Annotated in this window: 56 protein-coding genes, 7 pseudogenes and 1 riboswitch (1 of these 64 only partly in view); of the genes and pseudogenes, 20 read left to right on the top strand and 43 right to left on the bottom strand. The window is 41.4% G+C overall.

What is annotated here, in order from left to right; all coding sequences use genetic code 11:
- Positions 1–665: 665 nt before the first annotated feature.
- From ACGF5R_RS04040 to cobA, 7 genes and pseudogenes are all read right to left on the bottom strand, one after another.
- On the bottom strand, positions 666–1,688 hold the full coding sequence (locus ACGF5R_RS04040; protein WP_387689858.1) for a hypothetical protein: 1,023 nt from the start codon (positions 1,686–1,688) through the stop codon (positions 666–668).
- 575 nt (positions 1,689–2,263) lie between these two features.
- Positions 2,264–2,902, bottom strand: coding sequence for a hypothetical protein (locus ACGF5R_RS04035; RefSeq protein ID WP_112878655.1), 639 nt, complete (start codon positions 2,900–2,902; stop codon positions 2,264–2,266).
- Positions 2,903–3,600: 698 nt separating this feature from the next.
- Positions 3,601–4,158: a cob(I)yrinic acid a,c-diamide adenosyltransferase gene (cobO, locus tag ACGF5R_RS04030; protein WP_262981206.1), complete on the bottom strand. Its 558-nt coding sequence runs from the start codon at positions 4,156–4,158 to the stop codon at positions 3,601–3,603.
- A 69-nt stretch (positions 4,159–4,227) separates the two neighbouring features.
- Positions 4,228–4,857 (bottom strand): annotated as a pseudogene (locus ACGF5R_RS04025) (NAD(P)-dependent oxidoreductase); the annotation flags it as partial.
- A 19-nt stretch (positions 4,858–4,876) separates the two neighbouring features.
- Entirely contained in the window at positions 4,877–5,737 is an 861-nt protein-coding gene (locus ACGF5R_RS04020) for a GHMP kinase (RefSeq protein ID WP_262981207.1), read from the bottom strand.
- On the bottom strand, positions 5,730–6,803 hold the full coding sequence (gene cobD / locus ACGF5R_RS04015; RefSeq protein WP_387689855.1) for a threonine-phosphate decarboxylase CobD: 1,074 nt from the start codon (positions 6,801–6,803) through the stop codon (positions 5,730–5,732). The genes ACGF5R_RS04020 and cobD overlap by 8 nt, the downstream gene beginning before the upstream one ends.
- A gap of 31 nt (positions 6,804–6,834) precedes the next feature.
- Entirely contained in the window at positions 6,835–7,617 is a 783-nt protein-coding gene (cobA, locus tag ACGF5R_RS04010) for a uroporphyrinogen-III C-methyltransferase (RefSeq protein ID WP_112878671.1), read from the bottom strand.
- Between the two features lie 440 nt (positions 7,618–8,057).
- Here cobA and eutA point away from each other — a divergent pair, with 440 nt between their 5' ends.
- The 3 genes from eutA to eutC are packed head-to-tail and all read left to right on the top strand — an operon-like array spanning position 8,058 to position 11,721.
- The gene (gene eutA / locus ACGF5R_RS04005; RefSeq protein WP_387689879.1) at positions 8,058–9,470 is read left to right on the top strand and encodes an ethanolamine ammonia-lyase reactivating factor EutA; all 1,413 of its coding nucleotides are present in this window, start codon (positions 8,058–8,060) and stop codon (positions 9,468–9,470) included.
- Between the two features lie 12 nt (positions 9,471–9,482).
- On the top strand, positions 9,483–10,844 hold the full coding sequence (locus ACGF5R_RS04000; RefSeq protein ID WP_112878649.1) for an ethanolamine ammonia-lyase subunit EutB: 1,362 nt from the start codon (positions 9,483–9,485) through the stop codon (positions 10,842–10,844).
- 22 nt (positions 10,845–10,866) lie between these two features.
- Positions 10,867–11,721: an ethanolamine ammonia-lyase subunit EutC gene (gene eutC, locus ACGF5R_RS03995; protein WP_387689853.1), complete on the top strand. Its 855-nt coding sequence runs from the start codon at positions 10,867–10,869 to the stop codon at positions 11,719–11,721.
- A 217-nt stretch (positions 11,722–11,938) separates the two neighbouring features.
- On the opposite strand, the gene ACGF5R_RS03990 is transcribed toward eutC, so the two are convergent.
- Positions 11,939–12,589, bottom strand: coding sequence for a hypothetical protein (locus ACGF5R_RS03990; protein WP_112878647.1), 651 nt, complete (start codon positions 12,587–12,589; stop codon positions 11,939–11,941).
- A gap of 764 nt (positions 12,590–13,353) precedes the next feature.
- On the opposite strand from ACGF5R_RS03990, the pseudogene ACGF5R_RS03985 reads away from it, so the two are divergent.
- The 4 genes and pseudogenes from ACGF5R_RS03985 (at position 13,354) to ACGF5R_RS03970 (ending at position 15,692) form a co-directional block, all read left to right on the top strand.
- A pseudogene (locus tag ACGF5R_RS03985) lies at positions 13,354–13,735 on the top strand (helix-turn-helix domain-containing protein).
- 617 nt (positions 13,736–14,352) lie between these two features.
- A complete protein-coding gene (locus ACGF5R_RS03980; RefSeq protein ID WP_112878646.1) occupies positions 14,353–14,772 on the top strand; it encodes a hypothetical protein in 420 nt (139 codons plus the stop codon).
- Between the two features lie 55 nt (positions 14,773–14,827).
- Positions 14,828–15,247 carry a hypothetical protein gene (locus ACGF5R_RS03975; protein ID WP_387689850.1) on the top strand — a complete coding sequence of 140 codons (420 nt, stop codon included), beginning with the start codon at positions 14,828–14,830 and terminating at the stop codon, positions 15,245–15,247.
- Between the two features lie 40 nt (positions 15,248–15,287).
- Entirely contained in the window at positions 15,288–15,692 is a 405-nt protein-coding gene (locus ACGF5R_RS03970) for a hypothetical protein (RefSeq protein ID WP_387689848.1), read from the top strand.
- Here ACGF5R_RS03970 and ACGF5R_RS03965 read toward each other — a convergent pair.
- From ACGF5R_RS03965 to ACGF5R_RS03925, 9 genes and pseudogenes are all read right to left on the bottom strand, one after another.
- Positions 15,680–16,137, bottom strand: a pseudogene (locus ACGF5R_RS03965) (DUF4225 domain-containing protein). The gene ACGF5R_RS03970 and the pseudogene ACGF5R_RS03965 overlap by 13 nt on opposite strands.
- A gap of 9 nt (positions 16,138–16,146) precedes the next feature.
- Positions 16,147–16,443, bottom strand: a complete 297-nt coding sequence (locus ACGF5R_RS03960) for a hypothetical protein (RefSeq protein WP_387689846.1) — start codon at positions 16,441–16,443, stop codon at positions 16,147–16,149.
- Positions 16,444–16,450: 7 nt separating this feature from the next.
- Positions 16,451–16,930: an Hcp family type VI secretion system effector gene (locus tag ACGF5R_RS03955; RefSeq protein ID WP_049584668.1), complete on the bottom strand. Its 480-nt coding sequence runs from the start codon at positions 16,928–16,930 to the stop codon at positions 16,451–16,453.
- Positions 16,931–17,326: 396 nt separating this feature from the next.
- Complete coding sequence (locus ACGF5R_RS03950) at positions 17,327–17,641, bottom strand: hypothetical protein (RefSeq protein ID WP_112878640.1); 315 nt, start codon at positions 17,639–17,641, stop codon at positions 17,327–17,329.
- Positions 17,642–17,896: 255 nt separating this feature from the next.
- Positions 17,897–18,946, bottom strand: a complete 1,050-nt coding sequence (cobT, locus tag ACGF5R_RS03945; protein ID WP_387689844.1) for a nicotinate-nucleotide--dimethylbenzimidazole phosphoribosyltransferase — start codon at positions 18,944–18,946, stop codon at positions 17,897–17,899.
- 4 nt (positions 18,947–18,950) lie between these two features.
- Positions 18,951–19,568 carry an adenosylcobalamin/alpha-ribazole phosphatase gene (locus tag ACGF5R_RS03940; protein WP_387689842.1) on the bottom strand — a complete coding sequence of 206 codons (618 nt, stop codon included), beginning with the start codon at positions 19,566–19,568 and terminating at the stop codon, positions 18,951–18,953.
- A gap of 323 nt (positions 19,569–19,891) precedes the next feature.
- Positions 19,892–20,182, bottom strand: a complete 291-nt coding sequence (locus tag ACGF5R_RS03935) for a hypothetical protein (protein WP_052105928.1) — start codon at positions 20,180–20,182, stop codon at positions 19,892–19,894.
- A complete protein-coding gene (locus tag ACGF5R_RS03930; protein WP_112878637.1) occupies positions 20,175–20,525 on the bottom strand; it encodes a hypothetical protein in 351 nt (116 codons plus the stop codon). The genes ACGF5R_RS03935 and ACGF5R_RS03930 overlap by 8 nt, the downstream gene beginning before the upstream one ends.
- Positions 20,526–20,568: 43 nt before the next feature.
- On the bottom strand, positions 20,569–20,748 hold the full coding sequence (locus tag ACGF5R_RS03925; protein ID WP_112878636.1) for a DNA-binding transcriptional regulator: 180 nt from the start codon (positions 20,746–20,748) through the stop codon (positions 20,569–20,571).
- Between the two features lie 323 nt (positions 20,749–21,071).
- Here ACGF5R_RS03925 and ACGF5R_RS03920 point away from each other — a divergent pair, with 323 nt between their 5' ends.
- Positions 21,072–21,377: a HigA family addiction module antitoxin gene (locus ACGF5R_RS03920; RefSeq protein ID WP_015833758.1), complete on the top strand. Its 306-nt coding sequence runs from the start codon at positions 21,072–21,074 to the stop codon at positions 21,375–21,377.
- Between the two features lie 46 nt (positions 21,378–21,423).
- Here the strand turns inward: ACGF5R_RS03920 and cobS are convergent, their stop codons facing one another.
- The 15 genes from cobS to ACGF5R_RS03845 form a co-directional block, all read right to left on the bottom strand.
- Positions 21,424–22,170: an adenosylcobinamide-GDP ribazoletransferase gene (gene cobS, locus ACGF5R_RS03915; protein WP_112878635.1), complete on the bottom strand. Its 747-nt coding sequence runs from the start codon at positions 22,168–22,170 to the stop codon at positions 21,424–21,426.
- Positions 22,167–22,712 carry a bifunctional adenosylcobinamide kinase/adenosylcobinamide-phosphate guanylyltransferase gene (gene cobU / locus ACGF5R_RS03910; protein WP_112878634.1) on the bottom strand — a complete coding sequence of 182 codons (546 nt, stop codon included), beginning with the start codon at positions 22,710–22,712 and terminating at the stop codon, positions 22,167–22,169. The genes cobS and cobU overlap by 4 nt, the downstream gene beginning before the upstream one ends.
- Positions 22,709–24,247: a cobyric acid synthase gene (locus ACGF5R_RS03905; protein ID WP_387689877.1), complete on the bottom strand. Its 1,539-nt coding sequence runs from the start codon at positions 24,245–24,247 to the stop codon at positions 22,709–22,711. Before ACGF5R_RS03905 ends, cobU begins: the two co-directional genes overlap by 4 nt.
- A gap of 103 nt (positions 24,248–24,350) precedes the next feature.
- Positions 24,351–25,064 carry a cobalt-factor II C(20)-methyltransferase gene (locus ACGF5R_RS03900; RefSeq protein ID WP_387689840.1) on the bottom strand — a complete coding sequence of 238 codons (714 nt, stop codon included), beginning with the start codon at positions 25,062–25,064 and terminating at the stop codon, positions 24,351–24,353.
- Positions 25,064–25,858: a sirohydrochlorin cobaltochelatase gene (locus tag ACGF5R_RS03895; protein ID WP_112878632.1), complete on the bottom strand. Its 795-nt coding sequence runs from the start codon at positions 25,856–25,858 to the stop codon at positions 25,064–25,066. The genes ACGF5R_RS03900 and ACGF5R_RS03895 overlap by 1 nt, the downstream gene beginning before the upstream one ends.
- A gap of 13 nt (positions 25,859–25,871) precedes the next feature.
- Positions 25,872–26,657 (bottom strand): cobalt-precorrin-6A reductase, encoded by a 786-nt coding sequence (locus tag ACGF5R_RS03890; RefSeq protein WP_112878631.1) that lies wholly within the window; start codon positions 26,655–26,657, stop codon positions 25,872–25,874.
- The gene (locus ACGF5R_RS03885) at positions 26,654–27,379 is read right to left on the bottom strand and encodes a precorrin-3B C(17)-methyltransferase (RefSeq protein WP_112878630.1); all 726 of its coding nucleotides are present in this window, start codon (positions 27,377–27,379) and stop codon (positions 26,654–26,656) included. The genes ACGF5R_RS03890 and ACGF5R_RS03885 overlap by 4 nt, the downstream gene beginning before the upstream one ends.
- On the bottom strand, positions 27,373–28,434 hold the full coding sequence (gene cbiG / locus ACGF5R_RS03880; RefSeq protein ID WP_112878629.1) for a cobalt-precorrin 5A hydrolase: 1,062 nt from the start codon (positions 28,432–28,434) through the stop codon (positions 27,373–27,375). Before cbiG ends, ACGF5R_RS03885 begins: the two co-directional genes overlap by 7 nt.
- The gene (locus ACGF5R_RS03875; protein WP_112878628.1) at positions 28,415–29,188 is read right to left on the bottom strand and encodes a cobalt-precorrin-4 methyltransferase; all 774 of its coding nucleotides are present in this window, start codon (positions 29,186–29,188) and stop codon (positions 28,415–28,417) included. Before ACGF5R_RS03875 ends, cbiG begins: the two co-directional genes overlap by 20 nt.
- On the bottom strand, positions 29,181–29,750 hold the full coding sequence (locus tag ACGF5R_RS03870) for a decarboxylating cobalt-precorrin-6B (C(15))-methyltransferase (protein ID WP_112878627.1): 570 nt from the start codon (positions 29,748–29,750) through the stop codon (positions 29,181–29,183). The genes ACGF5R_RS03875 and ACGF5R_RS03870 overlap by 8 nt, the downstream gene beginning before the upstream one ends.
- A complete protein-coding gene (locus ACGF5R_RS03865; protein WP_112878626.1) occupies positions 29,740–30,342 on the bottom strand; it encodes a cobalt-precorrin-7 (C(5))-methyltransferase in 603 nt (200 codons plus the stop codon). Before ACGF5R_RS03865 ends, ACGF5R_RS03870 begins: the two co-directional genes overlap by 11 nt.
- Positions 30,339–31,475, bottom strand: a complete 1,137-nt coding sequence (cbiD, locus tag ACGF5R_RS03860; RefSeq protein WP_112878625.1) for a cobalt-precorrin-5B (C(1))-methyltransferase CbiD — start codon at positions 31,473–31,475, stop codon at positions 30,339–30,341. The genes ACGF5R_RS03865 and cbiD overlap by 4 nt, the downstream gene beginning before the upstream one ends.
- The gene (locus ACGF5R_RS03855; protein WP_112878624.1) at positions 31,472–32,104 is read right to left on the bottom strand and encodes a cobalt-precorrin-8 methylmutase; all 633 of its coding nucleotides are present in this window, start codon (positions 32,102–32,104) and stop codon (positions 31,472–31,474) included. The genes cbiD and ACGF5R_RS03855 overlap by 4 nt, the downstream gene beginning before the upstream one ends.
- Positions 32,105–32,118: 14 nt before the next feature.
- Positions 32,119–33,078, bottom strand: a complete 960-nt coding sequence (gene cbiB / locus ACGF5R_RS03850; RefSeq protein WP_112878623.1) for an adenosylcobinamide-phosphate synthase CbiB — start codon at positions 33,076–33,078, stop codon at positions 32,119–32,121.
- A complete protein-coding gene (locus tag ACGF5R_RS03845) occupies positions 33,075–34,457 on the bottom strand; it encodes a cobyrinate a,c-diamide synthase (RefSeq protein ID WP_387689838.1) in 1,383 nt (460 codons plus the stop codon). The genes cbiB and ACGF5R_RS03845 overlap by 4 nt, the downstream gene beginning before the upstream one ends.
- 100 nt (positions 34,458–34,557) lie before the next feature.
- Positions 34,558–34,745: riboswitch (cobalamin riboswitch) on the bottom strand.
- Positions 34,746–35,205: 460 nt separating this feature from the next.
- Here ACGF5R_RS03845 and ACGF5R_RS03840 point away from each other — a divergent pair.
- The 4 genes from ACGF5R_RS03840 to ACGF5R_RS03825 all read left to right on the top strand — a co-directional run bounded on the left by ACGF5R_RS03840 (position 35,206) and on the right by ACGF5R_RS03825 (position 39,079).
- Complete coding sequence (locus ACGF5R_RS03840; RefSeq protein ID WP_262981217.1) at positions 35,206–35,802, top strand: molecular chaperone; 597 nt, start codon at positions 35,206–35,208, stop codon at positions 35,800–35,802.
- 422 nt (positions 35,803–36,224) lie between these two features.
- Complete coding sequence (locus ACGF5R_RS03835) at positions 36,225–37,739, top strand: trypsin-like serine peptidase (RefSeq protein WP_387689836.1); 1,515 nt, start codon at positions 36,225–36,227, stop codon at positions 37,737–37,739.
- Between the two features lie 413 nt (positions 37,740–38,152).
- The gene (locus ACGF5R_RS03830) at positions 38,153–38,557 is read left to right on the top strand and encodes a hypothetical protein (RefSeq protein ID WP_387689834.1); all 405 of its coding nucleotides are present in this window, start codon (positions 38,153–38,155) and stop codon (positions 38,555–38,557) included.
- Positions 38,558–38,566: 9 nt separating this feature from the next.
- Positions 38,567–39,079 (top strand): tail fiber assembly protein, encoded by a 513-nt coding sequence (locus ACGF5R_RS03825; RefSeq protein ID WP_262981172.1) that lies wholly within the window; start codon positions 38,567–38,569, stop codon positions 39,077–39,079.
- 40 nt (positions 39,080–39,119) lie between these two features.
- Here the strand turns inward: ACGF5R_RS03825 and ACGF5R_RS03820 are convergent, their stop codons facing one another.
- Both ACGF5R_RS03820 and ACGF5R_RS03815 read right to left on the bottom strand, forming a co-directional pair.
- Positions 39,120–40,217 carry a glycosyltransferase family 4 protein gene (locus tag ACGF5R_RS03820; RefSeq protein ID WP_262981171.1) on the bottom strand — a complete coding sequence of 366 codons (1,098 nt, stop codon included), beginning with the start codon at positions 40,215–40,217 and terminating at the stop codon, positions 39,120–39,122.
- 92 nt (positions 40,218–40,309) lie between these two features.
- Positions 40,310–41,860: a phosphoethanolamine transferase gene (locus ACGF5R_RS03815; protein WP_262981170.1), complete on the bottom strand. Its 1,551-nt coding sequence runs from the start codon at positions 41,858–41,860 to the stop codon at positions 40,310–40,312.
- Positions 41,861–42,276: 416 nt separating this feature from the next.
- Here ACGF5R_RS03815 and ACGF5R_RS03810 point away from each other — a divergent pair.
- The 3 genes and pseudogenes from ACGF5R_RS03810 to ACGF5R_RS03800 all read left to right on the top strand — a co-directional run.
- A pseudogene (locus ACGF5R_RS03810) lies at positions 42,277–42,451 on the top strand (IS30 family transposase); the annotation flags it as partial.
- A gap of 605 nt (positions 42,452–43,056) precedes the next feature.
- Positions 43,057–44,088 carry a phage tail protein gene (locus tag ACGF5R_RS03805; protein ID WP_262981169.1) on the top strand — a complete coding sequence of 344 codons (1,032 nt, stop codon included), beginning with the start codon at positions 43,057–43,059 and terminating at the stop codon, positions 44,086–44,088.
- 603 nt (positions 44,089–44,691) lie between these two features.
- Positions 44,692–44,820: pseudogene (locus ACGF5R_RS03800) on the top strand (recombinase family protein); the annotation flags it as partial.
- A gap of 31 nt (positions 44,821–44,851) precedes the next feature.
- Here ACGF5R_RS03800 and ACGF5R_RS03795 read toward each other — a convergent pair.
- A complete protein-coding gene (locus tag ACGF5R_RS03795) occupies positions 44,852–45,478 on the bottom strand; it encodes a tail fiber assembly protein (RefSeq protein WP_262981168.1) in 627 nt (208 codons plus the stop codon).
- Positions 45,478–46,218, bottom strand: coding sequence for a phage tail protein (locus tag ACGF5R_RS03790; RefSeq protein ID WP_387689830.1), 741 nt, complete (start codon positions 46,216–46,218; stop codon positions 45,478–45,480). Before ACGF5R_RS03790 ends, ACGF5R_RS03795 begins: the two co-directional genes overlap by 1 nt.
- A 417-nt stretch (positions 46,219–46,635) precedes the next feature.
- Here ACGF5R_RS03790 and ACGF5R_RS03785 point away from each other — a divergent pair.
- Positions 46,636–46,799: pseudogene (locus ACGF5R_RS03785) on the top strand (type II toxin-antitoxin system HicA family toxin).
- Positions 46,800–46,823: 24 nt separating this feature from the next.
- Positions 46,824–47,120 (top strand): annotated as a pseudogene (locus tag ACGF5R_RS03780) (type II toxin-antitoxin system HicB family antitoxin); the annotation flags it as partial.
- 229 nt (positions 47,121–47,349) lie between these two features.
- Here ACGF5R_RS03780 and ACGF5R_RS03775 read toward each other — a convergent pair.
- The gene (locus ACGF5R_RS03775; protein WP_262981629.1) at positions 47,350–47,838 is read right to left on the bottom strand and encodes a hypothetical protein; all 489 of its coding nucleotides are present in this window, start codon (positions 47,836–47,838) and stop codon (positions 47,350–47,352) included.
- 928 nt (positions 47,839–48,766) lie between these two features.
- Between ACGF5R_RS03775 and ACGF5R_RS03770 the strand changes: the two genes are divergently transcribed.
- The 3 genes from ACGF5R_RS03770 to ACGF5R_RS03760 all read left to right on the top strand — a co-directional run bounded on the left by ACGF5R_RS03770 (position 48,767) and on the right by ACGF5R_RS03760 (position 52,941).
- Positions 48,767–49,747, top strand: a complete 981-nt coding sequence (locus ACGF5R_RS03770) for a glycosyltransferase family 2 protein (protein WP_262981628.1) — start codon at positions 48,767–48,769, stop codon at positions 49,745–49,747.
- 638 nt (positions 49,748–50,385) lie between these two features.
- Complete coding sequence (locus ACGF5R_RS03765) at positions 50,386–51,936, top strand: phosphoethanolamine transferase (RefSeq protein ID WP_387689827.1); 1,551 nt, start codon at positions 50,386–50,388, stop codon at positions 51,934–51,936.
- A 99-nt stretch (positions 51,937–52,035) separates the two neighbouring features.
- On the top strand, positions 52,036–52,941 hold the full coding sequence (locus ACGF5R_RS03760; RefSeq protein ID WP_112878618.1) for a GNAT family N-acetyltransferase: 906 nt from the start codon (positions 52,036–52,038) through the stop codon (positions 52,939–52,941).
- A 122-nt stretch (positions 52,942–53,063) separates the two neighbouring features.
- Here ACGF5R_RS03760 and ACGF5R_RS03755 read toward each other — a convergent pair whose 3' ends face one another.
- The 6 genes in view from ACGF5R_RS03755 to ACGF5R_RS03730 are tightly spaced (at most 2 nt apart) and all read right to left on the bottom strand, a layout consistent with a single transcriptional unit that may run on beyond the window.
- Positions 53,064–53,690 (bottom strand): tail fiber assembly protein, encoded by a 627-nt coding sequence (locus ACGF5R_RS03755; protein ID WP_112878619.1) that lies wholly within the window; start codon positions 53,688–53,690, stop codon positions 53,064–53,066.
- A complete protein-coding gene (locus ACGF5R_RS03750; RefSeq protein WP_387689825.1) occupies positions 53,690–55,411 on the bottom strand; it encodes a phage tail protein in 1,722 nt (573 codons plus the stop codon). The genes ACGF5R_RS03755 and ACGF5R_RS03750 overlap by 1 nt, the downstream gene beginning before the upstream one ends.
- A gap of 2 nt (positions 55,412–55,413) precedes the next feature.
- Positions 55,414–55,986, bottom strand: a complete 573-nt coding sequence (locus ACGF5R_RS03745; RefSeq protein ID WP_387689823.1) for a DUF2612 domain-containing protein — start codon at positions 55,984–55,986, stop codon at positions 55,414–55,416.
- Positions 55,983–57,176: a baseplate J/gp47 family protein gene (locus ACGF5R_RS03740; RefSeq protein ID WP_262981166.1), complete on the bottom strand. Its 1,194-nt coding sequence runs from the start codon at positions 57,174–57,176 to the stop codon at positions 55,983–55,985. Before ACGF5R_RS03740 ends, ACGF5R_RS03745 begins: the two co-directional genes overlap by 4 nt.
- Entirely contained in the window at positions 57,169–57,516 is a 348-nt protein-coding gene (locus ACGF5R_RS03735) for a hypothetical protein (protein ID WP_112877504.1), read from the bottom strand. The genes ACGF5R_RS03740 and ACGF5R_RS03735 overlap by 8 nt, the downstream gene beginning before the upstream one ends.
- Positions 57,513–57,671, bottom strand: the final stretch of a protein-coding gene (locus ACGF5R_RS03730; RefSeq protein ID WP_112877506.1) for a phage baseplate assembly protein V. The gene runs 597 nt beyond the window's last position; 159 of the gene's 756 nt are visible here — the last part of the coding sequence; the start codon falls outside the window, past its right edge; its stop codon occupies positions 57,513–57,515. Before ACGF5R_RS03730 ends, ACGF5R_RS03735 begins: the two co-directional genes overlap by 4 nt.

Raw genomic sequence — 57,671 nt, 5'->3', positions numbered from 1 at the left:
TTTTGTCTTGCCAGATTTGTATCAAACTGGTAGGTCGCTTGATTTCGACTGTTCAGCTATATGTTCTATCCTTCCTCATGTAACAACTGATGAGTTATACAATTAATGTAAAATCTTAAAGATAACTGTCAGCCATACTGCTCAGTATCTTCCTCTGCAAGATACGCTCACTTCATCACCTAAAACATCGATACAAAATTATTTTAATATTTAAAATAATTTTTAAAAACTGCTTGACTATGAAGTTTTTCTGATTAAAATCACAGCCACAATTTAGATTTTCGTGAAACAAATCACACTTTACCAATAAAAGAGAGTTCATCATGAAATCTGTTACATCTTTCATATCAAGTGTTCATCGTGTTGTTGTCTACTTGTCAACACCTTGCTTTCTGTAAGTCTGCTTTTTAACCGATACGTGTAAGGCCAGTTTCCAAGCTGGCTTTTATGTGCAGGACTTAACCCCCAGCCAAATTAACCGGCTAATCCATTTTTTTATTTCCTGATTTCGTTTCAACATTCTGATAATGGTTGATGGACTTCAGTGCATTTTCCTTTGGAAAAGGAAAGATGTTAAGGTAATAGCAACTCACCTTCCCTCCTGAAAATGCACTTATTAGTTTCGCCGAATCCATTTGTTATTAATAATCCAATGCGTTAAAAATTCACTTCTTCAACAAAGCAACTTCATCCGCATTTTTCTGGCACAACAGAGTAAGATGAGTAATAGAACGGGTAAGATTATCTATAGTACTCTCCAGCTTTTTAATATCCATTTCCAGTTGCTTATTTTTTATATCCAATGCATTCATTCTTGCCAATTCAGCATATAATTGCTGGCCATTCACCGCCTCCGTACTGTTATTGGAAATATCCCCAGCAGCAACATTCACAATCTTACGTTGATTACCCGGTCTTCCTACAGAAACAACATTCGATTTGCTGGCAACAGAATTTGCGCCTAATGCAATGCCCCCGCTTGCTGTTACAGAGGCGTTTTGACCAATCGCAATTCCCTGAGACGCACTAATACTCACCTTTTGCCCCACGATAATAGAAGACGGAGAGCTGGATTTAGAGTCTGATCCTAATACAATACCCCTACTTCCTGTTACAGAAGAGTTTTGACCAATCACAATTGCCTGAGACCCACTGGCAGAAACCTTTTGCCCCAGAGCAATAGAAGACGAGCCGCTGGATACAGAACTGTCTCCTAATGCAACGCTAGCACTTCCTGTTGCAGAGGAATTTTGACTAATTGCAACTGCCTGATTCCCCCTGGCAATCGCTTTTCCCCCCAGAGCAATAGAAGCTGAACCACTGGATATAGAGCCTGATCCCACTGCAACACTCGAACTTCCTGTTGACGTGGAGTTTTGACTAATCGCTACTGCCTGAGTCCCACTAGCAACAACCTTTTGCCCCAGGGCAATAGAAGCTGAACCACTGGATACAGAATCAGCGCCAATCGCAATTGGCCATATGACTTTATAATCCTGATTTTGATTCTCTTCTCTACCCGCCAGTTGATTTTGCCCAATAGCAATAGCACCCTCACTAATTGATTTAGAAATTAGTGGTGAAGCACCAATCGCTATAGCATATATTGCTGGTGCTTCTGCATTCCCAACAACAACGGAATCTTTACCAACTTTCTGATCAGTTATATTCATATCCTCTGTAGACATATATACCTCTTAATTCAGGAATTAAATTATTACTGGATTAATAGATCCAACAATATAACTTAGTATTTTCCATCAAAAACAATCAAATGGAATATAATAATTTCCTTTCAAATTTGTCACCATAAAATATTAAACAAACTTAACGTAATTTTAAAAGATCATTATACCACACAAACTTATTACGCGAACCTAAATTAACACCATCATCGTCAAAATAAATATTATACCAAAAATTCAACTTGTAAATAAATTAAAACCATGTGGTTATGAAATATATTTCATGGGTTTATTTAATATATCACATAACTTCATTAAATATGATGACTTATCGAACCCGTTAAATGCAAACCAATACTATGTTATTTGTATATATTTTCGTTGACCTCAATACAACTATTTATATAATTTACTCGATCAAATGCAATTAGCATGCAAAACCGAGCAGGGAAATTATTCTATTATTCACTGAGATATATCCCATAAATCATTATCAAACAATAATCCTACCACCAAATAATTCATCATATATTCTCAGCCTAATAGCCAAGAATATATGAAATAACAACCAACAGATATTAATAATTCAATGCATCGAGAAGCCGTTTCTTCAATGATGCAACATCATCCACGCTATTCTGAACCAACAGAGTAAGATTAGCTATATCACTTTCCAGAGATTGAATCTTCTCTTCCAATTCCTTATTCTTTGCATCTAATAATATGTCAATCCTTGCCGATTCAGCATATAACTGCTGACCATTAACCGCCTCATTACTGTGATTTGAAATCTCCCCGGCCGCAACATGTATAATTTTACGTTCATGGCCGGTTTTTCCTACAGAAACAACATTCGGTTTATTAGCAATAGAATCTGCACCTAATGCAATGCTCCCTTTTTCTGTTGCAGAGGAGTGTTGACCAATCGCCACGGCCTGAGCCGCACTAGCAGTCACCTTTTGTCCCAAAGCGATAGAAGCCAGGCCGTTGGATACAGAGTCAGCACCAATCGCAATAGGCCAAACGACTTTCGCATCACCTTGTTTACCCGCAATTTGATTTTGCCCAATCGCAATAGCCGCTTCACTGATTGTTTTAGAATTTCGGGGTGAAGCACCAATTGCGATAGAATGTACTGCTGGCGCTTCTGCATGTCCAAGTACAACTGAATCCTTGCCAGTTGTTTGTTCAGCTACATTGGTATTTTCAATAGACATATTAAACCTCTTAATTTATAAATTAAATAACCATGCGTTGTTTGAAACTTAATAAAATGTGCAACAGAATGTGATATTGATTACGTGAACGCATTTCACATATCAAAACTTAAATTAACGTTATACTTATTCCGCCGACAATATTAGATATAAATTCCAACTTGTAAATAAATTAAAATTATTGGATGGTGGAATACATTTCATGGAATTTATTTCATGTATTATCAAGCTTTATAGAATATATATTCGATAAAGTTCATCATAACCAATTAATTAGTCACCACAATATTAATTGATTTTTATATATTTAACCTAAGTAAATACAGAAGAAAATTTCATTGTTGATTTTCAATTATTTAAAAAATAATTATCCAGTATATGTTCAACACTACAACTATAAAAATATAATCAAATTTGATTAATTATAATTTTAATAATAAATACTCTCAATGAAAATTTTTACCACTGATGATTTCGCAGCCTTCATGGATGATAATTCACTAACCAAAGAAATTCCCAATAAGCTGTTGAAAGTTTATAATCTATTGGTCAAAAATTTTCTTAATATCAATGGCAGAGCGTTTTCACAAATCTGGCACAGTATCAAATATAACTATGAAAAAAATTAACGTACTGGTTAAACAAGATAAAAACGTGAATCACTCTTTATCTGATGTGATGACTGTAAAACACATAATTTAAGTGAAAGCATGTCTTACAGATCGCATTTCACTAACCGTATCAGCCAGTTCAATTAATTCAGCAGGGTAATCTTGTCCGGTAATAATCACTGTCTGATTAATTGGCCGTCCGTTTAATGCCTTGATAATTTCATCAAGTAATAGATAACCGTTATTTATCGCGCAAGCCAATTCACTCAGCACTACCAATGATAATTCAGGATCACGCATCATGCGCAACGCATGCTGCCAAACCTCAGTACAAGCGGCAATATCCTTAGCACGACTTTGCATTTCTCCAGTCAAGTTCATTGATATTAGTTGAAATTCTACCCCATGCGGCTGCAACAAAACACGCTCACCGGCTAACCATTCATCCCTAATAAATTGGATAACGCCAGCCTTTAATCCATGACCCAATGCTCGTGTAACCGTTCCCATTGCTGCGGTGGTTCTCCCCCTGCCATTACCGGTATAGATAATGGCAATTCCCCGATTTTCCTGAGCGGCTGCAACTTGTGCCATAAATCTCTCTTTTTGCCGCTGTTTTCTCTGTTTATATCGCTCCTCACTCATTTGTCCGGCTCCAATATATTAGTCAGTCACAGAACAACTGTTTGTTTTGTTTGTATTCGCTTGAGATGACTCAGAGAATAATGTTTCTACCACCCGATCAACTTGTTGACGATCTTGACTGACCAACGATTGCATTAATCGCTCATTAGTGAAAAACCGCTCCCAAAAGTGACGACGTGCAGCCAAATGATGAAAATGTCGTTTTACCCGCTGGCGAAGTGTTCCACCGTAAGCGGCCAGACGACCAAGATGCATCGGTAACAACCGTTCGAGTTTTTCGCGCCATAATCTGACCAATACCGGCGCATTACCCCCGGAGGAGATAGCTATCACCAAGGGTGAGCGATCAATCACTGACGGTGTGATAAAACTGGCTTGCTGTGGCTCATCCACCACATTACAAAAAATGCGGCGCTCCGTTGCACAATCACACACATAGCCATTCACCGCCGCATCATTAGTAGCAGCAATAACCAGCCAACAATGTTCAAGCCAGTGAGGCTCAAACTCACCGCGAATGAGTGTCACTTGGCCATTATCCCCCCATATCTCAAATTGCGGGGTAAATTCCCGTGCGTTAACTAATAGATGTGCGCCAGCATCTAATAACAGACGCACTTTACGCTCGGCTACCTGACCGCCTCCAACCAGCAGACAGGTTTTATCCCGGATCTGGCAAAACATCGGCAAATAATCCAACATAAGTCTCCTCCTACAGTTAACGCACACCACCCGGTATCATGGTCAGCAAGTGCTGACGAGGATAAAAACGAATTATGTCCTTCTGTTTCAGCCACCAGCATAGGTACTCAACATCATGATGGTGACGATCACACAATAACCCGACGACACTGCCACTATGAGCAACATTCAGCCCATAGATCCCACTCCGCTCTACCAATTCCAACAAACTGTCAAACGCCGGTTTTACCAACAACTTTTGACTGGCCTGTGCACTGAGCGTCGTGGCTTCTCCCAACCGCCAGTAATTCCGAGTCGTCACAGCCTGACAAAATAGTTTCCAAGCATGCTCTAGCACTGCGGCATTTTCCAATAATACCGGATGGCGATCTAAACGGTGATAATCAGCCGTGATCAGGGTTTCCGGGCTTTCCAATAACAAAATGTCTATAGATGGCTGCCAGTCACAAGCAATTTGAGTGGTACCTGTTTGATGATCGAACAAGGTAAGCCGGCTGAACAACGTGCTATCCGTAGGCTCAAGCTGTACGCAAAAGCTAGCCAGTGTCGTTTCATCAAGTGTTTTCCCCAAATAACGCGCCGTCGCCAGCGCTGTAGCGGCAATATCAGCGGTACTACTTGCCAGCCCTTTTGCCATCGGGATCGTAGAAGTCAAGGCGATCCGTAAACCTCGCGCCATCTCCACCGACAAACCAAAATACGCCAGGACGGTTTTCATCACTTGGCGCATACGGGGACGTTCATCTTTTCCCGGCACGCCATCTGTAACAGACACCTCGCTGAACCAATTCACCGGACAAGAGATCAATTTCTCACCACCAAGAATCCACCCTTGGATAAGTTCACCACACGATGCAGGACAACGCGCTTCAGCCATAGCCGAATACCTGACGTAACGCCGATACCAGACGGCGATTATCATGCTCGCCCTTGATGGCGACCCGATAATGAGCTGCGTTCAAGCCCGGATAATTAGCACAATGGCGAATTAATATTCTCTGTTTCAGCAATACTTGTTGAAGATCGATTTCTGGGCGCAGGCAACGCAGGAAGATATAATTTGCCGCGGGAGGCCAAACACGTAATGCCGGTAATGCAGACAATGCCTGATAAAGCCAACGTTGTTGCTCAGCTAGCCAGCGGTGTGTTGCTTGAATGTAAGCGTTATCATTAAGAACAATTTCACCAGCCAACGCCGCAAAAGCATTAATGGTCCACGGCTCCCGCCAGCGCTTCATTGCCCGAATCCCCGTTACATCACTGCTGACCAGATAACCAAGACGCAACCCCGGAATAGCAAAAAATTTCGTTAGTGAACGCAGAATATAAAGACGAGGAAAATGCGCTATCTGGGGAATAAATCCAGCAATATCCGGGAGAAAATCGATAAACGCCTCATCAACAATCAACGCAATATTATGCTGACGACAACGTTCAAATATCGCCTGCAATAGCGCAGCATCTGGCATCAACCCCGTCGGATTGTTCGGTGTCGCAAGAAACAAACAGTCAGGCCGATGGCGCTCTAATGCCATCAACAAGCGTTCATCAGGTTGATAGCTATCAGCTTCACTCATCACATACTCATCAATCTGGCAAGCCACCCGCTGCAAGGCGCGTCGATATTCAGCAAATCCCGGTATCAACAACATGGCTCGGCGCGGCTTAAGATAATTCACCACAGAATAAATCAATTCAGTAGCACCATTACCCGCCATCAGGTTTTCGACAGCGCAATGATGAGCCTGCGCTAACGCAGCATGTAACCGGCGATATTCTGTATCAGGATAGTACTCTGCGCATTGCAATTGGTCGATAATGGCCGTTTTCAGGGATTCCGGCATTCCTAACGGATTGATATTCGCGCTGAAATCAATCATCTCTTCGACTGTAACACCGATTTTCAGCGCCATTTCCAGCACATTACCGCCATGTTCGCTCATCAAATAGTATCCCCAAATGTTAAACAGAGAATCAGAGTGCCATCAGTGATGGAACAGAAGACAACAATAGATGATCCCGGCTAAAAGCCAGTGTTTCCCGCAAACGCACCACATCACCAATCACAATCAATGCTGGTGCAGTCAATCCCTGAGCGGCTACCCGCTGAGCCAAAGTGAGCAGGGTTGCGCTGGCAACCTGCTGTTGCTGATGGCTAGCATACATCACAACCGCCGCCGGCGTTGTCGGCGCTTTACCGCCTGCGATCAATTGCTCACAGATACTCGCCAGTTGAGTCATTCCCATTAAGATCACCAACGTACCTTCCAGCTTTGCCAGCGTCGCCCAATCCTGTGATTCATTTCCCTGACGCAGATGGCCGGTAATAACATGAAAACCTGATGCATAATCACGATGGGTGACCGGGATCCCGGCACAAGCCAGACCACCAATGGATGAACTGATGCCCGGTACCACTTCAAAAGGGATTTTCGCCAGTGCCAAAGCTTCCGCTTCTTCACCACCACGGCCAAACACATAGGGATCTCCCCCTTTCAGCCGGACGACATTTAACCCTTGTTGCGCACACTCTACCAAGATTTGATTAATTTGCCGTTGCGGCACTGGGTGATAGTTCGGCGTTTTGCCGACATTAATCATTTTGCAATCATCAGGTGCTTCGGATAACAGCTCCGGGCTGACTAATCGATCATACACCAGCGCCTCAGCCTGACGGATACAATGTAATCCTCTAACAGTAATTAGCGCCGCATCGCCGGGACCGGCACCGACCAACCAAACTTTTCCGCTATTCATCATTTTTCTCACCCCGTAACGAAAGTCTGTTGGAAGATATATAACCGATAGCCAGCAACGCGATCTGGTGTAAGATCAATAATTCTTCATTTTTGTTAATGTATTGATGATAACCATCTGTCCTGACATCTTGGAGCCTTATCTGCTTGTTTCTCTTAGTAACTTACCCCTGCATCTTGTATCTATACCCTATGGATTTCAAGATGTATCGCGGCGGCAAGGGAGCGAATCCCCGGGAGCATAGATAACTATGTGACCGGGGTGAGTGAGTGCAGCCAACAAAGAGGCAACTTGAAAGATGACGGGTATACGCCATTTTTATTATAATCCCTAATGTTTCTGTGATTACAGTTGTCTTTCTAACCAAATTGCTGATATTTAATACTGATTAATAAAAAAAAATGCCAACATACGCCTTATTGCAGACAAGAGGCGTAGCGATGGAAGCCAAGGAGTTATTTAGTGTCGGTATTGACATCGGCACCACCACCACACAAGTGATCTTTTCGCGTCTGTCACTGGTGAACCGTGCAACGGTATCACAAGTGCCACGCTACGAGTTTGTTAGCCGCGAGATTATCTGGCAAAGCCCGGTATTATTTACCCCTGTAGACTTTGCCGGACAATTACGTGAAGACGAACTGTTCAGTCTGATCCAAGCACAATATCAGGCGGCAAACATCGCACCGGAAAGTGTCGATTCCGGTGCAGTGATCATTACCGGTGAAACCGCGAAAACATGCAATGCACGCCCTGTAATTATGACGCTGGCACAAAAATTAGGGGATTTTGTTGTCGCAACAGCGGGACCCCATTTGGAATCGATGATTGCCGGTTTGGGCTCCGGCGCTCAAGCTCTTTCACAGCAGAAAATGACCAGAGTGCTCAATATTGACATCGGCGGCGGTACAGCCAACTACGCGCTATTCGATGCCGGGCGACTTATCGCCTCCGCTTGCTTAAATGTCGGCGGCCGCTTATTGGAGACCGATCTTCAAGGGAACGTTTTACGGGCACATCCGCCCGGAGCACTCATCGTTGATTCACTGTTTGGCGAAAACACAGATATTCAACATCTGACAGCCACGCAATTACAGCAAATTGCTACGCGGATGTCGCAATTGTTATGGGAAGTCGTCACCGGGCAACTCACACCTCTGGCGCAACAATTGCTGATGACCGAGCCGCTGCCAAACTGTGATCAACTCTACGCCGTCACCCTCTCCGGCGGGGTAGGAGAATGTTATCGTGAAACATCGGATCATGACCTATTCCGTTTTCACGATTTAGGGCCATTGCTGGCACAAGCTATCCATCGTGATAATGATTTCGCCAAACTGCCGCTGCAAATGCCAAAACAAACCGTGCGCGCTACCGTCATTGGTGCCGGCGCTCATACATTATCGTTATCCGGCAGCACTATCTGGCTCGATGCACTATCGCTACCACTGCGCAATATTCCCGTCGTCCATCCTGACACAGAAGCCACTGAATCACTGGCAGAAGCCTGGCAACATGCACTCACACAAATGGATCTGAATGCCGAGCAGGATCTATATGCATTGGCCCTACCCGACGCCTTGCCGGTGAATTATGCCGCCGTGCAGACATGCATTACCGCTTTACAGAACTTTGCCAGACGCTATCCCTCTTCTCACCCGCTGCTCATCGTTGCAGGTCAAGACTTTGGTAAGGCATTGGGTATGCTGTTACATCCTCTGATGGGAGAACGGCCGCTGGCGGTTATTGATGAAGTTATCACCCGCACCGGGGATTATATCGACATTGGCACGCCACTATTTAATGGCACTGTGGTTCCCGTCACTATCAAATCACTGGCTTTTCCTTCCTGAGAGAGCGTAAACATGAAATTGAAAACTCAGCTTTTTGGTAAGACCTATCAGTTTAAAGATGTCAAACAGGTGCTGGCAATGGCTAACGAATTGCGTTCCGGGGATGTGCTAGCCGGGGTGGCTGCCGAAAGTTCCCAACAACGCGTAGCGGCTAAACATATCCTCTCGGAAATGACGATTGCGGATATTCGCATGAATCCGATCATTCCTTATGAAGAGGATTGCGTGACTCGCATTATTCAGGATGACATTAATGAAATTGCCTACGCCCGCATAAAAAACTGGAGCATTGGTGAACTGCGTGAATACATACTAAGCGATGATACCAGCGTGGATGATATCGCCTTTTTACGTAAAGGAATCAGCTCCGAAGTCGTTGCCGCCGTGGCAAAAATCAGCTCCAATGCGGACCTGATCTATGGCGCGAAAAAAATGCCCGTGATCAAAAAAGCCAACACCACCATTGGGACGCCGGGAACGTTCAGCGCCCGGCTGCAACCTAACGATACCCGCGACGATGTACAAAGCATTCTGGCCCAGATTTACGAAGGGCTATCATTTGGCGTTGGTGATGCAGTCATCGGCGTCAACCCGGTAACCGACGATGTAGAAAACCTCACCCGCGTACTAGATACCATCTATGAGGTAATCGACAAATTCTCCATCCCAACACAGGGCTGTGTCTTAGCCCATGTCACGACCCAGATAGAAGCCATTAAGCGTGGTGCACCGGGTGGTTTGATTTTCCAAAGTATTTGCGGCAGTGAAAAAGGGCTAAAAGAGTTTGGCGTAGAATTGGCTATGTTAGATGAAGCCCGTGCCGTTGGCGCGGAATATTGCCGTCTTGCTGGCGATAACTGTCTCTATCTTGAGACCGGACAAGGCTCCGCCCTCTCCGCCGGTGCTCACTTTGGCGCTGATCAAGTGACAATGGAGGCACGAAACTACGGTTTAGCGCGCCACTATGACCCATTTCTGGTGAATACTGTTGTCGGTTTCATCGGGCCAGAATACCTCTACAATGATCGCCAGATTATCCGTGCCGGATTAGAAGATCACTTTATGGGAAAACTCAGCGGCGTTTCAATGGGATGTGACTGCTGCTATACCAACCACGCAGATTCCGATCAAAACCAGAATGAAAACCTGATGATCCTGCTGGCAACCGCAGGATGTAATTTCATCATGGGAATGCCTCTCGGTGATGACATTATGCTCAATTACCAGACATCCGCTTTCCACGATACCGCCACTATCCGCCATCTGCTCAATCTGCGCCCGTCACCGGAGTTTGAACGCTGGCTGGAACAGATGGGGCTGATGGCAAATGGCCGCTTAACATCACGTGCGGGCGATGCATCGTTCTTTTTCTGATTCTTTGCTGAGATAAATCATCATGAACCAAAAAACAATTGAAGAGAATGTAAGCAAGCGGGTATCTAACCTGAAACCCCATGCATCCCCTGAAATCACTAACGAAACTGAAAGCTGTACGCCGGATTTAGGCTCCTTAGAAGCCAAACAATGGATCGGTGTCCAAAACCCGAACCGGATAGAAGTATTACAGGAATTACGCCGCAGCACTGTAGCAAGAGTCGGTACCGGCCGCAGCGGCCCACGCCCACGTACTCAGGCATTGCTGCGTTTTCAGGCTGATCACTCCCGTTCTAAAGATACGGTGTTAAAAGAAGTCCCGGTTGAATGGATAGAGAAACAAGGATTGCTAGAAGTGCAATCTCAAGTCAGCGACAAAAATCTCTATCTGACTCGCCCGGATTTAGGGCGAAAACTCAGTGCGAATGCGGTAGAAACTTTACTGACACAGTGTAAAACAGCGCCTGATGTACAAGTTGTTATCTCCGATGGCTTGTCTACTGATGCCATTATCACCAACTACGAAGATCTTGTGCCACCACTGTTAAAAGGGTTGGAACAAACAGGAATGTGCATCGGCACACCGTTTTTTGTGCGCTATGGTCGCGTCAAAATCGAAGATCAAATTGGCGAGTTACTAAAAGCTAAAGTGGTTGTTTTACTGATTGGAGAACGCCCCGGATTAGGGCAATCGGAAAGTCTCTCCTGCTATGCCGTTTACCAACCGACTGTAGAAAAAACGGTTGAAGCTGACCGCACTTGTATCTCTAATATTCATCATGGCGGCACACCACCAATCGAAGCCGCGGCAATTATTGTCGATTTAGCTAAAAACATGCTGGAACAGCAAGCTTCCGGCATTGCTCTTAGTCGTTGATGGAATGGTAGCTATATCCGTCATCTTTCAAGTTACCTCTTTGTTGGCTGCACTCGCTCACCCCGGTCACATAGTTACCTATGCTCCCGGGGATTCATTCCCTTGCCGTTGCGATGCATCTTGAAATCCATAGGGTATATACCCCTTTTACCTCGTTAAGAAAATCATCAATATAAAGATAAAAAATAGGATGGCAGGCCAGAACCTGCCCCCTGATTTATTCATTATAGCCGAACCATAAATGCGATATAACTTCAAGTTCTACATTTTGAACAAGGATACTCATGTTGGTGAATACAATTTTATAGTAATTAAGAATATTAGGAGGTGATGCAAGTATTTCAGTCTTACCGGGGTAAATATCAACATAGCTATACATATTATAATTCCCAAGTGGACCAGCCCAAAAATTTACAGCCCTAATATTTGCCAAGCTATTATTTTTTATAATTGCGTCAGTGAAATCAGTGGGGAATATTGCATTACCCTTACTATAAATTTCAAATGGTTCGTTAGAGGTCATATATACCATTTTTGATGGCATTCCATCTTTTTTCCACAAAGGGTCCATTACAAATTCAATTTCTGCATTTTCGGTATTGCTAAGATTGGAGACTACAATTTTATAGCGGTAAAGAAGGCTACTTGGTCCTACGAATATTTTAAGTTCGCTAGGATGAACATCAATATGACTATACTGCTGATAATCTCCAATCAAACCAGCCCAGTAATTGATAGCCCTAATTGGTACCATACTCTTGTTTTTTATAATTGCCGTTGGGACAGCACTTGGCATTACAATATTGCTATTACTATAAATCTCAACGGTTCCAAGAGGAGCTATAGATATAGTTTTTTTCAATGACATTATTCTTTTCCTCATTATTTCTGTTATTTAGTAACATATATAACCGGTAGTTTTTCCTGTAAAATTCAACTTAACACTTTCCACAAATAGTTAAATGTTGAAATTTGTCAGCACAGTGAAAAAATACAGTCAACGAATTCATTGTATATAATTTGTCATTCAACCGTGTAATACGTAACAACTGAAATAAGATATTTTTTCCACGTTATCTATTCTGATAACACTTTTTCCTCTAATTTCTCTTACAAGGACATCACCATATTACTAAGTACAACAAACTTTTGAAAAACAGATCTAAAGAATACATTTATTAGGTATAATAAAAAAATAGTTATGTTACACTAAGTCATTATATCAACGAAAACATTATGAGATTAAATAAATGGATTTTGCAATCCTTTCTATCATTAGTATCGTTCTTCTATATCATTTCAACAATAATATGAATATGCTATATACCCTATGGATTTCAAGATGCATCGCGACGGCAAGGGAGCGAATCCCCGGGAGCATAGCAAACTATGTGACCGGGGTGAGTGAGTGCAGCCAACAAAGAGGCAACTTGAAAGATAACGGGTATATAGACTCAGAGTTGGCGATTATCGGGTTTTGTTTAAATTACTGGATGGAGAACCTAAAATCCTAGAAATTCAGGAAATTAGGCGACGCCAGACAAAAACCTATTAACAAGTAGGTGAGTTTTTCCATCTAACCATTTACCCCTAAGGGCTACGTGACTACGTAAATATACGGAGCAAAAGAATATGGCTAGTATTCAATTTATTACAGACGAACATGGCAAAAAACAAGCCGTTATTTTGCCAATGGACGAGTACGAAAGACTGTTGGCAGCCGCGGATGCGGATCATGATAAAGATTATCAAATTATTCCCTATACAGCGGGGCCAAATGACGATGAAACTATTCCTCATGAAGTCAGTTTCTATCATGGTAGACGATGAAGTTTCACTACAAGCCGCTTGGCGCATTTATCGTGGACTATCACAAGCTGAGGTAGCGGAAAAACTGGGTATAAAACAAGCTGCTGTTTCTCAGTTTGAGAAATCAGATCGCCCACGCAAAGCAACGATTGAAAAATTAGCGGCTTTATATGATTGCCGGGTAAATCAACTAGTGCTCGACTGATTAAAGTTGGTAAAAAATTACAGATACGATTGGTATAATTTACAGAGGCATCAGATTTGGCGCCTCGGAAATCTTGCTTATTCTACCAATTATATTTACTCAAAATCCATTCAGTAATAGCAATATAAACGGCATTCATAAGTTCACTGTAAAATAGAAAATGTAATCTTAGTTTCATTATTACCAGATAATTTAGTAAAAAAAACATTATTAATCAGTAAAACAAGAATTAAATTTATAGGAAATATCGAATAATTTAACCACCACTTAAATAACTTTCCAACCATGCTAAAGTTAAAAAAATCAAAAAAATATAATAGAATAATCATTAAGTAATATTAGAAATATTATTCCTGTAAATAATTTTATACAATTTAATGTATAGCAAGTAATAAAATAAAAATCTTTAATCCATAAAAAACACAATATTTTACGTGTTTTTATTAAAAACTTATTCACTTTTATATTATAACCAATATTTTTCACAAAAGTGTTAATACAGAAATCCAACTAATCCGCAAAATACAGGGTTAAAATCAGCATTTATTAGGTATAATAAAATCATAATTATGTTATGATAAGTCATTATATCAACAAAATATTATGAGATTGAATAGATGGATTTGGAAAAATTAAGAAAATTAACCCTCAGTAGTGGATTCACATTTAAAGAGCTTCTTATGTTGCAAAGGACTTTTAAAAATCTTGACGATGACGAAAGAAGATATGTAATAAAGTATTATACAAAAAGCGATAATATTTATAATGTTATAATAGTGCTTGCTGAAGATGCCGGCGATCCAGTGTTATTTTTTTCTCTCATGTATATAGGCATCATAATAATGGAAATTTTCCTTCACAACGAAAATACAGTATCCTATTTATCATTAGTATCGATTCTTTATATCATTTCAACCATTATATGCATATGCTATAAATCTTTTTATCACCGCTATCGTTATAATTTTTGCACATGTGTAAAATTAGTCATTTTCTATATTCGCCTCAAAATAAAAGAACAACTCAAACAGCTATAAGAAATAAGCATGTTACGGTAAAAAATTTATATAATTAAAAAACGAGTTTAAAAAAATGGATTTAATTGACTTAAGAAAATTAATATTAAATAGTGGATTCACCTTAAAAGAATTGCTTAAGATAAAGAGAAGCTTTATTATTCTACACAAAGATGCCCCTGGTATTTATCATAAATACCAAAGCAGAACAGATTGTTTTTGTCATTATCTGTTATTTATAGCTGATGAAGTCTCTTTACCATTAACATTTTCTACTTCAGTTTGTTTATTTATAATATCAGGTATGTTTTTCAGTGATATGGCATATGGAATTCCATTAATGTCATCTATTTATTTATTTTTTGCCATTTCTGCTTTTATTTATTACAGCCTCTCAGTTAGCTGTAATTTAATCACAGGTTCAAAATTGTTAATTTTCTATATTCGTTTTAAAATAAAAACAAGCCCAACTCTTAAATTCATCAATAAAACATGATAAAAATAACCATATAATAAAATAAATCGAGACTAAATAAATGAACCTAACCGACTTGAGAAAATTAATATTAAATAGCGGATTCACCTTAAAAGAATTACTTAAGATAAAGAGAAGCTTTATTATTCTACACAAAGATGATCCTGATATTTATCATAAATACCAAAGCAAAACAGATTGTTTTTGTCATTATCTGTTATTTATAGCTGAAGAAGTCGCCACACCATTAATACTTTTAACTTCAGTTTGTTTATTTATAATATCAGGTATGCTTTTCAGTGAAAAGGAATATAGTATTTCATTAATGTCATTTATTTACTTACTCTTTTTTACCTCATTCTCAATCTATTATAGCCTTTCCGTTAGCTGTAATCCTATCACAGGATTAAAGTTAACAACACTCTATATTATTTTTAAAATAAAAAACAGATTTCAATCATCATAAAGCTTATATATGTCCTCTACTAAAAGTTTGACTTTATATATACTACCAGATATTTGAATGGTTAAAATAGGATTTGGTGTTAACCGCCATTTTCTAGTAAAATCCGAATTAATATATCTGAACAATTTCCCCGTTCCCGGTTTAAGCTTGAGCATTCCATACGTTCCATATAAACTTGCCATTAAATCAACCGAACTATAAGCAACATCAGCTACATCATCACCATAACCTAAAACATGAGAGATATGCCTATATCTTGATTCTCATAAAGAATCGGAGTAATAGATTCATAAGCATTATTAATCCCATGTGCCAACAAAACAACCCCCATAGACTTAACCTTTTTAGATTTTAGCAATTTACTTGAATTAAAAATTGCAATACCAGCAGATGACTGAACAATACCAGCAACAACCCCACCGCCTATTTTTGCGTATTTAACCACACCGTGATCTTAAAATATATCGGTTACAATATATTTGGTATAATCCTTACGCCTTAAAGCCTGATATTCTTTTTCCGTTATTTCATATTCATCTTTTACTTCATAAACCAATCTCTTTTTTTCACTTACATCAAAGGTATTTTTGAACTCACGTGTTTTTATATTAACAAAGTCATCAATTTCTTTTAAATATGACATTCTCAACTGGCTATCTTCTATAAAAAAGCTGGCAGCCAAGTGTGCTTTACGCTTCAATGACGAAGCGTAATTATTTAAATCATAAGAAAGATGAGATATCCCTTTCATAAAAGCCTCAATAAACGTTGTCTTCCCATATGCTATATGCACTGGTGCCAGACATCACATGTTCCCACGTTATTGATTTATACATCAAAGATAAACTTTCCTGTGGCTGGCATTCATTATGCGTAGATGAATTTGGATAAAAGCCATTCAATCCACATATATACGCGCCAGTGAGTTTTATCTTATAATAGAGTTCTAAACCACCTTTAGTTGACGTTCTGTAAAAATAAAAAATACATTGCAGCGATTCTTTATTGGTTATGGCTAATCCCAAAAGAGGAGAAGACTTATCTATTGGTTTTCTTATCTCAACCGGTTGATGGTTAACATGTTGACCTCTGGTTATATTGGAAGTCAATTCATAAACAAATATATGGTCTTCATGACCAAGCTGACATGTGTTACCAATAGAATCAACCGTTGAACACCCTTGTGATATTAAACCTTGCTTATCACCCTTAATTTCCAAATAGATTATATTTGCCATAAAAAATCATCAATTAGTTAACATTCAAAAATATGAATATATAGTATATTGATAAGAAATGTAATATAGGTGTTGGTTTCATTTCCAAAGAGTGTGATAAACCTCATGACAAGAAAAATTTCATTAATCCTTTGGTGTTAGAAATAGAATTTAATTGCTATAAATATTCCACTTAAATCAACCTTGAAACCCAAAACGACTAATTATAATAAAAGCCATTAACAACTAAATATCACGAGATATATTTACTGGAAACACTTAAAGTTATTGTTTAATAGAATAGCCAACCCAAAAAGAGTGAAATTTAATATCAAATAAAGGATGGCAGGTTAAAACCTGCCTCCTTATCGGTTTGCTAGATAATTAAATTCTTAAAATATGACCATAAAAGTTCAATTACCAATTCCAAAACTGCGATGTAACTTCAATTTCTGCGTTGTAAATAGTGCTGAGATTGGTGACTATAATTTTATAGAAATAAACAGCGTTAACAGGTGCGAGAAATGTTTTCGTCTCACCGGGGTAGACATCAATATAGCCATATTGATTATAATCTCCAATTGGAGGAGCCCAGTAATTTATCGCCCTAATAGGTGCCGAGCTGTTGTTTTTTATAATTGCTTCAGGGTAGTGATTGGGAAATATTATATTTCCATGCTTAAAAATCTCAAAGGATTGATTAGGATTTATATATATAAGTTTTGATGACATTTTATCTCTTCCTTATTATTACTGTTATTTGGCGGCATATATAACAAGTGATTTTACTTGTGAAATTTAACTTAACATTTTCCATGAACAGTTAAACACTGAAATTTATCAGTGAAGTAAAAGGAATACGATATACGAATTCATCGTATATAAGTCATCATTCAATGAAACAGTGGAATTGACAGCATTTCAAACCTGCCAGCAACAAACTCTTTTATTTTCTTATTAATGCTGGTTATTAAATTGTCCTGACAATTAAAACGGTAACACAATATTACTTTCAGCAAGTAGCCCCATATTGTTATACATAGCACAAGCCGCATCCACCAGATGCATAGCCAACGCAGCACCGCTGCCTTCCCCCAAACGCATGTCCAAATGTAGATAAGGCTCCAAGTGCAAGTGTTGCAACGCAATGATTGATCCTTTCTCCGCCGATAAATGCGAAGGGATCAGATAATGACGCACATCAGGAGCAATTCGACAAGCAGCCAACGCCGCCGCGTAAGAAGGGAATCCATCCAGAATCACCGGCAGCCCGGCAGAGGCCGCGCCAAGCATTACGCCCACCATCCCCACCAAATCATAACCACCGACTTTCGCCAACACATCAATGCCATCTCTGACATCAGGTCGATTGATTTCAATCGCTTGTTGCACAACCGCCACTTTGTGATGCAGGCGTTCTCTGGGGAAGTTAGCTCCAATGCCTACGATCTGTTGTGGATGGTTGTCGGTAAAAACACTGACCACAGCCGCCGCCGGTGTGGTATTCGCCATGCCCAATTCGCCCACACCAAACAGTTTCACGCCATTTGCAGCCTGTTCCAGCGTCAGGTGTGCGCTTGCCAGCAATAGATCTTCTGCTTGCTGACGGCTCATCGCCGGCCCTTGAGCAATGTTGCCACTGCCACGCCCCATCTTCATGTTCACTAATCCCGGCAACGGATCACTATCAATGCCTACGTCCACAACTTTCACATCAGCACCCGTATTTGCCGCCAGCACGCAAACACCGGTGCACCCTTTCATCATATTCTGCGCATGAATAGCCGTCGCTGACTTAGGCGATATGGTCACGCCTTCGTCATAAACCCCATGATCAGCAACCATCACAATAATCTGTTTACGATCAATATGATGGCCCGATAGTCCCCACATTCCGGCAAGCTGAATCGCCAGATGTTCCAGACGTCCGAAACTACCTGTCGGTTTAACCAGCCCATCCAATCGGGTAGCAGTACGCGCCATCGCAACGTTATCCAATGGCACAATAGTATTGATGATCGATGACAATGTTTGCATGGTGTTATTTCCGTATCTCAGGCAGCCAGTCAGTCCGGCTATTAAATGTGCGCAATGTCGTAAATCCATGTTGGATTTCCACGACACTGTATGCTCCCTGTTCAAAATGAAAATGCCACATAGCAGCAGGCGGCATAGCCAGCAGACGCGCCAGTAACAAGCCCAATACCCCCTGATGCGCGACTAATAACAGATTATCCTGACTTTCTTGTATCAGCAGTTGCTGAACCACATGTTCTATCCGGGCCGCAAATGTCGGAAAAGTTTCACCCCCGGTCGGGGATACCTGTTGCCAATCTGCTAACCAGGCAGCCCAAGCTTGAGCGTCTTCATGTTGTAAATCACGGTGATGGCGCATTTCCCATGCGCCGAAATGCATCTCATTGAGTTGAGCATCAATGCTAGCTGATAGCGAATGATCGGCCAGAATAATCTCCGCAGTATGGCGCGCCCGCCGTAACGTGCTGCTTATCGCTTGTAAAAATGTCACTGCCGATAGATAGTGAGCAACTTTCCGAGCCTGATTGATTCCCGTTTCAGTCAACTCCACATCCGTCATACCACAGAAAACACCGCTCAGATTCGCTTCTGTTTGACCGTGCCGAACCAAAAATAGTCGCATCGTCGTTACTCAACCTCAGATGTGTTTAAGAGCGGTTAATTCAGAAACACGTAGATTCAGACTCGTTTTTTAGCATGTTACCCCCATTCATCATAAAATGACTTGCGAATGTGTATCGTAGTACATGTCCCGCCAGCCTTTTTGCTAGATTGGGAATCATTGATTTAATACCGTTTTGGGTAGCGATTACCCAACGTTCATATGTTGCACTTCGGACTTTGTGCCGAAGCGCTTACGAATATGCTTGCCCTTGCGGGCGAACATCAGCAAGGTACTGCCCGCTACCCAGTTTGGATACACTCACAAAATACCTACCAAAAATTTCACCCAAACAAATAACGAGCCACAGCTAATGCCAACCCAGCGGTACCAATTATGGTTGCAGCTAACCACTTCGTCTGTGCACTGATTTCTTTATGTAGATCGCCTTTTGTCGCAAACTCTTCAGATCGAGTTGTTAGCTTGGTTAACTCTATCTTTATTTGCATGACATCTGATTCAAGACGCGCCACTCTTGGCTCTAAACTGCCACCATCACCGCCATCATTACGGGTAGTATCCATATCATCACCCCCTTTACGTTTAGTACTATTCATATAAGATATATTACTCATCATGTGATCCTTTCTCTTGCTGACTCAACCAATGAAGCACAGATCTGACCTCATGAGTGGTAATATAGCCACAATTATCACAACTGAGTTTATAATAATAATTAGCATCACTGTCGGTAGGTTGTTCTGGTGCGTGTCTAAAAAAAGTAACAAATGTTTTGCTAACCGATTGCCCATGAAGCAAGTCAGCAACCACAGCTTTGCTTGTCTCAGCAATAACTTGCTCACCAATACTGTGGCACATCGGGCATATTCGAGTTACTTTCTTCGCGTCCAAGAACTTGAAGAAAGTATCAGCATTTATTGTTTCCAACTTCTTAATAAGTTTGTTTTTGTCTTTCATTTAATCACTATCATAAATGTTTTCGTTTAATGAGTTTCTTAACTTATAAACAAAGGGGAACCCACCACACCCCCAACGTATGTATATCTTTATGCCCCGTTTCATAATTTTTTACAGTACGCAAACCCAATCCTAATTCTTTTGCAAATGCGACTTGCGTTAGCCCCTCTGCTTTTCTAATGAGTTTAAGTTTTTCCGCATAACTGTTTGACAAGACTCCCATAGGAGATCATCCTCATGTTGAAGCCTCCACCTGGAGACCTTAAAGTACGACGAAATTCGGATAAGGACTTGGGAAGAATAAACTATGCCAGCTAAAAGACCTAAACCTATTGTTATAAAAATGCCCGATTGCCTTGTTGTTTTCTGCCTGCCATACCACTCAAAGCTAACGCTTTCAGCATATGCGGAGGTTACAGATCAAACGGTCAGAACCTCCAACAACAAGCCAATGAGCAAAGATTGATACTGACAAAAAAGAAGAAAGGCAGAAAACGTGAAGTAAATACGGTTTTATTATTCCTCTTGGATTTCACAGGAAACTTTATGGATACCAGAACAGCAGAACCTACTACTGTAGGCGAGATGTTGACTGAAGAGTTTTTGAAACCCTTGAAAATAACTCAACAGCAGTTGGCAAATGCGATGGGTGTTTCTCGTAAAGTTATCGGTCAGATTGTGAATAATTCCCGGCGCCTGTCCGTCGAAGAGGCCACACAATTAGCCGGTTTATTTGAAACGGACGAGGATTTTTGGATTAACCTCCAAGCAGCTCATGATCGCTGGGAAAGTCGCCAGATTTCCGCCCGTAAGCATTACGCACCTATTACTGTTATTCTTTCAGCCAGCTAATGATTGGCGTAAGAATAGGGAGTTGGACATTCTGTTAGGAAGTTACTCACAGTAACGCCAGTAAAAACACCAACTCCCCAACTTCCACTGACGCTCCAAGGGTATCACCGGTCTGACCGCCTAATCGTCGATGCAGATACACCGCCAGCAACCCGATAACCAACAACGTAATCGCCAATGCCAACACACCAAACCAGCGCATCAGTAGAGCAATCAACATTGCCCCACCTAACAATGTCAACAGTGTCTGATAACCATTAACCCGACCGATATAGAGATTCCCCAACCCAATTCCTTCACGAGCACAACGCTGGCGGTACATTAACAAGATAATCGCACTCCTACCCGCAATAGATGCGGCAGTCAAAGCCATTAACATAGGAGCACCACGCAAAGATAATTCGCTTACCACCAGCACTTTCGCCAAAATAAGCAAGATCAATGCCAACCCACCATTTGTTCCCAAACGGCTATCACGCATAATCTCTAACATTCTTTCCCGCTTACGGGCAGAAAACACGCCATCACAGGTATCCGCTAAACCATCAAGATGAAGAGCCCCGGTTAATAGCGCCAGCGCTAATACGTAACCCAGCGCCGCCAAGGGCGCGCCACACCAAGGCGCCAGCAAGGTAAAAACCACCGCCGAAAGCATACCGACAATCAATCCAACCAATGGGAAACTCGCTATACCACGCACGTACTGATCGATTTCTAATCCCCGTGTCCAGCGCGATGGTACCGGGATGCGAGTCATAAATTGTAAGGTGGCAAGAAACAAGCGCAGATTCATTTAATTTTTACCTCAATTCCCGATACCATCAAAAATACTTCACTGGCAGCCGCCGCCAGCCGCTGGTTAACCCTTCCGGCAATATCGCGGAAATGGCGGGCCAGACGGTTCTCCGGCACAATGCCCATGCCTAATTCGTTAGTGACCAGATATATCGGGGAAGTCATGCAAGTACAAGCCGCTAACAGATCGCTAATTTGCTGCTGAATTCCCACCTCCAATACAGCAAAGTCCATGTGTTCAGGTGGCGTCTCTCCAGCTTGCTCAAATAATAGGTTGGTAATTAAGGTGGTGATACATTCCAAGATAACCGCTTCTCCCGGCCGGGTTTGCGTCGTGATAACTGCACCGAGATCGCGATAGCCTTCCCATGTACGCCAATGAGCCGGCCGATTTTCGCGGTGCAGTTGTATACGTTCAGCCATTTCACTGTCTGTCACTACAGCAGTCGCAATATACAATACCTGTTCACTCGCTTGTGCCACCAGCCTCTCTGCCAGCGCACTTTTACCACTTCTAGCCCCCCCAGTGATTAAGATCACGGAGCCGAACCTTGTCGATGGGTTTTCATGCACTGATAAATCCGTTCTATATCCAGATGTTCACGCATGGCTTTCGCCAGCAGGTCAAACTGCGTCTGTTTGTAGTGGGTATAATCCAGTGTTTCCCCTTGATAAGCCGCCAATCCTTTGCGCTGACGCAGAGCATTAAGTAGAGCGCGGGTAAAATTAGCGCTATCAAATAAGCCATGAATATAACTGCCCATCACGCTACCCTCTCGATTAATCGCACCATCGCACCAGCTACCCAACCGGCCGTTACACTCAGTAATACAGGCAAACGGTATTGCATCCGCCCCTAATAACGAATTGCCCATATGAATTTCATAACCCCGAATAGGCTGCTCAATGCAGTCTGATAGCAGGCCCGGCAATGCCGACAAGCACTTACCATTTACTCTGGTTGTCACTTTTTCATCGGCAAAGCGGGTTTCCATATCCAGCAGTCCAAGGCCATCCATCTGTTCAATGCCCGATTCCACCCCATCAATGATCCGTTTCCCCAGCATTTGATAACCACCGCAGATACCGATAACAGGAACACCAGCCTGATGTGCCGTCAACAAGGCATCCGCTAACCCGTTCTGTCTCAGCCATTGCAAATCTCCCAATGTGTTTTTGCTACCGGGCAAGATAATCAGATCCGACGGCTGCAACGCGGATGGTTGAGTCACATAACGCAAGCGAACATCCGGTTGCACCACCAGCGCGTTAAAGTCAGTAAAATTAGCAATATGAGGCAAACGAATCACCGCAATATCCAGCGCTTTTTCTGTTGCGCCATCATATTTGCCCGTTTGTAGCGCTACGCCGTCTTCATCTTCCAGATCAATATTCAACCAAGGCATGACACCCAATACAGGCACTCCAATTAAAGCTTCAATCTGTTCAATACCCGGCTGGAGCAGGCTGACATCACCTCGGAATTTATTGATGATCACCCCTTTTACCCGCGCTTTCTCCTCCGGGCGCAACAGTGCCAATGTGCCATAGATGGCCGCAAATACGCCGCCGCGATCGATATCCGCGACCAACAACACAGGGGCATCCACCATCTCCGCCATTCCCATGTTAACAATATCTCGATCTCGCAGGTTAATCTCCGCCGGACTGCCAGCCCCTTCCAGCACAATGACGTCATATTCACTCGCCAGACTGTGAAAAACCTCACAAATTTGCTGCTGTAAACTGGGCTTGTATTGGTGATATTCCACCGCATTCATGCTACAGGCTACTTTTCCCATCAACACAACTTGCGCCTTACGCTCACTGGTGGGTTTAAGCAATACCGGGTTCATCCGCACATCAGGCTCGATACCCGCCGCCTCTGCCTGAAAAATCTGCGCCCTGCCCATCTCTTCACCGTTACTAGTGATACCAGAATTCAACGCCATATTCTGTGATTTAAACGGCGCACAGCGATAACCATCCTGAACAAAGATACGGCACAATCCTGCAACCAGTACACTTTTCCCAACATCGGATGCTGTACCCTGCAACATTAAAGACAAGCCCATCATGCTATCTCCTTTATATTGGTGTAGCAGAGCAAAAAGCTGCTCCTCAGTTTTTACAACCGCGATTCCATTCGCCATGCAGCTTTAGCTACCTTTCAAGCACTTATTTCTCAGTATGCCACTGTTTATTCACCAAAATGGTGGAGAAATAAGGTAATTTCTGATCGACGTCCACCTGATCCAAACGGCGCCAGCACTGCTCACTTGGCAATGTAGCATCCGCCATTAATAGGGCATGTTCAAATAAATTCAGGCGCGCCAACAATGTACTCACGGTGGCAAAACGGTTATAAACTTTCATTAGCACCACGCAATCATGCGTTTGCAGCGCCTGTTCCAGCTCAGCTTCCGGCGCAGTGCAAGACATTATCGCCATTGATTGCTGTTCCATCGCCAGTGGTAATACGGTACGTGCGGCAATCGCGGCAAAAGAGGTGATACCCGGGACAATTTCCAACCACTCTTGCTGACCAATTCGCGCCAGCAAAAAGACCCACGTACTAAACAACATGGCATCACCCAACGTGATAAAACCCACTTGCCGCCCTTGCGCTACTTCATCTTGTAACTGTTGCGCGACTTCATCCCATACCGCCTGTTTCTCTTCGCCATTACTGTTCATCGGAAAATGGCAGGTACGAATTTCCGTGTGAGGTAGCAGGTATTCACGCACGATGGAGAGCGCCAGACTATCTCCTCCTTTACGCCCGGCAGGGGCATAAAGCACATCAAGGCCAGCGAGTATTCGCGCTGCACGCACGGTCACCAAGTCACTCGCTCCCGGACCAACACCTATAGCATAAAGTTTTCCATTCATCACACCACCTCCCGCTGATCTGCCTGTAATGCGTCTGTCAAGTGTTGAACGAACATCTGGCGAATTAATGGATTTTCACCTAATCCCTGTAACCAAGATTGCGTTTTGATCCCAACCGCTTCTAATTGAGAACGCCACGAATCCGGCTCATCCGATGCCATATCGTTAATCGCATGATCGCCAGCCACCATCATTAATGGCATCAAATGTACTTTACGCACCGCCTGTCGCCGCAAGCGGATAATGATATTATCGATTTCCGGGTAGCTCTCCACCGCGCCAACCAACGCCGGGAAATTATGTGAATTCATCAGGTGATCAAGACACGCGTAAGCAGAAAAGGCATGATGGGTTGCACCATGTCCCATAAACACCACCCGCTCATCCTCGGCTAATAGCGGCATCTGACTTTTCAGGGCAATAAGCAGTTGTTGATAATCGGCAAAACTGTTAAGCAGCGGTGTGCCTACTACTAATCGTTGGAAATGATCACTAAAGGTACGCACTTCACTGACAATCTTTTCATATTCATCACCGTTGATGACATGGAGGGATTGAATAGCCACATCCTGATACCCCTCATTGACCAAACGCTCCAACGCCTGACGTGGGTTATCTACCTGTAAACCATCACGTTTTTTTAATTTACGGATGATCATCTCTGAGGTGAATGCACGATATAGATCGCGATCACGGTAAGCTGCTGCCAGTTGTTGTTCACAGACATCAATATTCTTTTGTCGGGTTTGATGATAGCTGGTACCAAAGCTGATGATTAATAATGCTTTTTTCATTTTATTGCCCTCATTATTCCTGCCAATTGGCGAGGTGTTGGACAAACTCATCCAGCGAACTAATCTGCTCTCCGTCATCTCCCTGTAAAGTCTGTGTAGGACGGCACACCACAATACAGGGAATATTGAGTGCCAGACAGGGAGCCACTTTCTGTTGATATCCCCCCTCGGCCCCAGACTCTTTTGTGATCACCACATCAGGGTGACAAAATTCATACACTGCATGATTGAATTCAGCCGTAAATGGCCCACGCAACGCGATAATATGATCGACCCCCAATCCTAACGCTTCACACTGAATCAATACCTCGGCGGTCGGCAATACCCGCACCAACAACGTTTTTCCCGGTAGTAAACGCTGATACAGCTCCAATTGCTTACTGCCAGTGGTGAGCAAGATCCGTTGCCCTAGTGTCCGGGCAACGTCGCAAGCCGCCTCGATACTATTTACTTTGTGCAACAATGGATGGCTCAGTAAGTCAATCTCACTGGGACGCTGATAACGAGTAAGCCGCAGTGATAAACGACGACAAGCTGTGAGCACATTTTGGCTTAGTGCATCTGCATAAGGATGAGAAGCATCAATCACCCAACGTACCTTATGCTGATCAAAGTAATCCACCATCGCCTCGGCATCCATTCGCCCCACCACTACCTCTCCCTGAATATCACCCGCCAGTTGTTTCCCTGCATCAGTAGCAACAGAGAGACGATAACGTGCTCCTGCTGCGTCTAGTGCCTGACAGAGCAACCGGGCATCGCTGGTACCGCCAAAAACATGGATAGCCGGATGGCTCATAATTCATACCCCCGTGGCGTGATCATCAATCCATCACGGCAATAGGTCGTTTGATTGCCAACGATTACCAGACTGGTCATATCCACCGGGGAGAAATCCATTTCGCCAAACGTGGTAATCCATTTATCCTGTTTTTTACGTCCCGCCGCTTTTACTACGCCAACCGGTGTTTGCGCCGCTTTCCACGGCCGCATAAGTTCAAACGCTTTGGCAAGATGCCCTTCCCGGCCACGACTACGTGGGTTATAAAAACAAATAACAAAATCGGCTTGTGCGGCGGCAATAATACGTTTTTCAATCATCGGCCACGGCGTTAACAGATCACTTAAACTGATATGACAAAAATCGTGCATCAACGGTGCGCCCAACAACGACGCAGCAGCAATACTGGCGGTGATCCCGGCGACCAACTTAACTTCAAGATCACACTGTTGCTGGCAAACCAATTCCAGCACTAAACCCGCCATGCCATAGATTCCCGCATCACCGCTGCTGATCAAAGCGACTTTACGGCCGGACAGTGCCAAATCGATCGCCTTCTGGCAGCGTTCAATCTCCTTGCACATACCGGTCTTAATCACTTCTTTATCCATCGTCAGATACTTAACTAAATGGGTGTAGGTTTTATAGCCGACAATAATTTCAGCTTCGCGGATCGCCTCAATGGCCTCCTGTGTCATCATGGATTCATTGCCTGGCCCAATACCGATTACTGTTAACATGATTGTGATACCCCCAAAGTGATAGTGACGCCCTGCTGACGCAAGGTCCGACCAACCAATTTTCCTTCGCTCATCAACCAGGCGACGGGTTGTGAAACACTACCAACCCCTACCGTCTGGCGGACAAAATCGGAAGCAGGAAAACGTTGTTCATGAAGACTTAACTCATTAACACTGAACAACTCAAACGGTACACGCCAACGCTGTGCAAGCTGATTGAGCGCCGGTTCATCCTTTTTAATCACAACACTGCCGATGGCACGTAACGCCATCAGATCGAAATGGTTTTCCACCATCTGCTGCTGCAATAGCTCAATCACTGTTTGCAATGGCGTATCCCGGCGACAACCGATCCCGGCCACAACACGCTTCGGCACCAGTTTGTAAACCGGTAGAGACAATTCCGGCAATGAATCTCGCAATGTGATACACACCAGCGCATCCAGCGCTGGTAATGTATCCAGACACGCTACCGGGACAAAACCCCGGGTATCACACCGCTCGCGTTCACTAAGTAGTCGCTCATCCCACCACAGCCCTACTTTCTGACCACTGACCAGCATTTGATTTATCACCTTCACCACGTGGCGAAAATCCTGCATATCGGCATCTAATTGAGTGGCAAGGGTGTCCAGCGCCGCCATCCCGTTAACATCCGTGGCGGTTGTAATCACCGGATCAGCGCCTAATAACTCCGCCAAATGGTGAGTCAATGCATTAGCGCCACCCACATGACCGGATAACAAGCTGATAACATGCTGACCACCTTCATCAATCACCACTACGGCGGGATCATGCATTTTGTCGTTTATCAGTGGCGCAAGCATGCGCACCGTGATGCCAAGCGCCGCTACTACTACCAACGCTGAATAGTGTTTAAATGCCTCGCGCAACGTGTCGCCAAAGCTGCCATTAAAAGGCGTAAACCCCGGCTCCAACAACTTTTCGCTGGTAAAACAGGTCAGAGGAAGATGAGTTTTCAACCGACGTACCAGTCTGACCCCTCCCGGAGTCAGACAGAACACCGCAATCGACTCATGCCCGGCGATATTCATGGCTAAACCCCGCATCATAAAGCTTGGAATAGTGGTACTCCTCTCCCAAAAAAGCACCGACCAAAATCAAAGCGGTTTTACGAATACCCGCAGCCTGTACTTTTTCAGCGATATCCGCCAACGTCCCGCGCACAGTTAGGCTTTCATCCCAGGTCGCTTTGTATACCACCGCGACCGGCGTCGTTGCCGGATAGCCGCCGGCTTGAAGACGCGCGGCCACATGCCTCATCTTCTGTACAGAAAGATAAATCGCCATTGACGTTTGATGAGCAGCGAAGGATTCTAACTGTTCGAGCGGCGGCACCGGTGTGCGCCCTTCAATTCGGGTAATGATCAAGCTTTGCGCCACTTCCGGTACGGTGTACTCCACCCCTAATTGCGCTGCTGCCCCAAGAAAAGCACTGACACCCGGTATTGAGACAAAACTAATGCCCGCATCGGTCAAAGCTTCCCCTTGTTCGCGTATGGAACCGTACAACGAGAGATCGCCGGTTTGCAGTCGCACTACCAGTTTACCCGCACGTACACCATCGACCATCAGTGCAACAATCTGTTCCAACGTCAGGCCGGCGCTGTCATGACACTCAGCCTCTGGCGGGCAATAATCCAACAGTTCGGTATTAATCAGCGAACCGGCATAAATCACCACCTGTGCCTGTTGCAGCAAACGGTAACCTTTTAAGGTGATCAACTCCTTATCACCCGGTCCGGCCCCGACAAACCACACTTTTCGAGGATCAAAATATTCAGACATCGATCTTCTCCTTGTAACAGGAAATTAGATAAGTCGGATTATTCGGTTTGAAATAGTGACCATTACCAAGGGACGCCAGAGTAGATGCTTGTAGCTGTATACACTCCAAATTACTGATCTGACAGGTCCGCAAATGTTCCAGTGCATCATTTAGGTTATTCAACAAAATGAAAGTCAGTACCAAGCGGCCACCGGGGTACATGTGATCCAGTGCCCAATCGATCAAAGCGGTCAATTGCCCGCCACTGCCACCAATAAATACGGCATCCGCCATCACATCCGATGCTAACGGAGCTTCTCCTGCAATAATCTCCACATTATGACAACCTAGTCGTTGACGATTCTCCTCAATCAAGGCCAGTGCCGCCGGGTTACGTTCAATGGCAGTAACGGTTAACGCCGGGAAGCGTAACGCCGCCTCCAATGCCACACTGCCCGTACCCGCCCCCACATCAATCAATTGGCTAGCATCATTCAGTTCCAGCCGCTCCAGCGCCAATGCACGTACGGGTTCTTTGGTCATCGGCACTTTCTGTCCGCGTAAAAATTCATCATCTCTCATTTAGGATCACCACCACATTCATGTCATAGTCAGTCGCCACCGCTTCCGGCCGCAGACGGTGAATACGCTCATTAGGCAAAGAGAGGTTTTCACCAATAATCAATGTACGGCTCAGGCCACGCTCAATAATGGCCTCCGCAATTGCCCGCGGGCCGACGCGCCCATCAGTTACCATGCCTACTTTGTCGTGTTGCAGAAGCCAGCTAAAATCCGGGGTACGCCCGTGACTGCTGGTCAGATAGATATCGTTCATATCCAGTGCAGCTTTGGCACACAAATACTGAATTGAACTGATACCCGGAATGATGCGCAGATCATCTGCGGTAAAATATTCAGACAATAATTTGCCAATGCCATATAACAACGGGTCACCAGACGCTAATACCACAATCCGGCGTGTACTGTTGCTCTGTAGCCAAGCAAGCAAACTGGCAAGATCAGCGTCCAGTACGCGGGTTTCGTGGGTGACACCGCTAAATATCTCCAGGTGACGTCTACCACCAACCAATACCTCCGCCTCAGTGATATAGTGCTGTGCCTGCGGTATCAGATACGCAGTATCGCCGGGACCAATTCCCACTACGGTGATCATCGCATTGCCTCCAAAATGTCATTTAATGGGCGACTGGTGCCAAGTATTTGATTATCAAAGGAGAACATGATGGCATCACAGCGCGGTGGGTTAACCGCAAAACGCAACATTTCACTCATTCGTTCACAAATGCGTTCGGCAATACGGTCATAAACCTCTTGCAAGCCGTGTTCTGTGATCAGTTCCATTGCCGCTTCCGTGGTATCGCAACGACTCACCTCTAACAGCAGTTCCTGCGACGCCCCCATCAGTGCCAGATAAGCAATCAACGTTTCCATACGGCCATCAGCAATATGACTGTGGGTATGGAAAATTCCTGCGGCCACTTTCACCAACTTGCCGGGGTGTCCCACCAACATGATATGGCGGAACCCAAGCCGTACCGCTTCCTGCAACATGTAACCCACGAAGTTACTCATGGTTACCACTAGCTGACCATCAAGCCCCAATTGTTCACGCACAAAACGTTCACCATGATTGCCCGGTACCAGAATGACCTTTTCAGCACCCGCCGAACGTTTCATTTCCAGTTCTATCGCCAACGAACGTTTCCAACTCTCTTCCGACATTGGCGTGACGATGCCGGTAGTACCAATGATGGAAATGCCGCCAAGTATCCCCAAGCGCCCGTTGTAAGTTTTCTTTGCCCGCTCTTCACCTTCCGGCGCGAAAATTTCCACCTCCGCGCCCCGTAAAGGACCAATAGCCTCCCGTACCGCTGCCTCAATAGTCTGACGCGGTGTACGATTAATCGCAGCGCTGCCTACCGCTAATCCGACACCTTTGCGGGTAACCGTACCCACACCTTCCCCACCACGCAGATGGATCTCACCGTGATCACATAAAGTGACGCGGGCAAAAATCAACATGCCATGAGTGGCATCTACATCATCGCCACCATCTTTACGGATAGCAGCAGTCGCCTGCTGGCCTTCAATCAGTGGCTGTTCAACGTTAAGGCGTAATGTCACACCAGAAGGTGTCACAATAGAAACATGATCAATAACTTGCTGACGCAGCACCATTAATGCGGCAACCTTGGCGGCAGCGGTAGCACAAGAACCCGTGGTATAACCTTTGCGATACTGCTTACCGTTATGCCAGATGCTGTCTAGTTGCATGGTGTCACTCATTGTGCCTCCCGCAATCGGTACAGAATGGCATTGATAATCGCCGCCGCGATATTACTTCCCCCTTTACGACCTGAGGCAGCGATACAAGGCAGTTCACTTTGCATCAAAGCGGCTTTCGATTCCGCCGCACCGACAAAACCAACAGGCACCCCAACCACCGCCAATGGCAAAGCCTGCCTTTCCAGCAAACGGAACAGCGCGGTTGGGGCGTTACCAAACACGAAGATTTTGTCGCCTTCTTCCGCCAATGCGACATCTACCGCGGCCATAGAACGCGTAATACCCTGCGCTTTCGCCATCGCTACTACACGCGGATCACTGATATAGCAGCGGCATTCACACCCCATCTGATGTAACAGTGCTTTGTTGATACCGGACTGAGCCATCGTAGTATCGGTATACAAGGTACATCCCCGGCTCAATGCCTCTGTCATGCGGGCCAGCACACCCGGCGAGAACCATAAAATATCCAACCAGTCAAAATCTGCAGTGGTGTGGATCACCCGTTTAATTACCGCTTCTTGCATCTCATCAACAAAACGATAATCAGGGCGCTCACTGGCAATAATATCGCCAATGATTGCAAAGCTATTCTGTTCAATTTGCTGAGGTTTCTGGAGGTAGTTCATATTGTTGCCCTTTTCTAAGCCATTCCGACCAACAGTAAACGCAACAGCGCAAACAACAGTAAGGCCAGTTGCGAAGCTATCATCATCAAATGGATACTGCGCGGGATATCCATCAGCGCGATTTTACGGCGTTCATCACCAATCCAAGGTTTATCTACTCGTTCACCAAAATAACAATTTGAACCACCAAGGCGGATACCCAAGGCTCCCGCAACCGTCGCTTCCGGCCAGCCACAGTTAGGACTGCTATGCTGATAACGATCACGCCAGCCAATACGCAGAGCCTGACGAAAATCAAGCCGGATGAACCAGGCTGCAGCACTCAATAACAGCCAACTCAACCGCGCCGGTAACCAATTCGCCAGATCATCCATGCGAGCGGAAACATACCCAATGGCGCGGTATTCCGGCGTTTTGTACCCCACCATTGAATCAAGGGTGTTAACCGCTTTATAAGCCATTGCCAACGGCGCACCACCAATCATTAGAAAAAACAGTGGAGCAATAACCCCATCAACGCTGTTTTCCGCCACCGTCTCCACCACCGCGCGGGTGATTTGCGGTGCATCTAGTTGGGAAGTATCGCGCCCAACAATCCGTGACAATTGCTGACGACTCTCATCCAATGAGCCTTGTTGTAATACCTCATGTACCTCTAGCGCGGCGTCACTCAGACAACGGCCAGCCAACAGGGTATAAATCATCCACACTTCAACCAGCCAGCCGACCCAAGGATGAATAAGGTTCATCAGCCATAGACACCCCCAACTCACCAACCAAGTCAGCCCCACAACCACTATCCATAGCCCTGCTCCACCAACTTTCAATGCACGTTCACTGTGACAACAGCGCCGAACCGCCCGCTGTACCAGAGAGATCAGCTTACCAATCCAACGCACCGGATGAGGCCAATGCGGCGGATCACCTAACCAGCTATCGAGCAAGAAAGCAGCAAACCAGGCAGCAAGTGTCACAACAGCCTCCTTGCAGACCTCAACCAGCGATCAAGCAGACTAGGGCGCTGAGCAAAATGGATATGAAGATAACTAGCCAGTGTCTGCTGTACCTGATAGCCTCCGGCCCATTGCTGTATTGCCATCCCGTCACGCCATTTAGTACAGTCAAAGACTGAGGGCACTGAGCTGATAAAATCAGAATAATGAAACTCGTGGCCCCGCAAAATCTCACCTTCTGCGGCCAGCAAAGTGTCAAAACGGGCCTGTGCCTGACAGTAACCAAAGCGCATCAACCGCGTACCCATATGGCTTTCCCCCGGCAGAATACCGGCCATCTGGTGGCTCGCCCCCTCGCCATCGGTTAACGATTTACCAAGGTACATCAGGCCACCGCATTCAGCATAAATGGGAACTTGACGACAATGCGCATCCTGTAAAGCTTCCCGCATGGCACTATTGGCGGCCAACTTAGCGGCATAGATTTCCGGGTAGCCCCCACCGAGATAAATCATCTGACAATCGGGTAAACGGCGATCATGCAGTGGACTAAAACGGTGAATACGTACCCCCACCCGTTCCAACATCTCCAGATTATCGGGGTAATAAAAATTAAAGGCCTCATCATCTGCCAACGCTAGCGTCAAGCCATCAGCCAGTGCGGGATTAGGCAATGATGGTGCCTCACCTGGGGGTAAAACAGGACAGTCACAAAGCGCCAACAGACGGTCAAGATTGATATGCGCCTCCACCTGTTGAGCCAGCCGCTGCCAGCGAGCATCATTGTCCACCTGCTCTTGAGCAGGAATAAGGCCAAGATGACGAGACGGTAACGACACATCTTTCATCACGGGTAAACGCCCTAGAACAGGAACACCGCAATAATGTTCAATCGCATGACGAATAAGTTCGAAATGATTTTCAGAATTGACGCGGTTAACAATGACGCCCGCAATCGTTAGAGAGGGATCAAAACGACAAAAACCCAGAACCGTTGCGGCAACAGAAGTCGATACAGCCTTACCGTCTACCAACAAAATCACCGGGCATCCCAACTGCTTAGCCATTGCAGCGCTACTGCAATAGTTTGGGTTGGTACCATAACCATCATACAACCCCATCACACCTTCGATGACCGCTACATCAGCATGACGCATATGCTGATTATAAAGACCATTAAGCGTTGCTGTTGGCAGCATAAATGCATCAAGATTACGCGATGCTACGCCACACACAGAGCTGTGCCAGCCGCTGTCCAGATAATCGGGCCCCACTTTAAACGGCTGGACAGTCAACCCTCTCAACATCAATGCCCGCAAAATGCCAAGAGTAACCGTAGTCTTACCACAGCCACTACCCGTACCCGCGATAACAAATGCCTTCCTACCTGACCATTGCATAGAAAATTCCCGATATGTCGATCGGAAAAGGAGCGCCCATAAGACGTGCCAACACTGCGCACACCACTTGGATGACAACTCGCTTCCCACCGAAGGAGTTAATGTCTCGTGCCTGTCAGGTCGGTCTTCTGGCTTAGCGTCATCCTTCCCCGCAACCTTCCCAGTCTTTCCGACCAGTGGCATCAGCGGAGTTGTCAGCATCACAGCAGCGGGGGCTGCGGAGGATTTTCACCTCCTTCCCAACCACACCATTAAGGTGCGGTATTAACCTAACGGCGGTTTATACCCGTCATCTTTCAAGTTGCCTCTTTGTTGGCTGCACTCACTCACCCCAGTCACATAGTTACCTATGCTCCCGGGGATTCGCTCCCTTGCCGCCGAGACGCATCTTGAAATCCATAGGGTTTATTTATTTTTAACGTGGTCTACTTTTCAAGTTATTAAATTATTAGATAACTAATGATATATATTCACTTTTACCATAATAACCTTATTAAATTCATTAAATTAAAATGCAGATTAAATATATATTTCCCATACCAATAAAGCGGCTAATTTTATTATTTTCGGCGATAAACTTATACGATTTATAACAAAATCCACCGTCAATCTGGTGATAAAGATAGTAGCAACACCACAACAGATTAATCGTTGATCATAATCAACTATCTATTCATAACATATAAGCTTATGATGTGTTTATGCTGCTTACACCATCGGTATAACCCAATCATAATGAGAACTTTCCATGTTATTAGATACTGCTGTACCTCGCATTATTGGCGCCTGTTTTTATTACTCACCGAAATCAGAACAAGTCCGTCCACTAATTCCCTTACTTATCGATATTGATAAATTATTTCCCTGGTCAAATAACCGCACAATAGAAAATCTGACGAAAAAGCTCTCTAGCTTCTCAGTCGAATCTCTACAATATGACTACTCCATCTTGTTCGAAGGGCAAGGTGTTATGCCAGCCCCACCTTGGGGATCGGTTTATCTGGACCGAGAAAACTCGTTATCAGGTGAAAGCACGCTGGCTTACCGGGAATTTCTGACAAAACAGAATATCGCCATGTCCAGTAAACAACGGGAACCCGAAGATCAATTCGGTCTGATGCTGCTGGCCTTAGTTTATATTTTAGAACAAGGGCATAAACCTGCTGCACGTACATTGTTAGAACAGCACTTACTACCTTGGGCTTACCGTTATCTGGAATTGATGCAGACAACCAAACTAGAAAATGATTTTTATCCCATTTTAGCCACTATTGCTATTGACTATTTAAAAACACTGCAAACTGAATTAAAACTCATTCCGGCAAGACTACAATTATTTTACTAACACTTTTATTATTCCATAACAAATGCTCCGGGTGATAAATTTAGTAACAACGAATAAATATACATTCTCCTGGAGTTCAACTCTCATTTAATCAACTCATCCTTTATAACAACGAATTTATACCAGAAAAACCTTTATAGCCAATTCTCGTTCCATTGAACGTTATAGCTCTATTGCAGTATATAAAACTATTTAGCTGATTTTTATGTTATTTATTATTGGCTATGGATAACAGGCACTCAATAGAATGATCTTATGCGCTAAAAAAACTGTCTATTAATTCATAAATTAGTAAACATTAAATACTCATATAGAGGATTTATTAAAGTTTTAAAAAACACTTAGCGATAATTTTTTCTTCATTGAATGTCTGTTTCCATTACATGGAAAGATTAAAAATGTAAACAACATGAGGTAAAAACATGAGAAAAACCTTTTTAGCTACACTTATTACAGGGATTATGTCAACAAGTTGTTTTGTACAAGCACTTCCCGAAAATAACAGCAAACATATTGCTGATCTGCAAGACAATACCAGCAACGAAGCTCCGCTATTAAAATCTACCGATCCGGGCGCTGAGCGATTTAAGCATGTGGGAAAACTAAGCGGTCGTGGTCTGTGTACCGCGACACTTATTGCCGGTTCAGAAACCCCTGATGCCAATCAACAAGCCCTTATTCTTTCCGCAGGCCATTGTTTTGACTCTTCATTAGATACTAATGAAGTCGTGATTGATCAACCTGTAGGTCCTGGTTGGACATACACACCAAATTACTTTATTGACTTAATCAATAAACACCAACCTGTTGGTGTTGATAGGGTTTTATACGCAACAATGAAAGACGGTGACCTTGCAGTTTTCAGACTTAAAGCAACTTATGGTGAGTTGGCAAATCGCGGAATACTGCCGGTGACTTTACAAAAAGATTATGCACCATCAGAAAGCCAACCGATTGAACTTGCTCACATTCCGGGCAATGGCATAGAGGGTAATAAACGCTATCTACGCTATTCGGCTTGCTCCATTACTGGAAAAACCTCTCTTTTGTATGAAGGCATATGGGCTTGGTCTCCGGCAATTTCTGTTAATTGCGCCGGTGTTGCGGGAGGAACTTCTGGTTCATCGGTTATATTGAAAGATCAATCTAAAATAATTGGTGTATTAAATACCACCGTCGATCGAAATTACACGGGATGCGGTCTTAATCGGCCTTGTGAACTGGTTAAGAATCAGGGTTTCTCACGTGAAGGTGCCAGCTATTATATTCCTGTTGATAAAATTGCACGTGCATTTACCCCTGATGGAAAACTGGATTTAAGTAAATTTGATGATGGAAAAGGGATCACTATTAACGCTGGCGGCCCACTGATTACTAAAAGCACAGTTAACAACAAACCTGCCACTTGGAATTTACATCTTGAGGAGCAGGGTTTTGATAATATTCGCTATAAAGGAGGACTTGCGAGTAATATTGATTGTTCAGATCCTAAAGGATACAGCAAACCTATTCCAGTCACTACACAACCGCTGGAAAAACTTACTGTTCCTTCCAAAGAAGGGATTTACGCCATGTGTGTCATTGGACAACATTCTGCAAATAAAAGCTGGCAGAGTACGTCTAACGCATCAATAAAATTACGTGAAATTGATGACACACCTCCGACAATAAAACCAACAACAAGATTAGTTTTTGAAACAGAAGATAGTTGGATTGTTGATCCTATTTTTAACGTCTATGAAATTGTTGACTTACGTATAAAATCAGGCCCATTAAAATCCACAAAATGCGATGATGACACAGGTTACTCTATTTATAGACGAATCCCAATTTCTCTTAAAAAGAAAGATTCCCCAGTACGCTTTTGTGTATATGGCTTAGATCAAGCGGGTAACAGAAGCCCAATATCTTTTAATGATTTTAAAGTTAACAAATAAATCTTTAAAACTGGCCAGCATTTGCTGGCCTTTTTCGTGTTTATCTTGGTTGATGGAAAATTTAATAAGTACAATTTGTTTGTTGATATTTCTTAACCAATAAATTTTCCCCGATGTAATAAGCTCCGTAATTTGAAAAAGTGTACTGTATAAATTAACAGACTTGAAATGCTGTGTATTTTACCAGTGCATTTAACCTTTCAAATGGCTGTTTTATGAACCAAATGTGATTGCATTTTCGCCACTCACAATATTCTTCTACTCAATCGTCATTTTGGTTATTTATTGATACGCAAATCTGCCCAGTTTTTACTGTATCTTAGCCTCGTTCAATGCTCCAGGAAGCTGTCTTGGCAAAGATTACTACCTATTAATGAATTATAAAAAACCTTGGTTTAGTGGAAACGGTGGAGTTGGCGAAAAGTGCATACCCAAAATCCGGTGGTGTTTTGGATGGGAATGTGGATGCCACCGGGTCTATTTCCGGTAGAGGTGTGTATGAATACCCAAGTATTCGTGTCTATAGTGCTGCAAACAAACCGTCACCGGGTGAGCTAGGTGCATATACCACAGGTGAATGCGATAATCGCTACGCCTTGAAGAACAATGTTGGGGTGATTAATTTACGACTTGGAAGTTGGGTGACAGAAGGAGGATGGACAAACGAGACAAAAGACTGGTCTGCTCCTTCTGGGCATGTCCTTGTTGGCTTGGGTACAGTAATGTGGAGTTCAGGAAGACAGCACCTTGCCAGTGTACATTATCGCCCTGTACAAGCATACATAAATGGTATTTGGGTAACAATCTCCTCAATCTAGGGTGACATTATGAAAACTGGTATTTTTACTCCTTATATTCCAGAAGATGGCATATCTTGTGTTCAATACTTAAGAGATGATAAAGGCAATGACTGGTATCAGATTCAAGAAAAATTTTTAGAAGAAACTGTCAAATTCACATTCAATAAAGATGGTGTTATCACTTCAATATCAAAGGATATATCTAGTTTATTCCCTATCTATTTATCCGTTGCTGAACTTGCATCAGAATATGTACCAACGGGGATAATTATCACAGATGGGTGGTTTTTTGACGGTAATAAAATCATTAAGCGCATTTATACACTGGAGGAACAACGACAGCAGGCAAAGAACCAAAAGTCAGAAAAAATGATTGCTGCAAATGAGGTAATTCAGCCTTTGCAGGATGCTATTGATTTAGGAATAGCAACTAACGAGGAAAAAGCCCTATTACTAGAATGGAAAAGGTATCGAGTATCACTTAATCGCATTGATACTTCATTAGCATCAAAAATTATCTGGCCTGAACAACCAAAGTAAAATAACAACGGCCTGCTCCCCAGGCCGTAAATTTTTAAATTTAAGCGTTACAAACAGAACTATAAGTACTTATCGTTTCTGAAACCATTTTTCTCACATCAAACTCATTAACTGCTTTTTCCCTAGCTTTTTTAGATAATTCTTTTAACTCTTGAGATGATAAATTAGCAATCAAATTTAAAACATTATATATTGATGTTTCATCCCCTGCTTTTGTGATCCAACCATTAACACCATGATCAATATTTTCTGGTAATCCTCCGAAATCAGTGACAATAACAGGCAAACTGCAAGCCATCATTTCTCTGCAAGCAAAACTGATAGTTTCACAATCAGTAGATAAAACAAACCCTATAGAAGCATTCTTCATATAATTAATAATTTCTTTATCATCATTAATATAACCCGTAAATTCAACATCGATGTGAGAGAAAGGAGCATCCACTAATTTATCTATATCTTCTTGGTGAGGAGTACGTCCAATAATTCTTATACGAAATTTATCAGATAGCTCTTTATTTTTTACCAAACATCTTATCAAAAAATACCACCCTTTGTGTTCAGCGGTTCCAGCAGAGGAAATAAGTGTTATTTTCCCTTTTTCTATAACTGAATGTTCAGTTTTCCATTTATCGGTATCAATACCATTTTTTATAGTAACAGCCTGTTTATCAGAGATAAAAGAAGAGCATTGATTTCTAGTGGAGTCACTCACGAAAATAATTCTTTCATTAAATTTTTTCAGCCTGATTTTGGATAACCAAGATACAGGGTAATGATTATGTTTTGTATAGATTATTTTACATCTCATTCCGAAAAATATCCTTGCGAGGATAGCGGTTTTATTGTCAGAAGTTCCATTAGTATGGATTATGTCTATTTTTTGTCTTCTGATAATTTGTGACAAAACCTTACAGGTTGTTACGAGTTGTTTGAGTTTATTAAGCTTGCAGAAAAAATAAAGAGGAACAACATTATTAAACCCGGAACTGGTAAGTTCTTTGTACAATCTGCTTTCAGGTGGACAAGCAATCAACAATTTCCCTTTATTATAATCAAAATATTTAACTATATTCATGATATATGTTGTATGACCACCGCCATTACCTGTATGGAAATTTGTTATCATAATATTCATCGCTCACCTACTCTTATCTTTGTCATGAGTTAATTTCATCTAGAAATCAAGGCCAACACAGACCTTATTTACATTCTTCATAATATAAAAACTCATCTTGGAATTTTATCTTCTGGTAATGAACTATACTTCATGATTTTATTACTAAAGTTCAGAACATCATCTTGGTTTTCACATAGTTCATTAGACAACATTTTACAATTTTCAGGTATTGTAGACTCTTTAATACCTGTCCACTCTGAAAATAGCGTTAAGAAATTCATTGAATTACGTTGAGCGTTAATAATCTTACGTGACGTATCATCATAAGATGTAATAAACATAGGAACCTGATAATTTTGCTTATATTTATCATTATGAGCAAGCCTCATCTTCTTAGTATCTTTCTCAAAGAAAGAAACCCCATGATCAGCAAAATACATCAAAGACCAGCTCTTCTCATTTTTCTGTACTTCATCAGTAATTATTGATAGCAAGTCATCAGTGTTTTCAATACTCTGTATATAGCAAGAAACCTGCTCTGATTTAAAAAATACTTTGTATTCATAATTTGTTCTGATACAAGCGGGAGAATGAGACCCCATTAAATGGATAACAATTAGCTTCTTTTCTTTTTTATCCTCTAAGGCTTTTTTCACAATCGGTATTATATTTGCATCTGGCATATTTCTGTTAAGGCCAGAACTGGATTCACCTTTTTTAATAAATAATGGAGAATCAGCCCTTGCACCCATACTGGCAACTGGAGTATCAAATACTCCCATAGAACCTTGATTTGATATCCAGTAAGTATAAAAGCCAGCTTTTTTTGCTAATGTAACAATATTATTGCTTAGAAAATCTTTACCATCTTTGACCATTGCTAATGAATTTTCCAGTGATATTTGGGTTGATGGACCTGCTGAGATATAATTTGTAAAAAGAGTCCCATTAGTAGTGTTCATAAAAAGTGTATTATGTATCGGGAATCCATACGCATTCATAAAATCTCTACGTACACTTTCTCCAATCACAACAATGTAGGTGTTATATTTTGATTTTGCCGATACTGTTCCCCACGTATCTTTTTCACTTAGTATTTGTTGCATTTTTTTATATTCACTTTTTACCCTTATAAAGTTGATAGTGACATCTTTGACTGCTCTAATTTCAGGAAGTCCAGAGTCAAGAATATTTAACTCCTTACCCTGTATAAAAGCTTTTAAAGGGTGATGTATTGTAGTAATTAATGCAAAAGAAAATAGAAGAACATTAACATTTCTATGTAAATTAATGCTTACTTTCAGAGATAACAAACAAAAGATCAAAATAAACGCACTAAAAAGATAGTGTTCAGTTGGAATAGAAGAGATGAATTCACTAGCCTCTTGTTCGTTTGTATAGAATAGCGAAAGAATTGAGTTGAAGTTTGGTGAGCCGTATGTAAGCCCGATAGGAGCATAAACGAGAGCTGCTATACCAAGAACGATAAGCAGAAGTTTGTAAACCACAGTGGCCTTGTTTAGTAATAGAAAAACAGAGAATATAGCGAACACATACGCTATTTTTAAGCGATAGCCTAAAGCTATATGAGTTAAAAGGCAAAAAATGAAGAGTGCAACAACTGGTAATAGCTTGATTAAGTGGTTTTTTGTAAGTTTCATATTTATCTATCAATAGTACATCGTGTAGTAGTGAAACGCAGTGTAACTTTCAAAAAGTAGAAAAAACGGAGATTCAATTTCTTCATCCAGCCGAATTTTCTATTGATACTATACTATGTATTTTTCGCTATGTGAATAAGGTTAATTTCAGCTAAAAACTAAACCGGAATACTTTAACTATAATATGGAATGACTTGCACAGCACAAGAATATCACTGAAACCTACCAATTGTAGGAAAATGCACATAATATACCATAGCTGGATTCGACTAAAGTAAGTGCACTTTTCAGGAAGGACTGTCAGTTGTTATACTTCAGCATCTTAACTCGCCAAAAGAAAATGCATTATGGCCTATAAACTCTTAAACGCTCAAATTCATTTCGTGCATCCTTACGTTCCCATAGAGTGATTCGTCAATGAAAACACAAATGGATTGATTCGCCAATACTTTCCAAAGAGAACAGACTTTTCAATCGGTGACAAGATAGGAAATGACATTCGTCATGGACAAGTTGAATAATAGCCTACACAAAAAATTGGAGTATAAAACACCTCATGAATTATTTTCAAATAAAGAAAATTCTTTTTAGTATGGTAAAATCATTTGTACTTATTACGTAAATACACAATATCTTACTCTTATCACAGGGCTGCTTATGTAGCCCAATAGCAATTAAAGTCAGAAATCTCACATGTCATTTGAATTGATAAAATTTCGGTGACGCATTTTTTATCAAAATGTGTGGTTTATTTTAGATATTTATTCTTGCTTAGCTACATCATCAAAACCAACTCACAATTTCATTTGATTACCGTTTTTAGAACTGGAGACTCAAGTGCATTGATGAGATTGTGATATTCTTGAACATGATAGATTAGATGTCAGGGTTCAGATACCTAAAGATTCAGAGTGGAATGTTAAGCGGAGAGAGTTGCAGGAAAAGATAGAAGAGATAAGGGAAAAATAACTTCAATATGTTAAATATATATTTATGAATGTATTTTCAATTCCAAAATGTTGAACTGATTATTACTGTTAATTATACAAAAATAGTTAAACTCATAAGGAATAATAACAACGCATTATTATTTTTCTGAGTTAGACTTTGGTTGGTGTGAGTTGCAGAGGGATCATTTTTATAATTATTGAAATATATTGATTATGAAATGGTATTATATAATTTAAGGAAGACATATGAATCACAAGAATGATTTTAAAGCTTTTTCTATTAATAATAATGCAAATGTAGTGAGTCAAGAAAAATATGAAGAAAATCAGAGTCTAAAAACTGGATTTCCACCAGATGATATTACTGTTCATTTGCTCAATAAGGTATTACGTCAATCGTCAACAATAGCATCTGTTGTGTCTAATTTTATTGCAACATATTCCGGCAATGATGTTTTGGACGATGGGGATATAGTTAAACTCGCGGCCCAATTAAATAGAGCGTTAGAACAAAAAATTGCAACCGAAGTACCAAATGCCTCATTAACACAGAAAGGTGTTGTTCAGCTTACGGAGGTGGTTGGTAATGGTAATACACTTGCTGCAACTCAGAAGCTAGTTTCAGATGTAAATAATAATGCTAACAGCAGATTATCCAAAAACCAAAATGGTGCAGATGTTCCTAATAAAAATGAGTTTGTGAAAAACTTGGGTTTAGTGGAAACGGTCAATTTGGCGAAAAGTGCATATCCAAAATCAGGCGGTGTTGTAAATGGGAATGTGGATGCAACGGGATATGTTTCCGGTAAGGGAGTATATGAAGCATCGGGTATTCGGGTATATAGTTCGATAAACAAGCCGTCACCCGGAGAACTAGGTGCATATACGACGGGTGACTGTGATAGGCGGTTTCAACTCAAAGGAAATTACGCCCTAGCAGGACAATCATACACAAAGTCCGAATCTGACTCTCGATATTTACAAAAAAATACTGGGGTACTCAGAACACAGGAGACAGTTATTTGGTCTGGTTGGGCTGGGGTCGATGCCACAATAAATACCAGTAGCGATATTTTAGGACGTTTAGTATACATGAGATTCGGAGAGTGGTCGCAGAAAGGCTGGTATTTTCCAGTACCAATTCCAGTGGCTATTGGTAGGATAGCGGTATTTACTCTGATGGGTGATAACTGGCTGACTATCCGTACTACTGGAACCCGAAGTTTTGTGATAGTAGCGACGCCTATTTACTGGGATCAAGTGATTATTAGTGAATAAAATGAGTAATATGAAAAAATCAAATACAGTAATCGGATTTCAGATTGAATATCCCATATCAGTTACAGGATAGAATGTATTGCGCAGATACTAGGTGCAACCTGAAAAACCAAAACAATATCAGGGCCAAATGGCGCTGATATTGCAATGAATTTTGTTGCTTCGGCCATTCAATATCGGGAGCCTGTAAAACATCTACCCTATTTAAGCAACACTCTGGGACAAGTTTTCAATTTATCTTTTACAAAAGGTAAAGGGTGAACAGCCCTTTTTTCTATAATAACAAATACGCTTCAGTAAACTTTGCATCCGGTGACCAGATGATATGCATTACAGTTCCATTGTTTGTGAGTTTGTAATGCAAAATTCCTCCCATAAGAACACTTTGCATAACCTCAATATTATCCTGAGGAGGTGTAATAATAGGAACGAACTTTCCCTGTTGTTTATTATTAACAAATAATGTTGAACCGCGAACGTCCCGGCTAAATGTAACAGTGCGTCCCTCTAGCCCAGCACCTCCTACTCTAACCCAACAGGTATTCACTCCACTTTTCCAATACCTTTCGTCACTCTCTCTTTTAATATAACTTTCTCCTCTAACTGCATAATCTCCCGCATTTACAAAGAAATGCGTTGATAAGTATAAATTGCGAACAGATTTTTGAGGATAAATTAAGTGGAAAAACAACTAACAGACCCGGTTTAAAGCGGGCTTTAAGACAGCTTAAAAAATGATAAAGCCGGTCGCCCGGCCCTGTTCTTATTTAGGCTGTGGCGGCCATTCCACATCTGGCGCTTGATCAACATCCACACGAGTAAGCAATACCCGATACTTTTTCCACTCAAGCAAAGCCGCTTTCTCTGAATCTGTAGCGACTTCTAGGTCAACAGAATCTTGTAGCAATGAGAGTGTTTCATTTGCTTGTTGTAACAGTGCTGCTTGTTTCTGCTTTGCATCGTTGATTTGATGAGATTTCAAGAGGTCCTTGTCAACCACCCACTCTTTACCATCCCACTTGTCGTAATCGGTATCAGGCTTCTTGAATGTTAGTGTGTCGGGTAATTCACCAAGTTCAGTAATTCCTTGTGGCAGGCGAGTTTGTATGTTGTAAGCTGTTTTTCCACGGTAATCGGGTACAACTTCCCAGTGATCTCCGTTTACTGTGCGCCTAACAGCCATGGAATCGGATTCAGGAAGTGTCGGAGCATCTATATAGGAACTGGCCGGTATTCCTATCCCCTTCATCAGATATTCCGGTGTCGTGCCTATAAATTCCCCTGAATGAGGCGCTGCATGGTAGATTGTTAGCCAGCCGGCTTTTTCTGCCAATCCATCTTTACCCAATATTGCTGTTTCCGGTTCTAAAGAATATTTTTGTTCTGTCATTATGCTGCTCTCACTATGTAGTTAAAGGCGATGTTGCGGGGACGGGTTTCACTTCCGCCTGTTTCGTTAGTTGGGCCTAAACTACGCGGGTTTCTATTACCTCTGCCAACTCGGTTACCCGATGAACCTGCATCATCTCCATTCAAAGTATGGCTATGGGATTTAAACTCGTCAGCTTGCCACGACAAAACTCCACGACCACGATCTACCCCCCGCCCATCATCCCAACCCCGGATAAATTCACCGCGTAAATCAGGAAGTACACCTGATGGATAAGCAGCGGCTAACTTCGGATATAGAGACTTATTAAATGATTGGCCGTTGCACGTAAGGTAACCTGATGGGGGATTTGGTAGCGGCCATGGGATTGGTGCACCAACAGGAATGTTATTTGCAGCGCTAACTTGTTCAATTGTTGCCAGTTCTGACCAATCTTTCTCAAACCCATAACTATCACGAGCTGAACGATAAGCAAGCCCTCCATTTTTGTAATGCACTTTTAGCTGAAATGCCGGACAACTTCCAATTCCGTTACAAAAGTGAGCAACAAGCTGGCTGTCCCCAGGACGCTGCAAATCATATAACCCCGTATCCACGTTCCAAGGGACTTGATTATTAACAGAATATGTTCCTCTTAATCCGAGTTTAAACGCCCCCACATCCCCGGCATTCAAACTGACATCCCCGGTCAGTGCTTTGCCATTAATTTTCCGGCTGCCCGGCACGGCACTTTTCGCCAAATTGACGGTTTCTGATAAACCAATGTTTTCTGTAGCCCGTTAACTGACGGTAATCTTTGTCAAGGCAGATTTTAAAAGCATTCAATGGGACTCAATATGGTAAAAATCGGGTAAATCTGGGTATCAATAAATAACCAAAATGATGATTGAGAAAGAAATATATTAACCATGATGGAATTACGAACAATAATTGAGTGATAAATATACAGAAAATTAGCTTCACCTTGCTTTATTTGCTCAGAAATTTCATCACATTGCCCTTCAAGCAACAACGCTCTGAATTCTGGAGGTAGACCTACCGTAACGCTATATTTTGCAACATCACGTATTAGCGAATTTCTTACCCATAGTTCACTTGAGATAAATAAATTTACTTTGTGTGTATGCGTGCGGATGTTGATGTCAGGTTGGGAGGATATGAAATCAACTGACCTGATAAAAGAGCTGTTGCCGTTGGATGCGAACTTAGAAGGCTACAGAAGGAGTCACCTATAACCGAAAAGACATTCCCGGTCCCGCATTCCAAAAAAGATCTGCCTATCGGCACCGTCAAATCTATAAAGAAAATGGCGGGGATTTAATCCCCGCCGACTTTGGAGGTCATCATGTTTTTCTCAGTAGGTGTTGAGTTGCCGAAAGATGAAAACACCGCGTATGGTCTAGTTATTCCTGCGTTGTGTACTGAAAATTATGGCTGTTTTTCTGCCGCTGATAATAAAGAAGACATCGCGATAATGGCGCGTGAGGCTATCTTGCTAACAGTAGAAGATATGGTCTCAAATAATAGAGCAGTTGAACATATTCAGGATACTGGTTATCTGGTTTATGCAAAAAACACAGAATATCAATATGTTGATAGTTGGTTTGTTATCGATGTTGATTTGTCTGAATTTTCCGGAAAGTAACAATGTTGTTCCTGGTGCTAAAAAAGCCTTTAATATTATTACTGTATAAGATCATAGAAACGGGAAAGTCATTAATAAATCTATAATTCGATTATAGCAATGCGGTTGATATCTCAACTGTTTCCGATATTGAATAACAAAGGAGCTTTGAAAGATAAGTTGAATGAAAGGGCTGTCCTGTAATTCATAGTCATGCATATTTGATTGTATCTATAATTATGAGAAATTATGGCCTGACTTTTTTCACCCATGAACGAACAAATACACGCCAAAACATCAAACGCAAAGCTGTTAAAAGCTTGCGTTTTCTTTTTTGTATATCTAGCTCGCTTACTGTTGAATGACCTTCATTTCCTATAGATGAGTTGCGGAAATGCTCTGTGAGATTTATAACGGAAGGCACAATAGCTTTAAGTTTGATTACATTATTTTCTCTAAGTAATTTCCACTCGTCTGCTACTAGCCATACAGGACGTAAGAAATCAAGTAAGCGTTTTGCAGCAAATTTGTTTATAACATAGTCATGAGTTAAAGCCGCATCGATAACACTAACTAAATGGTAATCTTTGATAAGTGGTTTTTTAAAAGTATATATGTACCCATTAATTTTTATTAATAAAAAAACATTTGGTTTATGGGTGTTATTATTATCTATAATTATCAAAAAATCCAATATTTCTCTGATATCTCTGCCTATTTCAGCATCATCCTCCATAATCAAAGCTAGGTTGTGTCCCGCAATTCATTTGGACTGGCTGAAGGTGAAGAGAAAACGTCAATTCCGTTCATTTTTTGAACCATCAATCTACATTTTTGCTATCAATCACCGAGAAAACTGCATGGTTTTTCACTGTGCAGACAGTTGAGGGACACAGCCTAGTTGTATATTTTCTTTAACTATTTTTTCGTAAATTTTTAAATGGCTTAAAGAGCCATCTGGCTCACCGAAAGTCATTGCACTTTTATCAAAATCTGGACAAAGTACTTTAATTTCATCTTATGATAATTCTCGGCCATTCACAGCCTCAATGAATTCAACATTAAGATCTAATTTTTCAGCTTGATATTGTATGGTTTTTTTTCGTTCTGTAAACCTAAATAACGTTTCATAATTCTGCTACACATGGCCTTCTTCAACCCATTGTTATACATAGAATTATGAGTGGTATAAGATGTAGCACTATTTTGGAATCTTATTTAGATTCAGATAGCCGTTTTTAATTTTTCGATAATTACTAGCCTACAGAAAACTATATTCTTAACTGTGTAAAAAAATAAGGCTAATTCAATATAACAGCAAAAATGCAGCTTAAAAGCTATAAAAAGATAATGGAAGTGTGATGATACAGGACTGATTTATTAGTGAAAGAGTAATAATGTTGCTAGATAGAGAACATTTTTCACAGTAAATCTTCACCTTAGTCATTAATTGATACAATTAATCAGGGAAAAGCAGTATAATACCCTATGTCAATCATATTGATAATCAATTAAATGTCTTTAAATTTAACAATTAGGAGCAAGAACACTGATGTTGGTTAAATTCACATATGTATTTATATCAGAATATATATTCAGTATTGAAAGCTCTTTATTGAATAAATCTAAAGAGTTCTTGTAGATAACTAGCGGATTGTACTATTATGAATAATGATATATTAGTTTCAATTATCATCCCGGCCTTTAATGTCGAAGATGTTATAGAAAATGCTATTAATAGTATTTTGAATCAGACATATAAAAACACTGAGATTATTATTGTCAATGATGGATCAACTGATGGCACAATGGATGTACTTAACCAACTGTCTGAACAACATTTTAATATTGAAGCGTTTTCTCAAGAAAACAGAGGGATTTCCGCAGCAAGAAACTTTGGCTTAAGTAAAGCCAAAGGAGATTATGTCACCTTTCTAGATAGTGATGACTCTTTTGAACCTTCGTTTATTGAATCAGTGTTGCGAAAAAATAGTGAGATAAAGAGTGATATTACTTTTTGTTTATTCAAGAATATTTATACAGGTGTAAGGGAAATTTGTTCTAAAGATTATCGAAATTTAGATAATCTGGCATTCAATTTTTTGAATTTCGATTATTTTGGCATTTGTTGCATGTTAATAAAACGTGATTTTTTGCTAAAAAACAAAATTTTGTTTGATGAAAACCTAATTGTGGGAGAAGATATTTCATTTATTTTGTCATGTATCTGTAAGGCGAAATTTTCTTACATCCCAGAATATCTCTATAATTATATTTACCGAAATGATTCCATCATGAATAAGAAGTGGGATGTAAAGAATTATATAGATGAAATCCAAGCTTGGGATAAGATTTATCAAGATATGGATACACAATACCATAAGGAAGATCGTGAAATCTTTATGAGGAAAGTTAAATCAAAAGCCCTGAGCTTAAAAGGCCAGTTAATGTGGAAAATGCTAGCTTCCAAAATGTTTGATGAACTTTCTTCTTTTTTGTCCGATTTTTCTTACCAAAGACAAGATGCTGAATTTATCCGGAAGAGAAATAAGTTTTTATTTAGGCTAAAAATAATCAACTCTAAAAATAAAATAGTTTGGTTGTTGGCTAATTTATTACTGACTAAAAGAAAAGACAGAATTTAATTTTTAGATAGTTATGAAAAAACCTAGATGGCCTACATAAATAGGCCATCTAAGACTGCTAATAAGCTCTATACTTTCCAATTAACAATTCTTCATAGTATGAAATTTATTTGGGAATTTTATCTTCTTTCACTGGTCAGTTATGTGTATTTCATAATGTACTTTCCTTTGGCTAGAAAAATTCTGAAATATAGCAAGTGCGTCCTCCATTGAAAAATGCACAATTTAAATTACAGGATCGATTGTAGCTCATTAATTCACAAAGACTCTTAATAAATAAATTTTTCAAAATATTCAATATGGCTAAATACGGTAAAATTTAGCTGTTCATATATTTAAGAACTATTTAATTCATTTTCTCCTGCTACTACGATTTATTATCATATGGTATTACTCGTATTTTTCCATACTAGGAGGTTGTAGTGATGCTTCTATGCTATATAGGTCATTTTATATAATAAATGAAGTATTCTGGTTTATAACGTAACTAAGATTTCTCTTGTTCACATGACGAAAAATACATAGTATAGTATTAATAGAAAATCCGGCTGGATGAAGAAATTGAATCTCCGTTTTTCCTACTTTTTGAAAGTTAAACTGCGTTTTACCACTACACGATGTACTATTGATAGATAAATATGAAACTTACAAAAAACCACCTAATCAAGTTACTACCAGTTGTTGCACTCTTCATCTTTTGCCTTTTAACTCATATGGCCTTAGGTTATCGCTTAAAAATAGTGTATGTATTCGCTATATTCTTTATTTTTCTATTGCTAAACAAGGTCACTGTGGTTTATAGGCCCCTGCTTATCGTTCTTAGTATAGCAACTCTCGTTTATGCCCCTGTCGGGCTTACATATGGACCACCAAACTTCAATTTAATTCTTTCGTTATTCTATACAAACGAACAAGAAGCTAGTGAATTTATCTCTTCTATTCCAATTGAATATTATATCTTTAGTGTGTTTATCTTGATCTTTTGTTTATTCTCTCTAAAAGTAAACGTTAATTTACATAGAAATATCAGCGTTTTTCTATTCTCTTTTGCATTAATTACCGTAATACACCACCCTTTAACAGATTTTATACAGGGTAAGGGATTCAATATTCTTAACTCTGGACTTCCTGAAATTAGAGTAGTCAAAGATGTTACTATCAACTTTATAAGTGTGGAAAGTGAATATAAAAAAATGCAAAAAATGCTAAGTGAAAAAGATACGTGGGGAACAGTATCGGCAAAGTCTAAATATAGTACCTATATTGTTGTGATTGGAGAAAGTGTACGTAGAGATTTTATGAATGCGTATGGATTGCCGATACATAATACACCTTTTATGAGCACTGCCAATGGGACACTTTTTACGAATTATATCTCAGTAGGTCCATCAACCCAAATATCACTGGCAAACTCACTAGCAATGGTCAAAGATGGTAAAAATATTTTAAGCAATAATATTGTTACATTAGCAAAAAAAGCTGGCTTTTATACTTATTGGATATCAAATCAAGGTTCTATGGGAGTATTTGATACTCCGGTTGCCAGTATGGGAGCAAGGGCTGATTCTCCATTATTTATTAAAAAAGGTGAATCCAGTTCTGGTCTTAACAGAAATATGCCTGACACAAATATAATACCAATTGTGAAAAAAGCCTTAGAAGATAAGAGAGAAAAGAAGCTAATTGTTATCCATTTAATGGGGTCTCACTCCCCTGCTTGTATCAGAACAAATTATGAATACAAGGTGTTTTTTAAGTCAGAGCAGGTTTCTTGCTATATACAGAGTATTGAAAACACGGATGACTTGCTATCAATAATTACTGATGAAGCACAGAAAAATGAGAAGAGTTGGTCTTTGATGTATTTTGCTGATCACGGAGTATCTTTCTTTGAGAAAGATACTAAGAAGACGAGGCTTGCTCATAATGATAAATATAAGCAAAATTATCAGGTCCCTATGTTTATTACATCTTACGATGATACATCTCGTAATATTATTAACGCTCAACGCAATTCAATGAACTTCTTGACACTACTTTCAGAGTGGACAGGTATTAAAGAGTCTACAATCTCTGAAAATTGTAAAATGTTGTCTAATGAAATATGTAAAAACCAAGATGATGTCCTGGACTTTAATAATAAGGTCATGAAATATAGCTCATTACCAGAAGATAAAATTCCTAAATGAATTTTCATACTATGAAAAATATAAACAGGATATGTGTTGTACCTGATTTATAGATATGTCAATGCTCTATTATGAACTCTTTAAAGGATAAAAATTTAGATGAAAACATTACTACCTCTATTTGGATGGGAAGAAGCTAGTATTGACGATTATCGTGAATGTTACCGTATGTATGGTGGAGGATTGGCAACACACCCGATTGTTTTAGATTTCATTCATAAACATTTCAAATGTGGTGAAAAGTACTATGTGCGGAGGAATTCTGACAGATTATTGACTGCGGCCATATGCGTGTGGAGAGGGAAGTTCCTTGCAAATGATCCCTGTACTCCATTATCAAAATATATCCGTATAGCTATTCCTAATGATGAATTAATTATCTCTGCTGCTCGGGAATGCAGATTTATATTGCCTATCAAATCAAAATTTATATCTCCTTTAAATATAAAAAATGTGATTAATTCAACATATATATTTAACGCTAATAGAAGAGTGTGCATTGCTAAAGAGTTAGGTAACGAAGGAATATCAATAAAATCTCAAAATAAATATAAAGATCGATTGAAACGCTTCCTAAAGGCTGGAGGAAAAATTGTTGATTGTGAATCTTTCAGTCCAAGAGAAATAGCAGACATTTATTTTTCTCTTACTGAGAAAAGATGGGGTTCTTGTTGTGTGGATAGGGAACTAACTCAAGAATTGTTTGAACTAATCCAACCTCTCATATGGGGTAATATATTATTTTACAAAGATAAACCCTGCGCATTTCATTTTATTACAAAGACATTTACTTCTGAACACACTATATTTGAATTTATCCAAGCAGGAATGGATATATCAGATGAGTTGAGGAAACATTCTATTGGCTCCTTGCTAATTTGGAGCAATATAGAGAAGGCTCATTCTCAATATGAAAATGCCAGGTATTCCTTCGGCTGTCCATCTAGAGAATACAAACTCAGATGGTGTAACCTACAACCCATTGGCAGAATATTGAGTCTGTAAAATTAAAAAGATCTATCCCGGTGGATTACAAAATAACAATAACAGTATAATAGACCGAAGACAGACGAAATAAAACGCTTTACGATTGTCATTGGGCTGCGTATAAGCAGCCCCTATTGTTGTTATTCTGGAATCTCAGGCCATTTAATATCAGGAGCTATTGAAGTATCTACACGGCTTAATAATACTAAGTACTTTTTCCATTCAAGTAACAGTGCTTGTTCTTCTTCCGAAGCCAATTCAGCATCAATAGCATATTGGAGCAACGTAATGGTTTCATTAGCTTGTGTGCACAGTATACCGCGTAGTAGCTCTGCCTGCTCAATCTCACTGTCCTTTATTGCCGCTTTATCAGTCACCCACTTTGAGCCGTCCCATCTATCAAAATGAGTAGCAGGTTGTTTGAATGTCAATGTTTCCGGTAATTCACCCAGTTCAGTAATTCCTTGTGGCAGGCGAGTTTGTATGTTGTAAGCTGTTTTTCCACGGTAATCGGGTACAACTTCCCAGTGATCTCCGTTTACTGTGCGCCTAACAGCCATGGAATCGGATTCAGGAAGTGTCGGAGCATCTATATAGGAACTGGCCGGTATTCCTATCCCCTTCATCAGATATTCCGGTGTCGTGCCTATAAATTCCCCTGAATGAGGCGCTGCATGGTAGATTGTTAGCCAGCCGGCTTTTTCTGCCAACCCATCTTTACCCAATATCGCTGTTTCCGGTTCTAAAGAGTATTTTTGTTCTGTCATTATGCTGCCCTTACTATGTAGTTAAATGCAATGTTGCGAGGTCTGTTCTCTGAAGCAACAGGCACAACTCGTGAAGCATCAAATAGAATCCGTTTTTGCCAGACATCTGTATATTCATTTCCTGGAGCATTTTCACCTGAAAGAGAAAAACATCCTCCATAACTATTATTTCCACGTAAAATTGTACCTGGGGTATAACCAGTGATATTACGAATTGCGTCCCCTTGATAAGTTAAAACCCTACGACCACGATCAACACCGCGCCCATCATCCCAACCACGGATAAATTCACCACGCAAATCAGGAAGTACACCGGATGGATAAGCTATAGCTAATTGTGGATATAAAGTTTTATTAAATGATTGACCATTGCATGCGAGATATCCAGCAGGCACATTCGGTAACGGCCACGGAATTGGAGCACCAACTGGATAGATATCGCTTTCTTTTCCAGATAATAAATAAGAGTAGACTTTCCCCTTAACTGCCCCTTTAGGGATTTCTGATAACTCTGCCATCTTAATTAATTGATTAACAGTCGCATTATCTGACACAAAAGCATTTAAAATTATGTTTTGAGCAAAAGGGCCAATGAATATATAAATGTCATAGTTATCACCAGATGTATTAATGGTTGCTAAGTCAGTAGGTGCACTGGTATTAACTGTGTACATCACCGCATTGATTCCGGCAGGCGATCCATTTCCAGTTCTTAAAATTATATTAGCAATAGCGCATTGTTCAAAACTGCCCACGTTGTACCCGGAACCGCCAGCGATATTAATATTGATAGTGCTCATCACTTTCATTGTTACTTCAGCAATTTTTACCCAAGCTGATGTTTGTACTGTCAGGCTACTAATATATTGCTTACCCGGTAGGGCATTAGCCGCGCTATCAATAGTTTCTTTTAAACCCAAGTTCTTCACAAACTCACTTTTATTGGGAATGTCTGAGCCGTTCTGGTTCTTGGACAGTTTTTCATTCAGGGCATCAGTAACGACCAATTGACTCATCACCGTAGTTGTTGATGAGCCCGTTTGCTGTTCTATAAAACCAAGGTTTTTTATAAACTCACTTTTATTAGGGATATCTGCGCCATTTTGGTTTTTTGCCAATCTGCTGTTGGCATTATCTGTAGCCCTGTTCGCTTCATCATGAGCATTTTTAGCTGCTACATTTGCCGTATTTGCAAAATCGTATGCATTCTTAACTGCTTTTGGCGTCGCCGCTAAGGTTTCACTTGTGCTATTTGTCGCACTACTCAGTTGTACAACGCCCTTCTGAGTCAATGAGGCATCAGAAACACCACTCAATTTGCTCTCAGCGATTTTTCTAACATCGTGAACCGCTTTCGGCGTCGCCGCTTGATCTTCTCTGTCAGAATTTGTCGCGCTGTTGAGTTGCGATATGCCTTTCTGCGTCAATGAAGCATCAGGGATTTCTGTAGTAATTTTATGTTTTAATGCTAAATCCAATTGCGCTACGAGTTTCTCCAGGTCTCCATCATCCATAACGTCTTCACCGGTTTTTTCTGCAATGTATTTCCCTATCACCGCGGCAATAACCGAAGATTGGCGCCAAACTTTATTTAATCGTTCACTCCTCGCTATTCCTGATTTAAATCCCTCCTCAATAAAATCTGAACTTTCATATTCTTCTTGTGACAAAGTATTCGCGTTTTCACCAATGGCAAATGCTTTAAAATCATTTTTAGCCATTTCTAACCCTCCACTATATGGTAATTAACCGTTATCCCCATAGGTTTAAGTGAGAGATAACCCTGATGGATGATTTCTTTAGTAATAGTACTGATTGATTTACCTTTAATAGTCACAGTGAATGACATATCCAAGTTATCTTCGAAAGATACAGATAGGCCATTATTTGAATGAATAAAACTCAGGATGTTATTAAATGACTCAGCCGTTCCATCCCAGTTATTTGCGCCTATTTTAGCTTTAATGACAACCCGATAATTATCATCATCCAGTTTGATATAACTTTTATCACTGTCAAACCGCCCTTTCCATTGACCACTATCAAATCCCAAGTCAGTAATATCAAAGGAGAAGTAATAGGATTCAATTGGAGTTTGGATCATTCGATTTCTTCCTACCCATTCACCAATAATATCAAGCTGTTTGCCAACCGCTTTATCAAGATCAAAACTGCTAATCAGTAAGTCTGTTGTCAACGCATTCTGGTTGAAAATATCAGTCACAGCTTCAAGCATCCTGACATATTTTTTACCTTCCATGTGATATGCAGGAATCAATTTCATATATTTGTTCATTCGATCACCGTTATTATTTTAATATTTTCAGGTGAACATGTCGGCGCTTCATTAAAAGCAATGTTAATGTTCTCCGCTCCTAATGTCGATGCTGATTTTCCCACTATCACAGATAATACTTCATATGTCTGTCCACCGTTTTTATTGCATAAGTTTGCCGGTACAAATAAACGAGTCACATATACTCCATCACCAATATAAAGGGATTTTATATAGTTAGATATTTCATTACGAATATTATTGCCAATATCTGATGTATATCCGATAAAGGGTTTAATGTGTATTTCAACGTAAATTGGCACCAGTGTAGGGCGATAGAAGTTTATCGTTTTTTTATTACCATAATCATCGGTAATCGTTTCAGAGGTGGTGCCAAATGTCGGTATGCCCGGCGTTTTTTTCACTAAGATAGTCCGGGCAATCTCTTTCGAGTCTCCACCATCAATGACAAGTGCAATGCTATGAGCGGGTATGCCATTTTCATCCGCTTTGTCCGAGTCGTTGTCATATCCCCGGTAACGTGAAACCCCATGCAGGTTGGCAATTGCTCCCATCAGTCCATCTATAATAGTTCTCGAAGGCAGCGCAACGGAAACCGCTTGCCGTATTCGCAGTTCTACATCGGTTTCAATTCCCCGACCAAGTGTAGCCGCAACCGGGTTCGTCACGGTTTGCCAGCCCAATGTTGGCGTAGCAATTTGATTAACCGTGTGAGGTAATGCGCCGATCGCACCCGATTTTTGACAAATCGCGGTCACAATAGCCTGCCCGTGTGTATCTATAATGACTTCATCCGGTAGTGACCAAGCGTTTCCCGCATCATCCCGGACAGAAGCGTTACGGATAACGGTGCCAGCTCGACCAGTAACCAAAATATCCACTGTTGAGTTACTGGCGCTTTTTCTGGTGATGCCGTTGATTTTGACATTGCGGGAAAGCCCTTCGCCCACCGCGGTTGCCGGGCTAAATGAGTTATAGGAGGCAATGGTTGCGTTGTTACAACCGTGAATAACGTATGCTATTAGCGATAAAAAAACACCGTCTTTACTGTCAGATTCAATGTAAATATCGTCCCCATAAATATCCCTGAATATCGTCTTCCAGCTATTCAAGATGGTTTGATAATCAGGAGCATTGATCCCATTTTTATCAATAGCAGGTAACATTGTGTTGATAATACTTTCATACATCAGCAGTTACTCCTGTCTGTCCATAAATCGTGTCAATCGTGGCTGTAATGGTGATTTTTCTTGTTTCCGGGTTTCTTTCACTACGGTATTGGGTAATGCTCTCTACACCCGGCGTTTGCAGTATTCGCTGTCTAATAATCAGGTCATAAAAACCCGATGTGCCTTTACCCAACACGTCGTCGTAATCTGTCCCCTCTCGGTTATCAAGAAACCATTCGCCACTGCGCAACATCAGGCGAGTTTTCACTGCCTGTGCGACCGCTTCCGGTGAGTTGATAAGAAAACCCGCCTCTCCACGACCAAATACATAGTCGTTGTCAATTTCTCTTCTGTATCTCATTGAGGTTTCCCCGTCTTACCGCCACCTGATTGCACACCACTATGTACATGGTTTTTAAGGCTAATCCCTGCCGCTGTCACATCATTACTCACCGTGACCGGGCCTTGCATGGTTGCGGTGCCACCACCAGCGCCCATGCCCTGTGATAAATTGCC

Origin of the sequence: Photorhabdus sp. RM71S (assembly GCF_042879355.1) — a bacterium.
In the GTDB taxonomy this organism is placed as follows: Bacteria; Pseudomonadota; Gammaproteobacteria; order Enterobacterales; family Enterobacteriaceae; genus Photorhabdus; species Photorhabdus kayaii.
The sequence above is the reverse complement of the archived record's forward strand: the minus strand, read 5'-3'. Positions and strand labels throughout refer to the sequence as shown.

Coding starts and splice junctions, on each gene's coding strand:
- ACGF5R_RS03950 (WP_112878640.1), bottom strand. CDS start 17,641: ATGTCATCAAAACTTATATATATAAATCCTAATCAATCCTTTGAGATT.
- ACGF5R_RS03930 (WP_112878637.1), bottom strand. CDS start 20,525: ATGAAAGACAAAAACAAACTTATTAAGAAGTTGGAAACAATAAATGCT.
- ACGF5R_RS03870 (WP_112878627.1), bottom strand. CDS start 29,750: ATGAGAGATGATGAATTTTTACGCGGACAGAAAGTGCCGATGACCAAA.
- ACGF5R_RS03895 (WP_112878632.1), bottom strand. CDS start 25,858: ATGAAAAAAGCATTATTAATCATCAGCTTTGGTACCAGCTATCATCAA.
- cbiG (WP_112878629.1), bottom strand. CDS start 28,434: ATGAATATCGCCGGGCATGAGTCGATTGCGGTGTTCTGTCTGACTCCG.
- ACGF5R_RS04035 (WP_112878655.1), bottom strand. CDS start 2,902: ATGTCTATTGAAAATACCAATGTAGCTGAACAAACAACTGGCAAGGAT.
- ACGF5R_RS04000 (WP_112878649.1), top strand. CDS start 9,483: ATGAAATTGAAAACTCAGCTTTTTGGTAAGACCTATCAGTTTAAAGAT.
- ACGF5R_RS03795 (WP_262981168.1), bottom strand. CDS start 45,478: ATGACAGAACAAAAATATTCTTTAGAACCGGAAACAGCAATATTGGGT.
- ACGF5R_RS03815 (WP_262981170.1), bottom strand. CDS start 41,860: ATGAAACTTACAAAAAACCACTTAATCAAGCTATTACCAGTTGTTGCA.
- ACGF5R_RS03955 (WP_049584668.1), bottom strand. CDS start 16,930: ATGGCAAATATAATCTATTTGGAAATTAAGGGTGATAAGCAAGGTTTA.
- ACGF5R_RS03750 (WP_387689825.1), bottom strand. CDS start 55,411: ATGGCTAAAAATGATTTTAAAGCATTTGCCATTGGTGAAAACGCGAAT.
- ACGF5R_RS04040 (WP_387689858.1), bottom strand. CDS start 1,688: ATGTCTACAGAGGATATGAATATAACTGATCAGAAAGTTGGTAAAGAT.
- ACGF5R_RS03920 (WP_015833758.1), top strand. CDS start 21,072: ATGGATACCAGAACAGCAGAACCTACTACTGTAGGCGAGATGTTGACT.
- ACGF5R_RS03925 (WP_112878636.1), bottom strand. CDS start 20,748: ATGGGAGTCTTGTCAAACAGTTATGCGGAAAAACTTAAACTCATTAGA.
- ACGF5R_RS03740 (WP_262981166.1), bottom strand. CDS start 57,176: ATGTATGAAAGTATTATCAACACAATGTTACCTGCTATTGATAAAAAT.
- ACGF5R_RS03805 (WP_262981169.1), top strand. CDS start 43,057: ATGAATCACAAGAATGATTTTAAAGCTTTTTCTATTAATAATAATGCA.
- ACGF5R_RS03845 (WP_387689838.1), bottom strand. CDS start 34,457: ATGCAATGGTCAGGTAGGAAGGCATTTGTTATCGCGGGTACGGGTAGT.
- ACGF5R_RS03840 (WP_262981217.1), top strand. CDS start 35,206: ATGTTATTAGATACTGCTGTACCTCGCATTATTGGCGCCTGTTTTTAT.
- ACGF5R_RS03990 (WP_112878647.1), bottom strand. CDS start 12,589: ATGTCATTGAAAAAAACTATATCTATAGCTCCTCTTGGAACCGTTGAG.
- ACGF5R_RS03820 (WP_262981171.1), bottom strand. CDS start 40,217: ATGAATATTATGATAACAAATTTCCATACAGGTAATGGCGGTGGTCAT.
- ACGF5R_RS03875 (WP_112878628.1), bottom strand. CDS start 29,188: ATGTCTGAATATTTTGATCCTCGAAAAGTGTGGTTTGTCGGGGCCGGA.
- cobD (WP_387689855.1), bottom strand. CDS start 6,803: ATGAGCGAACATGGCGGTAATGTGCTGGAAATGGCGCTGAAAATCGGT.
- ACGF5R_RS03745 (WP_387689823.1), bottom strand. CDS start 55,986: ATGAACAAATATATGAAATTGATTCCTGCATATCACATGGAAGGTAAA.
- ACGF5R_RS03755 (WP_112878619.1), bottom strand. CDS start 53,690: ATGACAGAACAAAAATACTCTTTAGAACCGGAAACAGCGATATTGGGT.
- ACGF5R_RS03865 (WP_112878626.1), bottom strand. CDS start 30,342: ATGATCACCGTAGTGGGAATTGGTCCCGGCGATACTGCGTATCTGATA.
- ACGF5R_RS03980 (WP_112878646.1), top strand. CDS start 14,353: ATGGATTTGGAAAAATTAAGAAAATTAACCCTCAGTAGTGGATTCACA.
- ACGF5R_RS03905 (WP_387689877.1), bottom strand. CDS start 24,247: ATGGGCTTGTCTTTAATGTTGCAGGGTACAGCATCCGATGTTGGGAAA.
- ACGF5R_RS03760 (WP_112878618.1), top strand. CDS start 52,036: ATGAAAACATTACTACCTCTATTTGGATGGGAAGAAGCTAGTATTGAC.
- cobS (WP_112878635.1), bottom strand. CDS start 22,170: ATGAATCTGCGCTTGTTTCTTGCCACCTTACAATTTATGACTCGCATC.
- cobT (WP_387689844.1), bottom strand. CDS start 18,946: ATGCAAACATTGTCATCGATCATCAATACTATTGTGCCATTGGATAAC.
- ACGF5R_RS03885 (WP_112878630.1), bottom strand. CDS start 27,379: ATGTTAACAGTAATCGGTATTGGGCCAGGCAATGAATCCATGATGACA.
- ACGF5R_RS03900 (WP_387689840.1), bottom strand. CDS start 25,064: ATGAATGGAAAACTTTATGCTATAGGTGTTGGTCCGGGAGCGAGTGAC.
- ACGF5R_RS03970 (WP_387689848.1), top strand. CDS start 15,288: ATGAACCTAACCGACTTGAGAAAATTAATATTAAATAGCGGATTCACC.
- cobO (WP_262981206.1), bottom strand. CDS start 4,158: ATGAGTGAGGAGCGATATAAACAGAGAAAACAGCGGCAAAAAGAGAGA.
- cobA (WP_112878671.1), bottom strand. CDS start 7,617: ATGAATAGCGGAAAAGTTTGGTTGGTCGGTGCCGGTCCCGGCGATGCG.
- ACGF5R_RS04020 (WP_262981207.1), bottom strand. CDS start 5,737: ATGGCTGAAGCGCGTTGTCCTGCATCGTGTGGTGAACTTATCCAAGGG.
- ACGF5R_RS03825 (WP_262981172.1), top strand. CDS start 38,567: ATGAAAACTGGTATTTTTACTCCTTATATTCCAGAAGATGGCATATCT.
- ACGF5R_RS03765 (WP_387689827.1), top strand. CDS start 50,386: ATGAAACTTACAAAAAACCACCTAATCAAGTTACTACCAGTTGTTGCA.
- eutA (WP_387689879.1), top strand. CDS start 8,058: ATGGAAGCCAAGGAGTTATTTAGTGTCGGTATTGACATCGGCACCACC.
- ACGF5R_RS03890 (WP_112878631.1), bottom strand. CDS start 26,657: ATGAGCCATCCGGCTATCCATGTTTTTGGCGGTACCAGCGATGCCCGG.
- ACGF5R_RS03775 (WP_262981629.1), bottom strand. CDS start 47,838: ATGGAGGATGATGCTGAAATAGGCAGAGATATCAGAGAAATATTGGAT.
- ACGF5R_RS03735 (WP_112877504.1), bottom strand. CDS start 57,516: ATGAGATACAGAAGAGAAATTGACAACGACTATGTATTTGGTCGTGGA.
- ACGF5R_RS03835 (WP_387689836.1), top strand. CDS start 36,225: ATGAGAAAAACCTTTTTAGCTACACTTATTACAGGGATTATGTCAACA.
- eutC (WP_387689853.1), top strand. CDS start 10,867: ATGAACCAAAAAACAATTGAAGAGAATGTAAGCAAGCGGGTATCTAAC.
- ACGF5R_RS03975 (WP_387689850.1), top strand. CDS start 14,828: ATGGATTTAATTGACTTAAGAAAATTAATATTAAATAGTGGATTCACC.
- ACGF5R_RS03960 (WP_387689846.1), bottom strand. CDS start 16,443: ATGAAAGGGATATCTCATCTTTCTTATGATTTAAATAATTACGCTTCG.
- ACGF5R_RS03770 (WP_262981628.1), top strand. CDS start 48,767: ATGAATAATGATATATTAGTTTCAATTATCATCCCGGCCTTTAATGTC.
- cbiD (WP_112878625.1), bottom strand. CDS start 31,475: ATGAGTGACACCATGCAACTAGACAGCATCTGGCATAACGGTAAGCAG.
- ACGF5R_RS03935 (WP_052105928.1), bottom strand. CDS start 20,182: ATGAGTAATATATCTTATATGAATAGTACTAAACGTAAAGGGGGTGAT.
- ACGF5R_RS03940 (WP_387689842.1), bottom strand. CDS start 19,568: ATGCGACTATTTTTGGTTCGGCACGGTCAAACAGAAGCGAATCTGAGC.
- ACGF5R_RS03855 (WP_112878624.1), bottom strand. CDS start 32,104: ATGAACTACCTCCAGAAACCTCAGCAAATTGAACAGAATAGCTTTGCA.